Origin of the sequence: Acinetobacter sp. AR2-3 (assembly GCF_001878775.1) — a bacterium.
Lineage (GTDB): Bacteria > Pseudomonadota > Gammaproteobacteria > Pseudomonadales > Moraxellaceae > Acinetobacter > Acinetobacter lwoffii_D.
Genome location: NZ_MJIQ01000057.1, coordinates 1 through 57,671, shown reverse-complemented (window position 1 = coordinate 57,671; position 57,671 = coordinate 1). Strand labels below are relative to the sequence as shown.

General features: G+C 43.8%; 48 protein-coding genes, 1 tRNA gene and 2 rRNA genes (1 of these 51 running past the window's edge). 28 read left to right on the top strand and 23 right to left on the bottom strand.

The window, feature by feature from the left end; translation table 11 throughout:
- A protein-coding gene (locus BFN00_RS10980; RefSeq protein WP_071851657.1) for a helix-turn-helix domain-containing protein crosses the window boundary here: on the bottom strand, positions 1–520 show its 5' portion. 518 nt of this gene lie to the left of the window's left edge; only the first 520 of its 1,038 coding nucleotides appear in the window; the start codon lies at positions 518–520; its stop codon lies off the left edge, out of view.
- 142 nt (positions 521–662) lie between these two features.
- Here BFN00_RS10980 and BFN00_RS10975 point away from each other — a divergent pair, with 142 nt between their 5' ends.
- A complete protein-coding gene (locus BFN00_RS10975) occupies positions 663–1,541 on the top strand; it encodes a metal-dependent hydrolase (protein WP_071851655.1) in 879 nt (292 codons plus the stop codon).
- A gap of 54 nt (positions 1,542–1,595) precedes the next feature.
- On the opposite strand, the gene BFN00_RS10970 is transcribed toward BFN00_RS10975, so the two are convergent.
- Entirely contained in the window at positions 1,596–2,588 is a 993-nt protein-coding gene (locus BFN00_RS10970) for a DUF2804 domain-containing protein (protein WP_071851654.1), read from the bottom strand.
- A 137-nt stretch (positions 2,589–2,725) separates the two neighbouring features.
- Positions 2,726–3,235 carry a DUF1543 domain-containing protein gene (locus tag BFN00_RS10965; protein ID WP_071851651.1) on the bottom strand — a complete coding sequence of 170 codons (510 nt, stop codon included), beginning with the start codon at positions 3,233–3,235 and terminating at the stop codon, positions 2,726–2,728.
- Between the two features lie 484 nt (positions 3,236–3,719).
- Here BFN00_RS10965 and BFN00_RS10960 point away from each other — a divergent pair, with 484 nt between their 5' ends.
- Entirely contained in the window at positions 3,720–5,951 is a 2,232-nt protein-coding gene (locus BFN00_RS10960; protein ID WP_071851649.1) for an NADP-dependent isocitrate dehydrogenase, read from the top strand.
- Positions 5,952–6,207: 256 nt separating this feature from the next.
- Here the strand turns inward: BFN00_RS10960 and BFN00_RS10955 are convergent.
- Positions 6,208–6,294 (bottom strand) — tRNA-Leu (locus BFN00_RS10955).
- A gap of 167 nt (positions 6,295–6,461) precedes the next feature.
- On the opposite strand from BFN00_RS10955, the gene queA reads away from it, so the two are divergent.
- From queA to secF, 8 genes are all read left to right on the top strand, one after another.
- Positions 6,462–7,496 carry a tRNA preQ1(34) S-adenosylmethionine ribosyltransferase-isomerase QueA gene (gene queA, locus BFN00_RS10950; RefSeq protein WP_071851647.1) on the top strand — a complete coding sequence of 345 codons (1,035 nt, stop codon included), beginning with the start codon at positions 6,462–6,464 and terminating at the stop codon, positions 7,494–7,496.
- A 16-nt stretch (positions 7,497–7,512) separates the two neighbouring features.
- Entirely contained in the window at positions 7,513–8,541 is a 1,029-nt protein-coding gene (locus BFN00_RS10945) for a hypothetical protein (protein WP_071851645.1), read from the top strand.
- A gap of 49 nt (positions 8,542–8,590) precedes the next feature.
- On the top strand, positions 8,591–9,160 hold the full coding sequence (locus tag BFN00_RS10940) for a LemA family protein (protein ID WP_071851643.1): 570 nt from the start codon (positions 8,591–8,593) through the stop codon (positions 9,158–9,160).
- A 113-nt stretch (positions 9,161–9,273) separates the two neighbouring features.
- Positions 9,274–10,116: a DUF4303 domain-containing protein gene (locus BFN00_RS10935; protein ID WP_071851641.1), complete on the top strand. Its 843-nt coding sequence runs from the start codon at positions 9,274–9,276 to the stop codon at positions 10,114–10,116.
- A 130-nt stretch (positions 10,117–10,246) separates the two neighbouring features.
- Complete coding sequence (tgt, locus tag BFN00_RS10930) at positions 10,247–11,377, top strand: tRNA guanosine(34) transglycosylase Tgt (RefSeq protein ID WP_071851639.1); 1,131 nt, start codon at positions 10,247–10,249, stop codon at positions 11,375–11,377.
- A gap of 100 nt (positions 11,378–11,477) precedes the next feature.
- Complete coding sequence (gene yajC, locus BFN00_RS10925; protein ID WP_004645158.1) at positions 11,478–11,807, top strand: preprotein translocase subunit YajC; 330 nt, start codon at positions 11,478–11,480, stop codon at positions 11,805–11,807.
- A 51-nt stretch (positions 11,808–11,858) separates the two neighbouring features.
- Complete coding sequence (gene secD, locus BFN00_RS10920; protein ID WP_071851634.1) at positions 11,859–13,757, top strand: protein translocase subunit SecD; 1,899 nt, start codon at positions 11,859–11,861, stop codon at positions 13,755–13,757.
- Between the two features lie 8 nt (positions 13,758–13,765).
- The gene (gene secF, locus BFN00_RS10915) at positions 13,766–14,740 is read left to right on the top strand and encodes a protein translocase subunit SecF (RefSeq protein ID WP_171260795.1); all 975 of its coding nucleotides are present in this window, start codon (positions 13,766–13,768) and stop codon (positions 14,738–14,740) included.
- 24 nt (positions 14,741–14,764) lie between these two features.
- On the opposite strand, the gene BFN00_RS10910 is transcribed toward secF, so the two are convergent.
- The 5 genes from BFN00_RS10910 to cysM all read right to left on the bottom strand — a co-directional run bounded on the left by BFN00_RS10910 (position 14,765) and on the right by cysM (position 21,052).
- Entirely contained in the window at positions 14,765–15,448 is a 684-nt protein-coding gene (locus tag BFN00_RS10910; RefSeq protein ID WP_004281653.1) for a S24 family peptidase, read from the bottom strand.
- Between the two features lie 100 nt (positions 15,449–15,548).
- Positions 15,549–17,858: a RelA/SpoT family protein gene (locus BFN00_RS10905; protein ID WP_044110572.1), complete on the bottom strand. Its 2,310-nt coding sequence runs from the start codon at positions 17,856–17,858 to the stop codon at positions 15,549–15,551.
- Between the two features lie 32 nt (positions 17,859–17,890).
- On the bottom strand, positions 17,891–19,279 hold the full coding sequence (gene rlmD / locus BFN00_RS10900) for a 23S rRNA (uracil(1939)-C(5))-methyltransferase RlmD (protein ID WP_071851630.1): 1,389 nt from the start codon (positions 19,277–19,279) through the stop codon (positions 17,891–17,893).
- A gap of 6 nt (positions 19,280–19,285) precedes the next feature.
- Positions 19,286–20,104: a 3'-5' exonuclease gene (locus BFN00_RS10895; RefSeq protein WP_071851627.1), complete on the bottom strand. Its 819-nt coding sequence runs from the start codon at positions 20,102–20,104 to the stop codon at positions 19,286–19,288.
- 18 nt (positions 20,105–20,122) lie between these two features.
- Entirely contained in the window at positions 20,123–21,052 is a 930-nt protein-coding gene (cysM, locus tag BFN00_RS10890) for a cysteine synthase CysM (protein WP_071851625.1), read from the bottom strand.
- 362 nt (positions 21,053–21,414) lie between these two features.
- Here cysM and BFN00_RS10885 point away from each other — a divergent pair, with 362 nt between their 5' ends.
- The 5 genes from BFN00_RS10885 to rsfS all read left to right on the top strand — a co-directional run bounded on the left by BFN00_RS10885 (position 21,415) and on the right by rsfS (position 27,340).
- Complete coding sequence (locus BFN00_RS10885) at positions 21,415–24,222, top strand: GacS-like sensor histidine kinase (protein ID WP_004645149.1); 2,808 nt, start codon at positions 21,415–21,417, stop codon at positions 24,220–24,222.
- Positions 24,223–24,328: 106 nt separating this feature from the next.
- Positions 24,329–25,117: a crotonase/enoyl-CoA hydratase family protein gene (locus tag BFN00_RS10880; RefSeq protein WP_071851623.1), complete on the top strand. Its 789-nt coding sequence runs from the start codon at positions 24,329–24,331 to the stop codon at positions 25,115–25,117.
- Positions 25,118–25,153: 36 nt separating this feature from the next.
- Positions 25,154–26,023: an NAD(P)-dependent oxidoreductase gene (locus BFN00_RS10875; RefSeq protein WP_071851621.1), complete on the top strand. Its 870-nt coding sequence runs from the start codon at positions 25,154–25,156 to the stop codon at positions 26,021–26,023.
- 39 nt (positions 26,024–26,062) lie between these two features.
- The gene (locus BFN00_RS10870; RefSeq protein ID WP_071851669.1) at positions 26,063–26,851 is read left to right on the top strand and encodes a hydroxypyruvate isomerase family protein; all 789 of its coding nucleotides are present in this window, start codon (positions 26,063–26,065) and stop codon (positions 26,849–26,851) included.
- Between the two features lie 81 nt (positions 26,852–26,932).
- A complete protein-coding gene (rsfS, locus tag BFN00_RS10865; RefSeq protein ID WP_071851619.1) occupies positions 26,933–27,340 on the top strand; it encodes a ribosome silencing factor in 408 nt (135 codons plus the stop codon).
- A 269-nt stretch (positions 27,341–27,609) separates the two neighbouring features.
- Here the strand turns inward: rsfS and BFN00_RS10860 are convergent, their stop codons facing one another.
- From BFN00_RS10860 to BFN00_RS10850, 3 genes are read right to left on the bottom strand one after another with little or no spacing between them, the layout of a single operon-like run.
- Positions 27,610–29,055 (bottom strand): NAD(P)(+) transhydrogenase (Re/Si-specific) subunit beta, encoded by a 1,446-nt coding sequence (locus tag BFN00_RS10860; protein ID WP_004281643.1) that lies wholly within the window; start codon positions 29,053–29,055, stop codon positions 27,610–27,612.
- Between the two features lie 3 nt (positions 29,056–29,058).
- Positions 29,059–29,382 carry a proton-translocating transhydrogenase family protein gene (locus BFN00_RS10855; protein WP_004281642.1) on the bottom strand — a complete coding sequence of 108 codons (324 nt, stop codon included), beginning with the start codon at positions 29,380–29,382 and terminating at the stop codon, positions 29,059–29,061.
- An 11-nt stretch (positions 29,383–29,393) separates the two neighbouring features.
- Positions 29,394–30,521 (bottom strand): Re/Si-specific NAD(P)(+) transhydrogenase subunit alpha, encoded by a 1,128-nt coding sequence (locus tag BFN00_RS10850; RefSeq protein ID WP_004645141.1) that lies wholly within the window; start codon positions 30,519–30,521, stop codon positions 29,394–29,396.
- Positions 30,522–31,503: 982 nt separating this feature from the next.
- Here BFN00_RS10850 and BFN00_RS10840 point away from each other — a divergent pair.
- Positions 31,504–32,691 (top strand): MFS transporter, encoded by a 1,188-nt coding sequence (locus BFN00_RS10840; protein WP_071851618.1) that lies wholly within the window; start codon positions 31,504–31,506, stop codon positions 32,689–32,691.
- A 15-nt stretch (positions 32,692–32,706) separates the two neighbouring features.
- Here the strand turns inward: BFN00_RS10840 and BFN00_RS10835 are convergent, their stop codons facing one another.
- On the bottom strand, positions 32,707–33,351 hold the full coding sequence (locus BFN00_RS10835) for a hypothetical protein (protein ID WP_071851616.1): 645 nt from the start codon (positions 33,349–33,351) through the stop codon (positions 32,707–32,709).
- A 274-nt stretch (positions 33,352–33,625) separates the two neighbouring features.
- Here BFN00_RS10835 and dusA point away from each other — a divergent pair, with 274 nt between their 5' ends.
- Positions 33,626–34,651 carry a tRNA dihydrouridine(20/20a) synthase DusA gene (gene dusA / locus BFN00_RS10830; RefSeq protein WP_071851614.1) on the top strand — a complete coding sequence of 342 codons (1,026 nt, stop codon included), beginning with the start codon at positions 33,626–33,628 and terminating at the stop codon, positions 34,649–34,651.
- Between the two features lie 50 nt (positions 34,652–34,701).
- On the opposite strand, the gene BFN00_RS10825 is transcribed toward dusA, so the two are convergent.
- Together BFN00_RS10825 and coaBC are read right to left on the bottom strand one after the other, a co-directional pair.
- Complete coding sequence (locus tag BFN00_RS10825) at positions 34,702–35,214, bottom strand: hypothetical protein (protein ID WP_071851612.1); 513 nt, start codon at positions 35,212–35,214, stop codon at positions 34,702–34,704.
- A gap of 230 nt (positions 35,215–35,444) precedes the next feature.
- The gene (coaBC, locus tag BFN00_RS10820; RefSeq protein ID WP_004281610.1) at positions 35,445–36,719 is read right to left on the bottom strand and encodes a bifunctional phosphopantothenoylcysteine decarboxylase/phosphopantothenate--cysteine ligase CoaBC; all 1,275 of its coding nucleotides are present in this window, start codon (positions 36,717–36,719) and stop codon (positions 35,445–35,447) included.
- 113 nt (positions 36,720–36,832) lie between these two features.
- On the opposite strand from coaBC, the gene radC reads away from it, so the two are divergent.
- Positions 36,833–37,534: a RadC family protein gene (gene radC, locus BFN00_RS10815; protein ID WP_071851610.1), complete on the top strand. Its 702-nt coding sequence runs from the start codon at positions 36,833–36,835 to the stop codon at positions 37,532–37,534.
- A gap of 65 nt (positions 37,535–37,599) precedes the next feature.
- Positions 37,600–38,511, top strand: coding sequence for a bestrophin family protein (locus BFN00_RS10810; RefSeq protein ID WP_004281608.1), 912 nt, complete (start codon positions 37,600–37,602; stop codon positions 38,509–38,511).
- A gap of 84 nt (positions 38,512–38,595) precedes the next feature.
- On the opposite strand, the gene BFN00_RS10805 is transcribed toward BFN00_RS10810, so the two are convergent.
- Positions 38,596–39,447, bottom strand: coding sequence for a PHP domain-containing protein (locus BFN00_RS10805; RefSeq protein WP_071851608.1), 852 nt, complete (start codon positions 39,445–39,447; stop codon positions 38,596–38,598).
- A 44-nt stretch (positions 39,448–39,491) separates the two neighbouring features.
- Here BFN00_RS10805 and BFN00_RS10800 point away from each other — a divergent pair, with 44 nt between their 5' ends.
- Genes BFN00_RS10800 through mnmC form a run of 4 tightly spaced genes read left to right on the top strand, consistent with a single transcriptional unit; the run spans position 39,492 to position 42,887 of the window.
- Positions 39,492–40,103 (top strand): septation protein IspZ, encoded by a 612-nt coding sequence (locus BFN00_RS10800; RefSeq protein WP_004281606.1) that lies wholly within the window; start codon positions 39,492–39,494, stop codon positions 40,101–40,103.
- A gap of 28 nt (positions 40,104–40,131) precedes the next feature.
- On the top strand, positions 40,132–40,434 hold the full coding sequence (locus tag BFN00_RS10795) for a YciI family protein (RefSeq protein ID WP_004281605.1): 303 nt from the start codon (positions 40,132–40,134) through the stop codon (positions 40,432–40,434).
- A gap of 5 nt (positions 40,435–40,439) precedes the next feature.
- Positions 40,440–40,949 carry an SH3 domain-containing protein gene (locus BFN00_RS10790; protein WP_005101791.1) on the top strand — a complete coding sequence of 170 codons (510 nt, stop codon included), beginning with the start codon at positions 40,440–40,442 and terminating at the stop codon, positions 40,947–40,949.
- 39 nt (positions 40,950–40,988) lie between these two features.
- Positions 40,989–42,887: a bifunctional tRNA (5-methylaminomethyl-2-thiouridine)(34)-methyltransferase MnmC2/FAD-dependent 5-carboxymethylaminomethyl-2-thiouridine(34) oxidoreductase MnmC1 gene (gene mnmC / locus BFN00_RS10785; protein WP_071851606.1), complete on the top strand. Its 1,899-nt coding sequence runs from the start codon at positions 40,989–40,991 to the stop codon at positions 42,885–42,887.
- A 173-nt stretch (positions 42,888–43,060) separates the two neighbouring features.
- Here mnmC and BFN00_RS10780 read toward each other — a convergent pair whose 3' ends face one another.
- On the bottom strand, positions 43,061–43,375 hold the full coding sequence (locus BFN00_RS10780) for a rhodanese-like domain-containing protein (protein ID WP_005101788.1): 315 nt from the start codon (positions 43,373–43,375) through the stop codon (positions 43,061–43,063).
- A 91-nt stretch (positions 43,376–43,466) separates the two neighbouring features.
- Between BFN00_RS10780 and BFN00_RS10775 the strand changes: the two genes are divergently transcribed.
- A complete protein-coding gene (locus tag BFN00_RS10775; protein WP_004281601.1) occupies positions 43,467–43,955 on the top strand; it encodes a YajQ family cyclic di-GMP-binding protein in 489 nt (162 codons plus the stop codon).
- 25 nt (positions 43,956–43,980) lie between these two features.
- Positions 43,981–44,484, top strand: coding sequence for a DUF4442 domain-containing protein (locus tag BFN00_RS10770; RefSeq protein ID WP_004645125.1), 504 nt, complete (start codon positions 43,981–43,983; stop codon positions 44,482–44,484).
- 60 nt (positions 44,485–44,544) lie between these two features.
- Here the strand turns inward: BFN00_RS10770 and BFN00_RS10765 are convergent, their stop codons facing one another.
- Genes BFN00_RS10765 through BFN00_RS10755 form a run of 3 tightly spaced genes read right to left on the bottom strand, consistent with a single transcriptional unit; the run spans position 44,545 to position 46,319 of the window.
- Positions 44,545–44,985, bottom strand: a complete 441-nt coding sequence (locus BFN00_RS10765) for an acyl-CoA thioesterase (protein WP_153566559.1) — start codon at positions 44,983–44,985, stop codon at positions 44,545–44,547.
- A 5-nt stretch (positions 44,986–44,990) separates the two neighbouring features.
- Positions 44,991–45,422: a thioredoxin TrxC gene (trxC, locus tag BFN00_RS10760; protein WP_005101783.1), complete on the bottom strand. Its 432-nt coding sequence runs from the start codon at positions 45,420–45,422 to the stop codon at positions 44,991–44,993.
- Positions 45,423–46,319, bottom strand: coding sequence for an alpha/beta hydrolase (locus BFN00_RS10755; RefSeq protein ID WP_004645122.1), 897 nt, complete (start codon positions 46,317–46,319; stop codon positions 45,423–45,425).
- A gap of 125 nt (positions 46,320–46,444) precedes the next feature.
- On the opposite strand from BFN00_RS10755, the gene BFN00_RS10750 reads away from it, so the two are divergent.
- Positions 46,445–46,780, top strand: a complete 336-nt coding sequence (locus BFN00_RS10750; RefSeq protein ID WP_004281596.1) for a protein tyrosine phosphatase family protein — start codon at positions 46,445–46,447, stop codon at positions 46,778–46,780.
- Entirely contained in the window at positions 46,773–47,195 is a 423-nt protein-coding gene (locus BFN00_RS10745) for a protein tyrosine phosphatase family protein (protein ID WP_005098134.1), read from the top strand. The genes BFN00_RS10750 and BFN00_RS10745 overlap by 8 nt, the downstream gene beginning before the upstream one ends.
- A gap of 162 nt (positions 47,196–47,357) precedes the next feature.
- Here the strand turns inward: BFN00_RS10745 and BFN00_RS10740 are convergent, their stop codons facing one another.
- On the bottom strand, positions 47,358–55,484 hold the full coding sequence (locus BFN00_RS10740; RefSeq protein ID WP_071851604.1) for an alpha-2-macroglobulin family protein: 8,127 nt from the start codon (positions 55,482–55,484) through the stop codon (positions 47,358–47,360).
- A gap of 172 nt (positions 55,485–55,656) precedes the next feature.
- Here BFN00_RS10740 and BFN00_RS10735 point away from each other — a divergent pair, with 172 nt between their 5' ends.
- The gene (locus BFN00_RS10735; RefSeq protein WP_071851603.1) at positions 55,657–57,039 is read left to right on the top strand and encodes a dihydrolipoyl dehydrogenase; all 1,383 of its coding nucleotides are present in this window, start codon (positions 55,657–55,659) and stop codon (positions 57,037–57,039) included.
- Between the two features lie 156 nt (positions 57,040–57,195).
- On the opposite strand, the gene rrf is transcribed toward BFN00_RS10735, so the two are convergent.
- Both rrf and BFN00_RS10725 read right to left on the bottom strand, forming a co-directional pair.
- Positions 57,196–57,310 (bottom strand): 5S ribosomal RNA (gene rrf, locus BFN00_RS10730).
- Positions 57,311–57,516: 206 nt separating this feature from the next.
- A 23S ribosomal RNA gene (locus BFN00_RS10725) occupies positions 57,517–57,671 on the bottom strand; the annotation flags it as partial.

The following is a 57,671-nucleotide window of genomic DNA, read 5'->3' as shown; positions in this document are numbered from 1 at the left end:
CATGGGCAAAGCGTACACAACGGACTAACAGTTGATGATCCTGCAAAATGACACGCCCCAACTGCACCATCGCGGCCATGGTCAGCTCATTGAGCAGATTATATTTTTCATCCAGATAAGCCCAATATAATTCAATACTGTGTTCATGTTGCTTCAACTGCAAAGGTACAAACTCACTGCCATCAATCACCAGTCGTTGAAAACGCATAATATGGTGGATCATTTCCGCAACGCTGCTGCTTCGCGAAGCCATATAACCGAGCACACCAAAATGTTCTGGACGAATGACCTGCACGATCTCGAAAATCAGTTGCGGACAGTTTAAATATTGCCGGGTTTTTAATAGAAGCTGATTTAATAATTCCAGCGGCACTTGCGTGGCAAAAGGCTGATCAATCAGGGTCGCAAGCGCTTCATGTACATCTTGCAGAAAGTCAGCTTCCAAAGGCTCGATTTTCAGACCGCGCAGATAGGTCGCCCAAAGCTGAATATAGCCATTGGATATTTTAATTTCTTGCATGCGCGCTTCTCGATGCCTGCTTTAGTCTCAGCAGTTTTATTTTCATTTGGCATAAAATGTATAAAAATTGGCAAGCTCTGTCAAAACAATTACGAGATTCCCCGACATACTGTCCGTCTCGTCACAAAAAAGAATTCCTAAGATGAATGCAGTATTAAAATCTTCAATAAAGCCCGTGGTCCGGACCCAGCTTGATTTTAAACTGGATGAAATTCCGCGCTACTGGTTTGGCGGCGATCCCTTTCTGACCCGCATGTTCGATGCCTTGAGCCTGACCTTTCCAGATGGTGAGCGCTATTTTATTCAGAGTGTACGCCTGTTCCGCGATCAGATCACAGACCCGGAGCTGCAAAAACGTGTTGCGGATTTTATTCGTCAGGAAGCACAGCACGGCATTGCCCATGAAAAAATGAACCAGCTGATGCGTGAACAAGGCATGCCTGTCGATGATTTTATTGAACGTTTGAACAATATGTTCGCTTATGACCTCAAACATCGTTCAGCACAGTTCAATATTGCCACGACGGCAGCGGCAGAACACTTAACCGCGCTGATGGCTGAAACTTTTTACGGTCAGAAATCCACCTTAAAAGATGGGCATCCTTATGTACGTGCCATGTTTGCCTGGCATGCGATTGAAGAAATGGAGCATCGTGATGTGGCTTTTGACGTGATGAAAGATGTCGCAAAAACACCTGAATGGATGCGCAAAATGACCCTGCTCAGCACGACATTTTTGATGTTTAGTTATACCACCTATCGCGCCAATGTCATGCTGAAACATGATGGCTTCAGTGTCTTAGAGCGTTTGCAAATGAACCTGAAAGGACTGCCTTGGTTGTTTGGCCGCAACGGCACCTTGACCCGCATGGGCCCACAATATCGGGACTGGTTTAAAAAAGATTTTCATCCTAGTCAGCATCCTGTGATTGCGCAATATGATGTCTGGGTGAAGACTTTAGCCGAAACCAATGATCCTATTCAGGCCGGTGAAGCCTTCTGGCAGGCAGCCAAAGATTAAGCTCAAATCAAAAAAGCCTTCAAAATTGAAGGCTTTTAAATGACCCAAGATGATTTACCACTTGGCATAATGCTGTTCAAGCAAGGCATATTCATTCAGTAAAATAATTTCCTGATCATCCTGTTGGATCGTTCCGGAAACTTTGGCTTGCCACTGACTAAACTGACTGCCGACCAGACGCAGATTCAGATTTTCATAACGGCGCCAGCCTGTACTCACCATCAGATTCAATTTTTCATCCAGCGACTGAATCGTCCATTGGTTTTCCGATTCCTGCTGAAACAGTACATCGGCCAATGCATAAATCTTGCCATTGATCCACAGACAGTTTTCATTGCCAAAACTTTCATTCACACCTGAAGCCAGATTAATTCCAATCCGGTTCTGGCTCACATCCCAGAAATTACAGGACAGCCAGAACCAGGCGGTTTCCGGGCGCAAAAAGCCACAGGTGTCATCCAGAGAAGCAAAGCTGCGTTCATTAAACTGGATGTTTTCACCCTGCTTGTTAATGAAAAAACCCTCACAGCCCAAAGTAGTTAACTTCTGAGTATAGGTCCAGCCATTGATACCGGTCGGACTGCACATACTCAGTGGATCGGTTCCGGCACAGAAAATCCGGGCACTGAGTTTAATTTCGCCGTATTTGCTGACGTTGATATAACGCACCCCATTGGCATGCTGGATATCGATCTGAAAAGGTGATTTGTGGAAATAACTATGATTAAACAGTGGCTGTTCATCCAGCACAGTGTTGCGTGACAGGAAATTAATCGCATTCCATTCCAGCACTTCATTGGTCATATGGTTATAGACATAGACAAAACCATGCCCTGCCCATGCGATATCGGCAATTGCCAGTCCAATGGTATAATGCTCGTGCTGAATACTACAGAATTTGAATTTTTTATATTTTAAATGCTTACGCCAGCCTGACAGCACATGACCATAAGGATTCTTGTATTGATATGCCTGATAGTCAATACTTTTTGGAAGCTCCTTGAAACGTCCATAACGCGGTTGTCCATTTGCCTGAATTAAATCCATTTAAGACATTCCATCTCAGTCAAAACTGTTTTTCCTTGGCAGTATTATGCCGATTATTAAATTTTGATAAAGAGATTTTTTAAACCGCTTATCGAATCATCAAGCCAGCCGCAGGTTTAATTCAATCACAGACCGCTTTAAATCGTGAGATAGGTATTTTCCCAGCGATTGCCACTGAAACTACCTTCTAACAGTTGTACGTAGCGGCCATAAACCTGATCAATGGCAATACAGTCATCTACATCCAGCACACGGTCAGTATGCTGTTTTTGCCAGTGCCGGGCGAAGTAAGCTTTACCGCGCTGTTTGGCCACCATGGCATTCTGCGCAACCACCAGCACATAACGATGCAACTCGCCAAATTCACGTGGATCATAACCACCCAGATTAATCAGCCAAAGTTTTTCATCGGATTGCTGTGGCTGTGCATCAGTAAATTGCAGCGCATAGGACTTGCCCTCGAACTCTAGCCCGTTGATTTGCGCCCAGGCATCAATATGCAGGCCTTGCTGCTCAGCAAACCAGGCATTTTTCAATTGCGGATAGGTGTCTTCCAGACTCTCTCCTACTGCCAAAACCACATCATGAACTTCTGTATTGGCACGGGCATGACGACCACCGAGCATTACAATAAACAGGCTAGGCATTACATTTCCTTGTCAGCGTCAATCTATAAGATCATTTCATTGATGCTTTCCAGTATAGCGCAAAGCTATTCCATGATGATGTAGCCATCTGCCAAGGACAAATTTGCATCGTCAGCCTGACTAAATTTGCGCAAAACCGCATCCAGTCACTCTGTATCGATATCCATATCGAGGATCAGTTTAAGCTTGTGTCAGGATCAAAAAACCATTTTCAGTGAATACAATTGACTAGCAAATCATTTCCGATCATTTTCATCAGAATTTACAGCGGAAGATGATTATTTTTTTGTACAAAATACAAACACGGCTAAACCGCACAAATCTGTACAAATTTTCGCCCAAATTTCAATCTAAAGGCATATTTCGTTGACTGAAATGCGCTGAAAGACGATACTCTCAATGTTTTTATTTAAGCAAATCGGTTCAAAGAGGCTGGGCCAAAAGTTCGGTCCTCAGAAACTCAATCCAACGCAAGGGGCTATATATGGCTGGTGGAAAGTCAACTATCATTTACACACTGACCGACGAGGCGCCATTACTGGCGACTTATTCTCTGCTGCCGATCATTGAGACCTTTACTAAGCCAGCTGGCGTTGAGATCGTCAAAAGTGACATCTCTGTAGCTGTGCGCGTGCTCTCCGAATTTACAGATTACCTAAGCGAAGAGCAAAAGGTGCCTGACACTCTAGCTGAGCTAGGTCGTCTTACACAAGATCCAGACACGAACATTATCAAACTCCCAAATATCAGTGCTTCTGTTGGCCAGCTAACAGCGTGTATCAAGGAACTTCAGTCTAAAGGTTATGCAATCCCTGACTATCCTGAAAACCCGACCACTGAAGAAGAAAAAGCAATCAAGGCACGTTATAGCAAATGTCTTGGTTCAGCAGTAAACCCGGTTCTACGTGAAGGTAACTCAGACCGTCGTGCACCTGCTGCCGTTAAAAACTACGTGAAAAAACACCCGCACTCTATGAGCGAGTGGAAACAGTGGTCACAAACTCACGTTTCACACATGGACGAAGGTGACTTCTACCACGGCGAAAAGTCGATGACTTTAGACCGCGCACGTGATGTGAAAATGGAACTGATCACCAAGTCTGGTGAAACCATCGTTCTTAAGCCAAAAGTTGCGCTTCAAGACGGCGAAATCATCGATTCAATGTTCATGAGCAAGAAAGCACTTTGCGACTTCTACGAGAAAGAACTTGAAGACTGTCGTGAAGCGGGCATCCTGTTCTCTTTACACGTTAAAGCAACCATGATGAAGGTGTCTCACCCGATTGTATTTGGTCACTGTGTAAGAATCTACTACAAAGAAGCATTCGAAAAACATGGCAAGCTTTTTGATGAGCTTGGCATTAATGTCAATAACGGTATGGCAGGTCTTTACGAGAAGATCGAGGCGCTTCCAACTTCTCAACGTGAAGAAATCATCCGTGATCTACATGCTTGCCAAGAACACCGTCCAGCATTGGCAATGGTTGATTCAGCAAAAGGCATCACTAACTTCCACTCTCCTAACGACGTAATTGTAGATGCTTCTATGCCTGCAATGATCCGTGGTGGCGGTAAAATGTGGGGTGCTGACGGCAAACCTTACGACTGTAAAGCGGTAATGCCTGAATCTACATTCGCACGTATTTACCAGGAAATGATCAATTTCTGTAAGTGGAATGGCAATTTCGATCCAAAAACCATGGGTACTGTACCGAACGTTGGTTTGATGGCGCAAAAAGCTGAAGAATACGGCTCACACGACAAGACTTTCGAGATTTCTGAAGCCGGTGTTGCAAACATCGTTGATCTTGAAACTGGCGAAGTGTTGATGTCACAAAACGTGGAAGAAGGCGATATCTGGCGTATGTGTCAGGTGAAAGACGCACCGATCCGCGACTGGGTGAAACTTGCAGTTACTCGTGCACGTAACTCTGGCATGCCGGCAATCTTCTGGCTTGACCCGTACCGTCCACACGAAAATGAACTGATCAAGAAAGTTGAAAAATACCTGAAAGATCATGACACCACTGGTCTTGATATCCAGATCATGTCACAAGTACGTGCAATGCGTTATACGCTTGAACGTGTTGCGCGCGGTCTAGATACTATTTCTGTAACAGGTAACATCCTGCGTGACTACCTGACTGACTTGTTCCCAATCATGGAATTGGGTACATCTGCGAAAATGTTGTCTATCGTGCCGTTAATGGCGGGTGGCGGCATGTACGAAACAGGTGCAGGCGGTTCTGCTCCTAAGCACGTACAGCAGTTAGTTGAAGAAAACCACTTACGTTGGGATTCACTCGGTGAATTCATGGCGTTGGCGGTATCTTTAGAAGAAATGGGTATTAAAGAAGGCAATGACGACATCAAGTTACTTGCTAAAACTTTAGACCAAGCGACTGGTAAATTGCTAGATAACGACAAGTCTCCTTCTCGTCGTACTGGCGAATTGGACAACCGTGGTAGCCATTTCTACCTGGCGAAATTCTGGGCTGAAGAACTTGCTGCTCAAGACGAAAATGCTGAATTGAAAGCGAAATTTGCACCACTTGCAAAAACTTTAGCTGAAAATGAAGATAAAATCGTTGCTGAGCTTGCAGAAGTTCAAGGCAAATCAGTAGACATCGGCGGTTACTACGCAGTTGATCAAGAAAAAGTAAATGCAGTGATGCGTCCAAGTGCTACTTTAAATGCAGCGCTTGAAACGATCTAAGCTTTTGCAAAACTGACTCAGTCAGTAAGTTAAAAAAACCGGCGTCTAGGCGCCGGTTTTTTTATGCCTGATTCATGTAGCACAATCACCTAATCAATCCATTTCTCGAACGGTGCGATACAACGTTATTTTCGCGAGTTATTTATTCAAATCAAACAGATAATATGTTGAAAGCGGATAGAAAAAGAAACGGGTGATTATTATACAGGCAATAAAAAACCCCAAGACTGAATGTGCTTGGGGTTTTCTAGAATTTTGGTCCCGAGGGTCGGACTCGAACCGACACGTCATCTCTGACAGCGGATTTTGAGTCCGCCGCGTCTACCAATTTCACCACCTCGGGAGTGGATGAAAGGTATAATACGCGATTTCTCAGCACTGTCAACGCAGAATATTTACATTTGCTTATTTTTAAAACAAATCGCATTTTTTCGTTTTAAAATCGAGCAATTCCCGCCATAAAAAAGAAAAAAGTTTATACTAGCCGCAGTTTTTTTAGCGTAAATCATCATGCAACTTTCTGATTTTAATTTCGATCTCCCCGATGAGCTGATTGCTCGCTATCCTCTGGAAACACGCAGTGCCTCTCGCCTGCTACACCTCGATGCCCAGGGTCAATATCACGACCATCAATTTACTGACATTCTGGATTTACTTGAAGACGGCGACCTGTTGGTATTAAACGACACCAAAGTCATGAAGGCCCGTTTAAAAGGTAAACGTGCTTCAGGCGGTGCGGTAGAAGTGCTGGTTGAGCGTATGCAAGATCGCTTTATTGCCTATTGCCATATCAAGGCCAGTAATACTCCGAAAGCCGGTGCAGAGCTTTTTATTGGCCCGGATGCAGTTAAAGTCACGGTACAAGGCCGTCATGAAAATCTGTTTATTGTAGAATTTTCACAACCGATTCTCGATGTGCTGGATCAATACGGCGCCTTGCCTATTCCGCCTTATTTCAACCGTGAAGCGGAAGAGATTGATACCGAACGTTATCAAACCGTATTTAATGACCCGACTAAACTGGCCAGCGTCGCAGCACCTACTGCCAGCCTGCATTTTGATGCCGATCTGCTGGCAAAATTGGAAGCCAAAGGGATTCAAAAAACTTTTGTGACCCTACATGTTGGTGCAGGTACTTTCCTGCCAGTGCGTACCGATGATATTCAAAATCACATCATGCACAGCGAATGGTGCGATGTCCCTGAAACTGCGGTCGATATGATTCGCCAGACCAAAGCCCGTGGCAATAAAGTCATTTCCGTGGGGACGACTGCCACCCGTGCAGTCGAAAGTGCAGCGCAAGCACATAACGGTGAACTGGCAGCCTGGACAGGTGATACCCAGATTTTCATTTATCCAGGTTATCAGTTTAAAGTGGTCGATCGTTTGATCACCAACTTCCATTTACCAGAATCGACCCTGTTAATGCTGGTGTCTGCCTTGTCCAATCGTGACAATATTCTGAATGCTTATAAGCATGCAGTAGACAGCAAATATCGCTTCTTCAGTTATGGCGATGCCATGCTGATTGATCAGGTGAAATAATTGAGAACCATTGCCCATGCCGATCGAGTCTGTACAACAGTCCATTCATATTCGTCGCAAGAAAAATGCAGTGGTGTTTCAGAATATCGCTCGGCTTTGGGAAGTGGGTCAACAGGCCAAAACACATCAGCAACTGCTCGACGGACTGCATCCCTGGAATGGCCCGATTACGCTCAAGTTTGAAAATAACCTGCCGCTTGCGCTTGCCGGAATTGGGCTTTTTCTGATTGGCAGCATTTTTATTGCGCCGGGAAATATCTGGATTCAGGGCAGTGTTTTTCTCGGCTGTCTCTGCATCTTCTGGGCCTATATTTGCTATGAACAGCAGCAACCCTTAGAGGAAGTCATTGCTTTTCTGGAAGAACAGGCACTGGCCAAGAAATATCAGCTTGCCTTTCAACAACAGCCACAGCATATTTCCATGCCACTCAATCCCCTGCACTTTATCCGGCATTTAAAACAATTATTTCCAGTATTCCAGCAAGGTTCGTTGAGTAATGAGATTCAGCGTTATGCCAGCACGGTCTGGGAAGACGAAAACGGCCAGCAACATCAGGTGCTGCTATTTCAATACCACTATATTGATGAAGTACAGACCCGAAACAAGGAGGGCCAACCGGTCAAACTGATGCAGGTCCATAAAGACCTGTGGGGCGTGTTTGTGTTTGATATCCAGATTCAGGGACTGGCGGTCACCACCTCCAGAAAGAAATTTTATTATCCTTATAGCCATCCCTGGCACAGCAGCGATATTCGCACCAACCAGAGATTAAGCTTTTATGGCAGCGATCCGATGCAGACTGCCAAATTACTCAGTCCGGGTTTTGTGCTACGACTGGCCGATTTTTTTGAACAGCGTCAGGGTGATTTACTGTTTCACCCAGAAAATAAAATACTGTGTTATCTGGGGCCACATGATTTATTTCAGGTGTCGAGCAAGCAGAATAACATTAATGACATTCCCGCATTGCGTGGCCATCTGAGAACGTTTAAATTAAAACAGCTCGAAAACTTACAACATGATCTGCTGCAGTTTTTAAAATAAATTTTTCGCATCATTTTTAAAATATAGATATAGCTTGGGGAGATCTCGGATGGGATTTTTGATTTTATGTTTGGTCATTGTGGCACTGATTGTCGCGATTATCATGATCCGCAACAGTATTGTCCGTCATCATAACGCCACGATTCGCGCCTGGTCGGATGTCGCCAGTTATGAACGGCAAAAACTGAAAATTCTGGATGGGCTGCAACCGCTGGTCGAGCAATACTCGAGTTTTGAAAAAGGCACGCTAGAAAAAGTCACCGAACTGCGTCAGAACATCATGAACCTGAATATCAAGGATGCCGATATTGGACAGTTGCAACGCATTGAAAGTCTGAATAAACAGTTGATGCATAGCTTGAATGTGGTGATTGAAAATTATCCGGAACTGAAAGCTAATGACATCTATCTGAAAATGATGGCTGAAATTGAAGAACAGAATGAAAATGTCGGTGCTGCGATTACCATTTATAATCGCAATGTCGAGCTGTTTAATAACCAGATCCAGATTTTTCCGCACAACATCATTAACAATATGTTGCTCAGAAAAAAAGTGGTACGTCCCTTCCGTGATCAAAGCGTGACCCAGAATTTTGATTACCGTCCGAACTTTCACTGAGTGAACAGCAATATCTGATAAAATTTTGCATCCTTGGCGCATTAACTTATTATAAAAACAGCCAAGGATGCGGCTGTACCTGTCTAAAACTTATAAAATAAAGAATAAAAATTATGCTGGATTATTTAGAGCAGTTGCAACAGACGCTGGTCGAGGAATTTTATCGGTTATACGACCATTATCAGGATGATCAAATCTATGCCTGTAGTCTGGTCTTTGACGAATTTTTACTGCTGGATGATCTGGCCATTTCGACTGAACGCAGTATTTTTAAAGATCCAGAAGATCCTCAGCAATATCTGGCTGAACAGGATCGCTGGAATGTCCGGAAATGGCGTTATCGGGCCCACGCTTTGCCCGATTCTGGACTCATCCCCTTTAAAACCTTGCTGGCCGATTATTTTAAAACCCAGCACAGCTTTGGCCATCCGGTCTTGGCACAGCAGAAACAGCTGCACGCGACGCATCTGGATTTATTGCTGGATAGTTTTAAACAGGCCAAACATCGTCTTTCTGAGGCCTATGGTCTGGATCTGGATGGCATCCTGTTTTTCATGAGCCTGCCAACCCAAGTCGAATTTGAATGCCAATCTGCACAGACACTTAATCCTGAGCATATTCATTTACAGGAATTTCTGGCATCCAGACAAACTACTCATTTACCTGCCATGCAGAAACGCTTGAAACTCTCGCAAAACGACAAAGATATTCTGATTGATCTGGAGCAGATGCTGGTGATGGAGCCTTATGACTATCTACAAGTGGCGCAAGATGCCTATTTGCTGACTTTGGAATCCTATTTTGTCGATAGCAATATTTATATCCAGAAACTGATCCAGCATATCGCCGCAATGGCCTCTGAGCCGGATGGCAGCTGCGCCCTGAGCCGGGAAGATATTCAGCAGCGCTTGCAGCAGTTTTCTACACATCCGCCAATTTCCCCGGATGTTCCCTAGCTTCAGCGATAAATAAAATTACAGAGCGAATGCTCTACAATGCTGGCGTTTAGCGTAAGAATCAAGGAAAATAGCGCCCTTTAGCTATAACAATCAGCGAACTGTTTTTTCGCCTTGATGTGGAACTCCTATGAAGTTTGAAAAATTAGGTCAGTCGGGCCGTGCCCGTCGTGGTCGTTTAACGCTTGAACATGGTGTGGTGGAAACCCCGATGTTCATGCCTGTGGGTACTTATGGTACGGTCAAGGGTCTGTTGCCACGCGACATTGAAGAGATCAAATCTCAAGTCATTCTGGGCAATACTTTCCATTTGTATTTACGTCCAGGATTGGATGTGATTCGTGAACATGGCGGCCTGCACGGCTTTATGAAATGGAATAGTCCCATTTTGACCGATTCAGGCGGCTTCCAGGTCTTCAGTCTGGGCGCAATGCGTAAAATTAAAGAAGAAGGTGTCACCTTCCGCTCGCCGATTGATGGTTCAAAAGTATTTTTATCTCCTGAAATTTCAATGGATATTCAGCACACGCTGAACTCTGACATTGTGATGATTTTTGATGAATGTACGCCCTACCCTGCGACGCATGAAGAAGCACAAAAATCGTTGCAGCTGTCTTTACGCTGGGCCAAACGCTGTAAAACCCAGCATCATGACGTGCTGAAAAACCGTAATGCGCTGTTCGGTATTATTCAAGGCGGCATGTATGAAGATTTACGTGATGAATCTTTAAAAGGCCTGCTAGAAATCGACTTTGATGGTTATGCGATTGGCGGCCTGTCCGTTGGTGAGCCAAAAGAGGAAATGATCAAGGTACTGGATTATCTTCCAGAAAAAATGCCTGCAGATAAACCGCGTTATTTGATGGGTGTCGGCAAGCCTGAAGATATTGTGGAAGCGGTGCGTCGTGGTGTCGATATGTTTGACTGCGTGATGCCAACCCGAAATGCACGTAACGGTCACTATTTTGTGACAGACGGCTTGGTGCGGATCCGTAATAGTAAATATCGTCATGACCAAAGCCCACTCGATCCGCATTGCGACTGCTATACCTGCCAGAATTTCACCCGTGCCTATTTATTCCATCTTGAGAAATGTGGGGAAATGCTCGGCTCAATGCTCGGTACGATTCATAATCTGCGCTATTACCTGCGTTTGACTGAAGCGATGCGTGATGCATTAGACAACGGTACATTTGACGAATTTGTTCATGACTTTTATGCCCGCCGTGGCCTGGAAGTGCCACCTTGTCCGCAAGATTAATCCATCAGCATTTGCGCTGAGGAAAAAGACAATGTAAATTGCAAGAATATGTCAATTTATTATCGAGTTGATCACCAGTTTTTTATTTTAGGAAAATGTAATGAGCCTTTTTATTTCGACTGCTCACGCTGCAGGTGAAGCTGCACAACAACCAAGCATGATGGCTAACCTTTTGATGATTGCTGTTTTTATTGCAATCTTCTATTTCTTGATCTGGCGTCCTCAATCTAAACGTGCCAAAGAACACCGTGCTTTGGTCGACAGCCTTGGCGTTGGCAGTGAAGTGGTATTTGCAGGCGGATTAATGGGCAAAATCACCAAGATTGAAGGTGATTTCGCAGTGGTTGAATTGAGCCGTGGTGTAGAAGTCAAAGTTCAACGTGCAAGTGTGATCTCAGTCCTCCCTGAAGGCACTTTAAATAACCTTTAATCAAAAATAGTCGTGCCCTCGCACGACTTTTTCATTTTAAGAAGAAAACGAATGCGTTACCCAGCATGGAAATATGTACTGATCCTGGTTGTCCTGGTGATCAGTACCTTATATGCCCTGCCAAGTTTGTATCCAGATGAACCTGCTGTACAGATTTCGGGTGCCAAAGCCGGTACTCAAATTGATGCAAGCATCGTACAAAAAGCAGAGCAAATTTTAAAAACTGAAAATATTGCCACCCATGACAATAGCTTTGGCAACAATGCAGCCTTATTACGTGTAGATTCAAGTGAATCACAGCTTAAAGCCAAAGAGGCTTTACGTCGTGGTTTAGGTGATGATTACGTGGTTGCACTGAACCTTGCCCCGACCACCCCAGAATGGCTGCAAAAAATTGGTGCCAAACCAATGAAGCTCGGCCTGGATTTACGTGGTGGTGTTCACTTCTTGCTTGAAGTGGATATGGACAAGGCCATTTCCCAGCGTATGGAAACCTCTGCGACGGATCTACGTCGTCAGTTGCGTGATAACAACCTGAAATTTAATAGCCTGAATTTAAGCAACAACACCATTGTGATGCAGTTTGCCAACAATGATGACCGTTCTGCAACGATGGACTTCTTGCGCCGTAATGGCAATGAGTTTACCCAGCAGGCTGTTGCGACCGAGACCGGTTCGACTTTACGTTTGAACTATACTGATGTGCGTAAGCAAGAAATTGAATCTTATGCAGTCAACCAGAACTTGACCACTTTACGTAATCGTATTAACGAGTTAGGTGTGGCAGAAGCACTGGTTCAAACCCAAGGCAGCAACCGGATTGTGGTTGAATTGCCAGGGGTACAGGATACCGCTGAAGCGAAACGTGTCCTGGGTCGTACTGCGAACCTCGAGTTCCGTTTAGTGTCTGACCTGAATGATCAATACATCGATCCATATACCGGTCAGGCAACGGGTGCATTGCCACCAGGCACAGAAGTATTCGCTTATGAATCACTGGACAGCGGTCGTCAGCTTCTGCTTAACCGTAACCGTATCTTAACTGGTGAACGGGTACAAAATGCATCTTCTGGCTTTAGTCAGGACACCGGCGGCGCCGAAGTAAACATTACTTTGGACAGCGCAGGCGGCAAACTGATGGCTGATGCAACCCGTAATGCGGTCGGTAAACGTATGGCCGTTTTGTTCATCGAGAACAAACAGCGCATTAATTATGTGGAAGACCCTGCGACCGGCACTCAAACTGAAGTTCGTACCCCGTATACTGAATCTGTAGTGATTAACGCTGCAACCATTCAGGCAGTATTGGGTTCTCAGTTCCGTATTACCGGTCTGGACTCGCCACAAGAAGCTGCTGAACTTGCCTTGATGCTGCGTGCAGGTGCGTTGGCTGCGCCAATGTATTTTGTTGAAGAACGTGTGATTGGTCCAAGTCTGGGTCAAGAAAACATCGATAAAGGTGTACTTTCAACTCAGATCGGTTTCCTTCTGGTTGCCATCTGGATGGTGGTATTCTTCCGTGTGTTTGGTGTGATTGCTAACTTTGCGCTGGTCTTTAACCTGGCGATGATTCTGACAGTCATGTCCTGGATTGGTGCTTCCCTGACCCTTCCTGGTATTGCCGGTATCGTCATTACCATCGGTATGGCGGTCGATGCCAACGTACTGATTTGTGAACGAATACGGGAAGAAATAAAATGGGGGGCGTCGCCAAAACAGGCGATCGTGGCCGGTTATGACCGTGCCTATAACACCATTTTCGACTCGAACTTGACCACCTTCCTGGTGGCGTTCATTCTGTTCGCGATTGGTACAGGTCCGATCAAAGGCTTTGCCGTTACCCTGATGATTGGTATTGTCTGCTCGATGTTTACTGCAATTACAGTAACGCGTGCCGTGGTACAGCTCATTTATGGCAAAAAACGTAACTTGAAAAAGTTGAGCATTTAAGGAGATCACTGATGACTGAAAATACTCAACTGAATCAAAAACAGTACGGTCGCCCGGAAGACGAACGCATTATTCCGTTTATGAAGATTGCGATGCCTGCGGCATTGTTTTCAATCCTCTTAACCGTTGCGAGTATCTTCTTTATTGCTACTAAAGGCCTGAACCTCGGTTTGGACTTTACCGGTGGTGTGGCAGCCGAGCTGAACTATACCAATCCGGTCAAACCTGAAGATGTCTCCAAGGCATTGAACCAGGCAGGCTTTAATGATGCTGTGGTTCAGACTTTAGGTTCTGAACGTGATCTGATGGTGCGTATGCCGGTTCAGGAAGATATCGAAGCTGAAGACTTGACCAAGGCTGTTACAGCAGCGGTTCAACTGCCAAATAATGCGGCAGAAGTACCCAAGGTCGATGTCGTCGGTGGACAGGTCGGTAACGAGCTCTATGTCCGTTCTGGTGGTGCTGTGGCATTGGCACTCCTGCTGATGCTGGTCTATGTCACTATCCGCTTTGAGTTCAAGCTGGCCATGGGTGCCGTGTTGTCACTATTCCATGACATTATCGTCACCCTCGGGATTTTTGCGATGATGCAGTGGCCATTTGACCTCACTGTACTTGCGGCACTCCTTGCAATCATCGGTTTCTCACTGAACGATAATATCGTGGTCTCTGACCGTATCCGTGAGAACTTCCGTAAGATTCGTGGTGCAGAACCGGTCGAGATTATCAACATTGCCCTGACTGAAACCTTGCGTCGTACCATTCATACTTCCATGACTTTATTACTGGTTGTGGTTGCGATGATGGTTATGGGCGGTGATGGCCTGAAATGGTTCTCGATCGCGATGTTTGTCGGTGTTTTTGTTGGTACCTATTCTTCAATTTATATCGGTACAGCCTTTGCCTTGTGGCGTGGTCTGAACCGTCAGGACTTTATTGTTCAGGTGAAGCCAGAATTTGAAGATGAGAACCAGATTCCATAATCTGTTCTGTTTCATGTTCATCGTTCAGCCCGTCTTATGATGGGCTGAATTATTTCTGCCGTTTGAATATATGGCAGTGGGAATAATCGCAATGACTGGATGGATTTTCTCAATATCGGTTTTTTGGAAAATCACCTGTCGATGTTCATCTAGGCTTTGGAATTCATAATGATCTTGAGCTTCGCTCACCAACTGCAAAATGAGCTGCAGGCCATTAACCAGATACACACAGAGTATGCCTGCAGTGGATAACTCGGCCTGTTTGTCACAGATCAGCCACCAGCCCGGTTTTAAGCTGGGAAAATAATACGGCCCTGCTACCTGAATTGCATAATGCTGTGCTTGCAGATGAAAAATATCCTGATTGAATGAAAATGCAGAATCTATAGGAATAAGTGCAAATGCCTGCTGTTGCACCACCTGCATCTGAAATAATACGCCTTGCTCTGGAATTGGAGCTAATTCAACTTTTGGCTCAGCCGACTGATCTAAAATAAGAGTATCCAGACCCAGTTGTTGTTCCAGTTCCCTTGCTGCCTTCTCCCCGATCTGGCGTTTGCTATTCAGCAATTGCGCAATATATGAAGCAGATAAGCCAAAATGTTCACAGATCTCTTTGCCGGTTTTAAATTGCTGCGTCTCGATCAGCAGATCAATCACCTTGGCCAGATTATTCCGTCTACGTTCAAATATTTCGGTCGCACTCATCTTGGGTTTCTGGTCTATTTTTTATGCATGTGATTCAAATACCTTACAATAAAAAAGCCCGCAATTAAATTACAGGCTTTTTAAACTTACATAAGGGGAATTAAGTACCCTGCACCAGACGGCGTGCACTGATAATTCCCGGTTGCTGCTCAAGACGGGCCAGCAGTTTGGAAAGTTGTGCCAGACCTTTGACTTCAATCAGCAGCTTCATATTGGCAATACCGTCTGCTTCCGAAATGGTATTCACCTGACGGATATTGATCTGATCCGAGAAAATTACCTGGGTCAGATCTTTGAGCAACCCACGTCGATCATAAGCTTCCACTACAATCTGTACGCTCTGACCGCGAGTCGGCTGCATTTCCCAATCAGCTTCTACAGCACGTTCAGGCTCTTGAGTGATCATGCGAACATAGTCCGGACAAGCGACCTTATGAATGCTCACTCCACGATTCAGAGTGATATAGCCAGCGATCGACTCACCATGCACCGGTTGGCAACACTGCGCGACATGCAGCTCTACGTTATCCAGACCGTCGATCAGAATCCCGTGCGCTGACAGTGTATGACTGGCACGCGGATTCAAGGCAGGTTTTAGCACCAGTTCAGGTTCATCCTGATCCAGATGCATGTGACGGTTCACCTGATTAATCAGGGCATGCAGGCTGATATCGCCATTGACCAGATTGACCAGAATGTCATCACCGGTTTTGACATTGAAGTGGTTGCAATAATCACTCAGATCAATCGATTTCGGGTGAATTGCCAGACGTGACAATTCTTTGTTCAGTACTTCACGGCCGACTTCCAGGTTCTTGCTACGATCCTGCTGACGGAACCAGTGACGCAACTTATCTCTTGCCCGGGCTGTCTTGATATAACCCAGTGAATTAACCAGCCAGTCCCGATTCGGTTCCCGGTCTTTTTTGGTCAGAATTTCAACCTGTTCACCGGTTTTCAGGGTGTAGGTCAGCGGCACATAGCGCTGATTTACCCGGGCGGCATAGCACTTGTTACCGACTTCGGTATGCACATGATAAGCAAAGTCGAGCACGGTCGAATCACGTGGTAGCTCTTTGATATCGCCATCACGACTAAACACATAGATCTTTTCGAAGCCTTCAAAATCTTGAATATGCTCAAAATTCTCTATTTCATCTTCAGATTCTTTATGTGCACTGCTTTCATTACGTTCTTGATAATGCTCAAGTACCGCACGTAAGGAATGCAGACGATGGTTAAAGGAGCGATCTGTGGTTTTCGCGCCTTCTTTATAATTAAAGTGTGAACACACCCCAAGTTCAGCTTCGTCATGCATTGCATGAGTACGAATCTGCACTTCAAGTGACTTATTCTCGGCAATCACCGCAGTATGTAAAGAACGATAACCATTGGCTTTCGGATTGGTAATATAGTCATCAAACTGATGCGGAATGTGGCGCCAGATCTGATGCACAATACCTAAAGTGTGGTAACACTCCGGTACACTTTTCACCAGTACCCGTAGCGCACGAATATCATAGAGCTGGTCAAAGCTCAGGTTCTTGCTTTTCATTTTTCGATAAATCGAATAAATGTGTTTCACCCGGCCATTAATTTCAGCTTCGATGCCATGCTCAGCCAATTCATTGCGTAATTTATCAATCACAAACTGAATATACTGTTCACGCTCCAGACGCTTTTCATTCAGTAAGGAAGCAATTTCTTTATAACGTTCCGGCGCAAGATAACGGAAAGCCAGATCTTCCAGCTCCCACTTCAACTGAGCAATGCCCAAGCGGTGTGCCAGTGGCGAGTAAATGGTCAGAATTTCTCGGGCCACCCGTTCCTGACGCTCACGCGAGGAATTGGCCAGTTCACGCAAGGCATAGGTACGTTCGGCCAGCTTGACCAGAACGACACGTACATCTTCGGTGACCGAGATCAGCATTTTGTAAATGCCAGACAGATGTTCACGCTGGTTATTATTGAAATGATCTTCCAGGCGTTTATTTTTTTCGATCAGCTCAGACAGCTTACCCATGGCAAGCGTACCTTTGACCAGGCTATGCACCTGTTCGCCGAACTGTTCCAATACTTCACTGAGTGGCATGACGCCTTCACGAACAGCACGATACAGCATGGCTGCGGACAAAGTATCTTCATCGACATGCAGATGCGCCAGAATATCCGCCATCTCAATACCAGTATAAAAGGTATTGGAGCGGTGCTGAACCGTACTTTGCAGCTCTCTTTCTAATGTTAAGTGGGCGACTTCTTCGAGCTGCGTTAAAGGTGCGCCATCTAATATGCCACGAACCCGATCCAACCACTCAGTCAGATCCTGGTGTGCTTGTTCGGCATGTTCTACAGTCGTCTCCTGTGACAACTCATTGAGTCGTCCAGGGAGTTGCTCACGTACTGTGACCATACCCGTCTCCTACTTTTAAAAACATCATTTCTTTAATCGTTTATTTGATTTTCTTTTTCGAACAATGCGATTGATTCAACATGTCCAGTATGTGTAAACATATCCATCACGCCCGCTTGGGTGAGACGATAGCCCTGTTGTACCAAGAGTCCTGCATCTCTGGCGAGTGTCGCAGGATTACATGACACATAAACGATTCTTTTTGCTCCAAACTGAGGGATATAATGCATCACTTCTTCTGCCCCGGCACGTGGCGGGTCGATTAATAATGCATCAAAACCTTGATTTGCCCAAGTGTGGTGCGAGAAATCTTTGGTTAAATCTTGTGAATAGAACGCTATTTGTGCAATACCATTGTTTTTGGCATTTTCCGCACCACGTCGAACCATTTCATCACTTCCCTCGACCGCAATCACCTGACCCGACGCACCAACACAGCGCGCCAGCGGCAAAGAAAAGTTTCCTAATCCACAAAACAGATCCAGAACCCGTTCACCCTGTTGTAGCTGAAGCAAATCACATGCCAATCGTACCATTTGCGGATTGATGCTTGAATTTACCTGGGTAAAGTCCAGAGGATTAAAGCCGAATTTCACATCAAAGTCATCAAGACCATAGTGTAAGCGTGCAGATGCTTCTGGAGCATCTATTCGCGAGAGCGTTTCTTTGCCGGCAAGCTGCAGATACAGTTGCCAGCCTTTCTGTAACGTAAATTCGCGCAATTGGTTGACATCATCGGCAGATAATTTTGCAGTTTCACGCACCAGCAGTGCAATGTCCTGATCGCCCATGGCCAATTCTATATGACCGATGTCGGCCTTACCATTGAGACCTTGCAGCAATTGTTTAAGACGTGTAACCGAGCCAAACTCATGATCCAAGATCATACAGCGATCAATCGGCGTGAGTTTGTTGGACTGATTTTCACGAAAGCCCACCACCAGCTGATCCTTGGAAGGCAGATAACGCACACCAATCCGGGCTTTACGGCGATAATCTTCACGTTGTGAACGTAAAGGTGGTAGCCATTGATCCGGCTGGATTCCAGCAAAATGCTGAAGATGTGACTTTAAGACATTCTGTTTCAAATCAATCTGGGCATCTGGCACGATATGCTGCATATTGCAGCCGCCACAAGACCCAAAATGCGGGCAGATGGGTTCCACGCGAATTTCAGAAGCATCGCTCAACAATTCAAGACTGTCGGCTTCTTCGAGTTTCTTAACTTCGCGGGTAATGCGGGCACGCACGGTTTCACCCGGCAAGGCATAACGGATAAAGACTTTCTTGCCATGTTTATGCTGCGGATGATCCGGATGTGAACCATAATGAGCGATGCCACGTCCCTCATGCGATAGTGACTCAACCTGAAAAATATACTCGGGTTGCTGGGTAGGACGTGCTTGTGCTCGATGTTTCATGAAAACCTAGGGTGTGGAGATGGGAAAATCAAATTGGGTAAATTCAGTTCGTTGCGAAGTCTCACGCCAAACTGATAAAAAGTCCGCATGCTGCGGTTGAGTATGCAAATATTGAATCGTGCTTTGCAGCAGATGCTGATAATCTGGCAGTAACAGTTGGCCTTTTAACAGCAACCAGCGGATATACACCAGCCAGGTATTCAGGACATCACCTTCACAATAAGACGTCAATTCGGTCCATTGCTGATTGCGGACATATTCCGGAACCCGATAAGCTCCGTCACCGCGCTTGCCTGGATAGCCCAACAAATGTGCAACATCGTCCAGCTTCTGGAAATGACGAGCATGAAACATGGCCATCACATCCATCAGGTCGACATGACGATGATGGTAACGATTCTGGTAGTTATTATAACGCTTTTGCGTATCAATTTCGCCCTGATCGAACAGACTCGGTGCAGAGAGCCCATGATACATGGCGCGGTATAAAATTACTGGTAAATCAAACTGTGAGCCATTCCAACTCACTAGAGTCGGATGTCGCTTGTCAAAAATGGACAAGAATTTTTTCAAAATTTCTGCTTCAGAATGCTGTTCCTGGCTAAACGAAAACAGCTTCATGCCCTGCTCATCCATCCATAAACCGGAAATACAGACGATTTCATGCAGTGGTAAACGCTGAAAATCCGAGCCTGAATCCTGACGGCGTAATTTGGTCAGGGCCTGATCCAGATCTGCCTCGGGCAGGTCCAGACCAAACAGATGCGCGCCTGATTTGAGATCGGTTTGGGTTTCAATATCGAAAGTTAAAACAGGCAGGCGCATAAAACAGTGCTCAAATAATTATTCAGAATCTTGTACAGAGAATAACCCTGTAGACAAGTAACGGTCACCACGGTCACAGATAATACACACAATCACTGCATCCGGATGTTCTTCCGCCAGTTTAATCGACGCCCACACTGCCCCACCAGAAGAGGTTCCGGCACTGATGCCTTCTTTCTGTGCCAGCTTGCGCATGATTTTTTCAGCTTCGATTTGTGGAATATCAATAATGCGATCCACGCGACTGCGGTCGAAAATGGTTGGCAGATATTCTTCTGGCCAGCGACGGATTCCGGCAATGCTTGAACCATCAGATGGCTGTAAACCAACGATCTGAATATCAGGATTCATTTCTTTCAGATATTTTGACACCCCCATGATGGTGCCGGTGGTCCCCATTGAGCTGACAAAATGGGTAATCTTGCCACCGGTTTGCTGCCAGATTTCTGGACCCGTGGTCAGGTAATGCGCTTCAACATTGTCCGGATTTCCAAACTGATTCAGCACCAGCCCCACGCCATCATTCTGCATTTGAGCAGCAAGATCACGTGCACCTTCCATGCCCTGCTCTTTGGTCACTTCAATCAGCTCGGCACCATAAGCACGCATCGCATCCTTACGTTCCTGACTCATATTGTTCGGCATGATCAGCTTCATTTTATAGCCACGCATTGCTGCGACCATCGCCAATGCAATCCCCGTATTTCCGCTCGTTGCCTCAATCAGGGTGTCACCCGGTTTGATCTGCCCACGCTTCTCGGCCTGCATGATCATATTATAGGCCGGACGGTCTTTGACCGAACCTGCTGGGTTATTGCCTTCGAGTTTCGCGAGTACTGTAGCTTGAGTGTGACTTGCCAGACGCTGTAAACGCACCAGCGGCGTTTTGCCTACATAATGGTCTAACAAAAATTCATCTGCTTGAAAATCAGGGATGGTATTACTCATTATTTGCACCTATATCGAGGTGCGGCTATTGTATGAAAAAATGCTTTTCCCTGCACCCATTTAGCAAGGCTTTTTCAGAAAACTCACTAAAACTCACACACTATCAAGCCATAAACTACATTTCCCGATAATTTAGCCAGGTGAAGCAGCTCGCTAATGAAGATGAAAATACTATTTCAGTCTGGCACTTTTACAGATTGAAATTTCGTGCGTCTTAGTCTTGCTGTACCTGAGCAAAATTAACTGAAATCTCTTGTATTTTTAACTGCTAATCCGAAGCTTTATAAAAATTATGCTTAAATTTTAACTGTCGATTTAAAGCATGCTAATATGCCAGGCATAAAGAAAATACTGCTTAAATCATGTCAACGATCAACAAAAAGCTGTTTAAACGCCTACACTTAAATCATGCCTATGGACAGCTGATTGCGCTGATTTTTGTGCCGATTACCATTTTGGCCTGTGTCGGTGCCATGCTGGTGTTGACTGAGACCTCGAATGCCGCACGTGCCCAGCAGAAGCAGATGGCCATTGCGATTCTCACCCGTTTTCAAGGCACCTCAGAATATGCACTGGATATCTTGAATCTGTATCCATGGCAATATGACCAGGCTCACAACGCCATGCAGAACATGCTGAATGAAAAGCATCTGGTTCGGGCAGCAGTTCTGGATGAAAATGGCAAGAACCGTTTGGGCATTGGTTTTCAGGAACAGGCGCCTTGGCCAGAATTTGAGAAAAGCGGCAATTTTGTTGGTCCGATTCTGCATCAAGATAATCATATCTATGCCATTAAAGTGAATGAAAACACTTTTTCTACCGGCTGGCTGGCGATCGAACTGGATAACCAGCCGCTAGCAATTGCCCGTTACCGAGTACTGATCGTACTGATTGCGACCGGATTACTGACCTTATTATTGTTATTACTTTGCTTGAATTTCTACTCACGGCGCTGGATCGCCCCAATGTATGAGATTCGCATGCAATTGCAACGCCTGAATGCCGATACCCTCGGCCAGCATATGGTGATTAACAGCACCGGCGAGCTGCGTTTATTGCAACGTGATATCGCCAATGTGGTGAAACGTTTGCATTTCAGCTTTCTGGAACTGCGTGAACATACCGAACAGACCGAAGACGATTTACGCCGCACCCTCGACACTTTAGAAGTCCAGAATATTACCTATCGTCAGGCACGCGACCAGGCGATCTCGGCCAACCAGGCCAAGTCGGTGTTTCTGGCCAATATTTCCCATGAATTGCGCACCCCGCTGAACAGTATTGATGGTTTTATTCATCTGTTGTTACGTCAGGGCAATCTCAGCAACGAGCAGAGCCTGTATTTGCAGACCATTCGTAAGTCTTCGGCGCATTTGCTGGCACTGATCAATGATGTTCTGGATTTTTCCAAAATTGATGCCGGCAAACTGGAACTGGAAACGGCACCTTTTGATCTGGAAGAAGCGATTTTTGATGTGATGGACATGTTGTCACCTCTGGCAGCACAAAAACATATTGATATGGCCTTCTATTATGCAGATGGTGTGCCAAAACACATTATTGGTGATGCGCTACGATTTAAACAGATTCTGACCAACCTGATTTCCAATGCGATCAAATTCACTCCGGATGGAGAAATCATTGTCCGGGCACGCATGGAACATGATGGAATGGATCAGTGTGTGCTGCATTTTAGTGTACAGGATAGCGGCATTGGCCTGAGTGGTACCGACCGTAAAAAGCTGTTTGAGTCCTTCTCGCAGGGTGATACCTCGGTGACCCGTCAGTTTGGCGGTACCGGTCTTGGTCTGGCAATTTCCAAACAGCTGGTCAGCCTGATGCATGGCCAGATTGGTTTTGAAGACAATCAGGAACGTGCTCCAACCGAAAAAGGCTCTACTTTCTGGTTTACTGCCCAGTTCCTGGTCGATGAAGATACCGTGATTGAGCATCCAGATTTTAGCGAATTGACCGTGGTGTCTTATCTTGCACATCCGGCAACTGCGAATGTGCTGCGGCATTATCTGGAAAATTATCAGGTTAAACATATTGAATGTGCATCAATTCTGGATCTGTTTAGCCGTCTGAATCATTTACAGAATAGCGAAAATACCTGGCTGATCGTCGATCATAGTGGTGACAGTGAAGTCTTGTTACGCGAAATCCGTTCACGTTATCAGGGTCATCTGGCTGTCTATGGTTATCAGATGCAACTGGATCCAAGCATGCTCAATGACCATCGTGCCCGTGCCCTGCATCAGCCACTCAGCCGCAGCGCGCTGATTCAGTTACTCGGCAATCAGCCGGTCTTCGACCAGGAACAGCATGAAGAATTTAATGGTCAAGGCCTGCATATTCTGGCCGTGGATGATCACTTACCCAACCTGATTGTTCTGGAAGCATTGCTGGGTGAACTCAATGTCACTACGACCAAAGCCCTCAGCGGGCAGGAAGCGATCGATATTATTCAGCGCCGTTATGAACAGGAACAGCCAGCATTTGATCTGGTCTTTATGGACATTCAGATGCCAGTCATGTCGGGGATCGATACCACCCGTGCTATTCGCTCGCTGGAATCGACCTTTGAAAATCATAGCCGCCTGCCGATTATTGCACTGACGGCGCATGCACTTTCTGATGAAAAACATAAACTGCTGCAAAACGGCATGGATGATTATGTCACCAAGCCGATCCAGATCGAGCAGATTATCCAAATTTTGACGCACTGGACCACCGAGCATTTTAAACGGATTCCGGTACTGGAACGTGCCAATGTGATTGATGCTCTGGATCCAAATATTCTGGACTGGCAGCAAAGCCTGCAACTGGCAGCCAATAAGGAAGATCTGGCGGTAGATCTGTTACGCATGCTGGTGGACAGCTTTGCGGATGAACTCGATGAAATGCAGCAACTGATTGAACTGGAAGATTTCCCACAACTGGAACATGTGCTGCATCGTTTATACGGCGCGACCCGCTATGTCGGTGCACCGACTTTACAGAAAGTCACCGGTGGCTTTGAACAGTTCGTTTCAACCCTGCGCAAAGAACGCCGTAAGGCCGATGAAAACTTTGTTCAGGACGTGCTGAAATATTTTGATGAACTCAAAGCCGTGGTTGAACAGGTTGAACAGGCTGCCCAGCAAATTTTGAAGCAACATTTGAATTAAACCTCTGAAGTGGCTCAGTCCATGACTTAAGAAGTGTGACTGAGCTGTCATGCAAGCCTAAAGGCTGCATGCTATGCTCAAGCCAGGAAAAGTAAGGAAGAATGCCATGTCACTCGTGCGCTTGGAAAAAAATAACGGCATTGCCACTGTTACACTGAATCGTCCGGATAAACGCAATGCCATGAGCTTTGCCCTGCTGCGCGAACTGGTCGCGACTGCACAGAAAATCAAAAAAGATAAAAGCATCCGTTGTGTGATTTTAACTGGCGAGGCCCAGGTCTTTAGTGCCGGTATTGATCTGGCAGATTTAAATAATCCTAAAAATCGTGCTTATGCCGCATGGGAACTGATTCGTCCTGGTCAAAGCTTATTTCAAAAAGCATTTCTGGTCTGGCAAGAATTACCAGTTCCGGTGATTGCCGCAATGGAGGGCTTCTGTTTTGGTGCCGGGATGCAGCTTGCTCTGGCCGCAGATATCCGCATTGCCCATCCTGACACCAAAATGTCGATTATGGAAACTCGTTGGGGACTGGTGCCAGACATGGGACTCAGCCGTTCACTGAAAGGCCTGATTGGGATTGATCTGGCCAAAGAACTGACCTTAACTGCCCGGATTTTTGATGGTGAATATGCCAAAGAAATCGGTCTGATCACCCATGTCGATCAACAACCTTTAGCTAGAGCACAAGCCTTGGCTGAAGAAATGCTGCAACGCTCTCCAGATGCGCTGATGGCCTCTAAATTTGTACTAGATGCCATGCAGCATCATCCAAATAAATCCCTGCGTATGGAAAAAATCTGGCAGCTGAAATTATTACTGGGTAAAAATAGTCAATTGGCTCGTAAAAAAGACAAAAACCCAGATATTCAGTTTGTGCCACGCCAGTACAAATAAACCAAGTCTGAATCCAGGAAAGGAATAAACCAAAGCATGCAGTTGAATCTTGATACTAAAATTGCCTTCTTAGGGATGGGGCTGATGGGCACTCGTATGGCCACACGTCTGCTTCAGGCAGGTTTTCAGGTAGCGGTCTGGAATCGCACACCAGCAGCCTGTGAGCCCTTGCTGGATCAGGGCGCGACTGCGCTGTCTTTAGACCAGATTGCCAATTATCCGGTCATTCTCAGCTGCTTGGCAGATGATCATGCAGTGCAATCTGTTTTTGCTCAGATCGAACCGTATTTGGTTGCAGAGCAAGTGATTGTAGATTTCTCCAGCCTTTCAGTACAGCAAACCCAAATACTTGCTGCACAAGCACAGGCTAAGAAAGTAACCTGGATTGACTCTCCGGTTTCAGGCGGTACAGTTGGAGCCGAACAAGGCAGTCTGGTGATTTTTGCGGGTGGTGATGCCACGACGATTGAAAATCTTAATCCGATCTATGCAGTACTTTCCCAGCGTGTCACCCGTATGGGGGATACGGGTACCGGTCAGGCGACCAAAATCTGTAATCAGCTGATTGTCGCGGCAAATAGTACCCTGATTGCAGAAGCCGTAGCCCTAGCTGGCCTTGCCGGGGTAGATACACGCTTACTGGCGCCAGCGTTGGCAGGTGGTTTTGCCGACTCCAAGCCTTTTCAGATTCTGGCTCCGCGTATGGCCACCCAGACTTTTGTACCGGTGCAATGGAAAGTGCAGACTTTATCCAAGGATCTGAATAATGCCGTGCAACTGGCACAAAACTTTGATCTGGATGTTCCAGTCGCGACTCAGGCATTATCACAGTTACAGGCCCATCAGGCTCAAGGCTTTGCCGAAGCAGATCTGGCTACTGTAATCCAGCAACTAAAACATTCATAACGCTTGATTGATGCAGCCCTGAATATTGAAGAGACATACATGATTAAACTTGCCGTCAACCTGTCGATGATTTTTACCGAAGTGCCGCTGATCGAACGCTTCGCGCTGGCTCATGCACAGGGCTTTAATCATGTGGAAATCCAGTTTCCTTATGAGCTCACAATTGGCCAGATTCAAAACCAGCTCAGCACGCATCAGCTGAACTTGTGCCTGATTAATGTGCCAGCAGGCGATTTAATGCAGGGCGGTCATGGTCTGGCCGGCATTCCAGGACAGGAAATCGAGTTTCGTCATGCTGTTGAGCAGGCCATCCAGTATGCTACCGCACTGAATGTACCCCGAGTCAATATCCTGGCAGGAAAACAGCCCTTGGACTGTGATCTGTTGCCCTGCCTGAATACGCTGGCGAGTAACCTGAAAATGGCCTGTTCAATGCTGCTTGAGCATCAAATTGAACCGGTCTTTGAAATGATCAATGGCATCGATATGCCACGTTTTTTGATTCAAAATGTTGCTCAAGCACAGGAAATGCTGGAGGCCGTGCATCATCCGGCCTTAAAAATGCAGTATGACTGTTACCACATGGCAATGATGGGCGAAGATGTCCTGGAAACTTTGCAAGAAAATATTGCCTCGATTGGTCATATCCAGTTTGCGGATTGTCCCGGACGGCATCAACCCAATACGGGTTCTATTCAATATCATGATATATTTCAGTGGTTAAAACATAGTCAATATCAAGGTTATGTCGCTGCCGAGTATAAACCCAGCGGACATTCCAACGATTCCTTTGGCTGGAAAGCTGAGTTCTTTCCGGAGCATGACTGAGTGGACTGCGGCTTCATTTGAAATTCAGGACTAAAACCGCTATATTAGACCATGCATAATTGTTAGGAAATTACACTCCCCATGAATTTAGAACCATCGCCCAGCGCTTCTAATTCTCACGATCTTACTATGAATTCAAATTCTCAAGCTGTACAGGACTGCTTAAAAGTCGTACATGCTGCACTTGAAGATGTAAAAGCAAAAGAAATTGTTGAGCTTGATGTCAGCGGTATCAGTAATGTGGCTGATGCTATGGTCATTGCAAGCGGTACATCGACACGTCACATCAAATCATTGGCCAATAACGTTGCTGAAGAAGCACGTAAAGCTGGCTTCCGCCCTCTTGGTATTGAAGGCGAACGTGATGCCGAATGGATCCTCATCGACCTTGGTTATGTTGTGGTTCATTGTATGCTTCCAACAGCGCGTAAATTCTATGACCTGGAAAGCTTATGGCGCAACCCTGCAGATACTGACTCTGTAGCGTAAAAACTAAATATTCAAAAAAGCGACCTGTGTAGGTCGCTTTTTTATTGCCTGTTCATCCAACTTTATAAGCATTAATACCACTCAATCTGTTAGCTATTTTTCTTTACTTTTCATCTTGTCTTATGTACCGATTTGATTGTTATTTTAGGATCAATTCATCATAAACCTAGACGTTCGATGACCACTCAATAATTCTTTTTTCAAGATATAAAATAAAAAATCCCCCTTTATTAAAGGGGGACTTAGGGGGATTCTAATGATTTAAATGATTAGTGACCCGTACCATTAATGGCTTTGGTCATATCTTCCACCACTTTCTTGGCATCACCGAAGATCATCATGGTCTTGTCATTATAGAACAAGTCATTGTCGAGACCCGCATAACCGGTTGCCATAGAACGCTTGATCACCATAATCGTACGTGCCTTATGCGCTTCCAGAATCGGCATGCCATAAATTGGTGAGGTTGGATCATCTTTCGCTGCAGGGTTCACAACGTCGTTGGCACCAATGACCAGCACCACATCTGTTGCCGGAAAGTCTGAGTTGATTTCATCCATTTCCAAGATGTCTTCATACGGTACGTCCGCTTCAGCAAGGAGTACGTTCATATGACCCGGCATACGACCTGCCACCGGGTGAATCGCGAAACGAACCGTTACGCCCTGCTCTTTCAGCAAGTTAGCCAATTCTTTTACCGCATTTTGGGCACGGCCTTGCGCCATACCATAACCTGGCACAATCACTACACTGTCTGCATTTGACATCAGGAAGCCTGCGTCATCTGCCGAACCTGAACGGTGATTACGTTGAACCTGTTCACCTGCTCCTGCTGTCGGTGCAGCTGCACCACCCATCGCACCACCAAACAAAACGTTGATGATTGAGCGGTTCATCGCTTTACACATGATGTAAGACAGAATCGCACCCGATGAACCCACCAGTGAACCAGCAACAATCAGCATGTTGTTTTCCAGGGTAAAACCAATACCCGCTGCTGCCCAACCCGAGAATGAGTTGAGAAGCGATACCACCACTGGCATGTCACCGCCACCAACTGGCGCAATCCATACCCAGCCGAATGCCAGCGCAAGACCTGTCATCGCCCAGAACGATGTCATATTACCCGTCAGGAAGAAGTGAATACCAAAACCTAACATTGCAATAAAGATGATCGCCTGAACCGGTTTCACCCATGCGCCAGAAATAGTTTTTGCCCATTTCTTTGCAGCCAGTTTGCCGTAAGCAAAGACTGATGCTGTAAAGGTAATCGCACCTACGAAACAGCCCACAAACAGTTCAAATAAATGAACACGACTCATTTCATGGAAATTGACACCATTGGCAGCCAATAGGTCTGGACCAAGTTCGATCAGTTTGTTGTTGTGAATAATGGCAGCGACAGCAATCAAGACTGCAGCCAGACCCACCAATGAGTGCATCAATGCCACAGTTTCAGGCATCTGCGTCATTGGAACTGTACGTGCACGGGCAATACCCACGATTGCACCTAGCACCATTGCACCAATGATCATCCAGACCACTGGATTCTCAGCCACAAAGAAGGTAGTCACGACCGCAATCGCCATCGCGATCATTCCGTAACGGTTACCGGCAATCGCAGTTTTGGGACCTGATAAACCACGTAGCGTCAGGATAAAAAGAACGGCACCAATCAGGTAGAACCAATCCGCATATTCTCGAATCATTTCCATGGATTAACCCTCTTTTTTCTTTTGCTTAGGTTTAAACATTTCCAGCATACGAGCAGTCACGGCAAAGCCACCGAAAATATTAATGCTCGCCAGGAATACTGCAATCGCGCCAAGTACGCTCACCACGTTAATGGTCTGAAAATCCACGCTACCTTCAACGCCAATCACCGGCAGGCCAACGGTCTGAATCATCGCACCGACAATAATGATCGATGACAAGGCATTGGTCACCGCCATCAACGGCGTATGCAATGCTGGCGTTACACCCCACACCACGTAGTAACCTACGAAAATGGCAAGGACAAAAATCGTAATTGTTTCAACCATGAGTCTTCTCCTTAACCACGTTTCAGCAGCACTTGGCCGCCATGAGTGACAAGTAGGGCTTTTTGAATTTCTTCTTCTTGATTCAGGACAAAATTCTTATCTGCATCAAATAGTGTTTCAACGAAGTTAAATACGTTACGAGCGTATAAAGCAGAGGCTTCAGTTGATACAGTCGACGGAATATTTGGAATGCCGAGAATTTTAACGCCGTTGTCGGTATGGACTGTTTCACCGCATTTCGAACCTTCAACGTTACCACCAGACTCTACTGCCATGTCCAGAATCACTGAACCCGGTTTCATTTTCGCAACTGTTTCAGCACGGATTAAACGCGGTGCATCACGACCCGGTAAAAGCGCTGTGGTAATCACGATGTCAGCATTCGATACCGCTTTATCAACAATTGCAGCCTGATCGCGAATGTATTCTTCACCCGGCATCCAGCCATAACCATTTTTAGCCGCATCAGCCGCTTTTTGCTGCTCTTCAGCAGACATCGGTACGTCTAACCATTTACCACCTAAAGATTCAACCTGATCTTTGGCAGTTGGACGCAGGTCCGTGGCTTCAACGATGGCACCTAAACGTTTTGCAGTGGCAATCGCTTGCAGACCCGCTACGCCGACACCCATGATCACGACACGAGCCGGTTTAACCGTACCCGCAGCAGTCATCAGCATCGGGAACATGCGCTGGTATTCAGCCGCAGCCAAAAGCACCGACTTGTAACCTGCAAGGTTGGCTTGAGAAGACAAGACATCCATGTTCTGCGCACGAGACAAGGTTCGTGGCAAAAGTTCTAATGCAAATGCAGACACGTTTTGTGCCGCGAATTGGTCAAGCTCAGTATTACGGTAAGGATCAAACATTGCCACGATAGTGGTGTTCGGGTTGAGTTTTTGAATTTCCTCACCTTTCGGTGCACGAACTTTTAAAATCAACTGACTGCCGGTATAGGCATCATCCGTAATTTTGGCACCAACTTGTTCATAGGCACTATCGATATAGGCAGCTTTAACACCTGCACCACGTTCGATAATCACGCTATGTCCTGCGCTGATCAATTTCTTTACTGTCTCTGGCGTCGCAGCGACGCGATTTTCACCGACAACAGTTTCGGCTGGAATTCCGATCTGCATGAGCGTTCCTCAAGCTAATTTTTCTTAAGTAAACATCGCCTAAACGATGCTTCCCCTCAGGATGTGTTCTTGTTGAATTTTTGGATTCTAATCAAACTGTTTGAAATTACCACCTACTATTTATTTAATAAATACCTATATTTTGAACTGATGATTCATAAAAATGATGCTGTGATAGCACATTTATTTAATTTAACGGCTATTCATATTCGATGCTTTTATAAACGATATTCATTCCGCTGAATAAAATATCCAGATTTTGCTGGTGTAAATAAGCGCAAATTTGTGATTTATTTTGTTACATTGATGATTCTGACAATGATTGCTGTATTTCTTGATTCAGAAGTAGATTTTTAATTTCTCTAGTCCCTATAGATAGCGGCACTTTAGCTGCGCCGTTTTTTTAGTTTTGACTTTTTTGACAGATTTAGCACTTAAGCAAGAGCACTGTTTTTAGATGTTAAAATCGTATTTTATGAAATGATAGAATTTGTTTTGAGCAGATCTTCATCAGACACAATTAATAGATCTGACAAAAAGTAATCGCTAAAATTTTATAAGACTCAGGTCTCAAACAGTCAGATAAAGGGTAGAAAAAAAGCTGGATGACTATTTATTATATTAATGTACTGAACTTGATTCAAAATGGAAAATCTCATTTTCGCACCAAATTTGCGCAATAAAATAGAGTAAATATTCCACTTTTTTGACCTCAGTGCTCTTTTTTATTGTTTTTACTTTAAGCTGCGCTTTAATGAAGCAACCCCATCATTAAAATATAAAAAATTCTGTAAATATTCACTCATACTTTCTATTTGAAATTGCACTTCTTTCATTAAGCTGCCTGAGTTCTAACAATTTTCAATGCTGGCAATATTTCTCTACTTTTAAAGCAAGAACTTCTGGCCTATAGTGCCCTCAATTTGAACATTATTCTCATTCCTCATTTAAGTTCTTCCGGTCTGAATACAAGGTTAGCCCTATGCACACGCCCCTCGATATTAGTCAAAATAAGCCCTTATTATGGCTGATGGCGATTGCATGCGGCTTATGTGCCGGCGCTAACTATTATTGCCAGCCGCTGATTTCATCGATTCAGCAGTATTATCAGGTGCCTGAATCACAAGTAGCGCTCACCGTCACCTTTGCTCAAATCTCTTATGCCTTGGGCCTGCTGTTTATTGTGCCTTTAGGGGACATGCTAAATAAAACCAAACTGATCCCCTTTCTCATGCTGGGTGCGACAGCAGGTTTATTTATTTGTGCCAGTGCAGTGAATCTGCCGATGCTCTGGGTCGGCACTATCATTGCCGGACTGTTTTCCGTGGCTGCACAGATTCTGATTCCCTTGGCCACCATGGCGGTCAAACCGGAAAAAACCGGAGAAGTGGTGGGCTTCCTGATGAGTGGCTTGCTGGTCGGTATTCTGCTCTCGACCAGTATTGCCGGATTACTTTCCGACCTGTTTCATTGGAAAATGATTTATATCGTCAGTGGCATAAGTATGCTGGCTTTAAGTTTTTATTTGAAAGGAAAACTACCGAGCCTGCCACGTCTGAGAATCAGCTATACAGCGATTTTTAAATCTATGGGGATATTACTCAAGCAGGAACCACGTCTGGTATTGCGTTCACTGACAGGTGCGTGTGCTTTTGCTGCCATGAGTATGTTGTTCTCCACCATCGCTCTACTGCTAACGCAGGAACCTTTTCAGCTTTCTGATGTCATGGTCGGACTGGTCACGCTGGTCGGTGTATTTGGCGCACTTTCCACGCAGTTCATTGGCAAATGGGCCGATCGTGGCCATATCAAAACACTGAGCTGGATCGGCTGTTCTATCCTGGTGGGGAGCTGGCTGTTTTTATATTTTGGTGCAGTGTCTTTGCTGAGTTATATTTTGGGTTATGGGCTGATAAATCTTGGACTCGCGATTACGCACAGCTGTAACCAGAACGTAATTTTCCGCCTGCGCCCGGATGCCAAATCACGGGTCAATTCACTGTATATGACCTTGTATTTTATTGGTGGTGCATGTGGTTCAGCCTTAGGGGTTTATGCCTGGCATCACGGTGGCTGGAGCATGACCTGTCTGGCAGGACTCGGGCTAGCTCTGTGTGCCACCCTATTCGCCCTGCTGGATCAATGGCATCAGGCTAAGACAACCGCATAAGTATTTTACCTCTATTTAGCTGACTTGCGCCGCCGGATAATAAGGCTTATTCAGATCAAGAGTTTGTGAATTTTCCAATAAAATACAGATAAAAACCGGCAATAAGGCTGCCAGAATCCGGCAGCTTTCCTCTAATGATTTATAATTCAGCGAGCTGTGATACGTGGCGCCACCCTGCATTATCTGATGGTGCAAGGTAGATAAACGCTGAAATATTCCAGCTAAAATTTCAACAGAATTTCGTTCTTTTAAAGCATTCTGTATATTCTGTTTCTGTGTTTCCAAGTCAACCTGACAGCTTTCCAGGCTAATTTTCTGATGACGATAATCCCAAAAGCTTTGTTCCACATAGGGATTGGCCAAGAGTGAGCAGATCGGCTGGCTGTATTTTTCCCAAAGAATATGATTAATTTTCTGATCCAGATCCTTTTGGCAGAGTGTTTCCAGAAACTGCTGCAGCTTGCTTTGATCTTGAACTAGATCACTCTCATCTGCATAAATCGCCTGAAAGCTGATCCACAGGCTGATAAACTTAAAATCCAGATCCTGATCCAGATCTAGCGATTTTTTAAACCAGCCTAAGCCCCGATGAATTCTTAAATTAAAATGTGCCGAATTTTGTGCTTTATGGCTTTTATAAATCTCCTCCAATAACAACATGATTATTCTCCTTATTTCTAGCGTTTTTATATTCATCTTTCTGCTATCAAAATATACCATTCCAACCTGACTGGGAATTCCAATTTTATTTCTTGTTTCATTCCTTGGATTTACTGGGATAGCTTAAGTTCGCCGAGTGGTTTTTCTGATTTTATGCTAGTATTACGCCCTCTTTTTGCGACGTCAGCCGATCCGGTTTTAGCCAAAAACCAATAGCTGAGTGATTGCATGGATTGCTTCTTCTTTCTTCCATTTCGTTAAGGCGTGATTTTGAATGACTGATCTGACCACCATTGAAAATAAACTTCAACCACGAATCAGTGTTGCGCCGATGATGGATTGGACCACCAAAGACTATCGTTTCTTTGCACGTCTGTTTAACCCGAATGTGATTATGTACACCGAAATGGTCACCACGGGTGCGATCATTTACGGTGATGCCAAACGTCATTTGGACTTTAATACGGAAGAACAGCCAATTGTGCTGCAACTCGGCGGCTCGAATCCAAAAGATCTGGCAATCTGTACCAAGATGGCGCAGGACTGGGGCTATAACGAAGTCAATTTAAATGTAGGTTGCCCAAGTGACCGGGTACAGAATAATAAAATTGGTGCCTGTCTGATGGCGGAACCTGATCTAGTCGCAGAATGTATTGCTGAAATGCGTCATGCGGTGGATATTCCAGTGACCGTAAAACACCGGATCGGAATTGATGATATGCACTCTTATGAAGAGATGATGCATTTTGTCGATACCGTGGCCAAAACCGGCTGCAATAACTTTATCGTGCATGCGCGGATTGCCTTGTTAAAAGGCCTATCACCTAAAGAAAACCGCGACGTGCCACCCCTACGTTATGAAGATGTCTACCGTTTAAAACAGGATCGCCCTGATCTGCTGATCGAGATCAACGGCGGAATTAAAACCTATGCTGAAACCTTGGAACATCTCAAACATGTGGATGGCGTGATGATTGGCCGCGAAGCCTATCATAATCCTTACTTACTGGCTGAGCTGGGCCAGTTATGGAATCTGGATGCACCAGACCGTTTTGAGATTATGCAAAAAATGATGCCGTACATAGCCCAGCGTATGGCAGAAGGTGCACCGTTGTCGATTATTACCCGTCATATTTTGGGACTATTCCAGAACTTGCCGGGTGCACGCAAATGGCGTCAGGCGCTAAGCGGTGGGAATGCCAAAACCTTGAAAGATGTAGAAACTGCACTCTTTAATATTCAGGAAGCCATGCAGCGTACCGAAGATTATGTTCGCGAACATCAACAGGTTGAATCTTAAATACAAAAAGCACCGATGATCGGTGCTTTTTTATAGCGATTGCGCATGAGTTATTGCGTATACGCCGTGATATTGCCGACCGGAATCGGCTCTTCCTGATAAGAAACATCTTGTAATGCGGGTTCAGCCACTGGTGTGATCAGAGAGCCGGAGATAGTCTGGTTTGGTTCATCTACAGGCTCCAGATCATCCAAGGCTGAGGCCAGTTGCTGTAATTCCCGATCCAGTTGCTGACGATAATTTTCAATTTCAATTTCATCAATAAAAGCAAAGGCATCATCTTCAATCGACCAACTATACCCGCCATCCACCTTAAAGACTTTCACATGAATGGGATATTCCTCACCTTGATAATTCAGATAAGAAATGGCCTGAAACTCATTCCCCTGACGCTGGACAATTTTGACCTTTTTCACGGTAAAACGATAGTGTTGATAATCTAGATTGGAATTAAACTCACGTTGCATCTGCGTTTGAATATTTCTGGCCAGTTCATCCATTGAAACAAAATAACTGCATCCAGCCAGACAGGCGACCATCCATAACATCATGATTTTTTTCATAGCGCCCCCTCTTTTTTCTTTCCACTTCCTGCTTATAGCTGATATATGCAGTATTTTTATCTTTGCTTATTCTGTGACCTATTTTATGCTTTTTTGCAAAAACAATAAACAGTCAGTGCTTCGATTAAGACTAAATATTTATGGTTTCTATAGTTTTTTTTGAATTAATGATAAAAAATCAGCCATAAAAAAACCCTGATGGATTCAGGGCTTTTTCGATACAGATCGTTTTAAAAATCATCATCACTGGATGGATCACGATGTAAGGCATCATGAATAGCTTCGATCAATTGCTGGGCAATCTCCTGCTTGGAGGCTTTTTCCAGATCACGTTTATCCAGCTGATAATGCTCGGCAAAGAATACTGTCATGGCATTTTCATCCGAAGCAAATCCGATATCCGCACGTGAAACATCATTGCAGGCAATCATATCCAGCTTTTTCGCGACCAGCTTTCCGGCAGCATATTCTTCAATATTACGGGTTTCAGCAGCAAAACCGACCATAAACGGCCGTTTTTCCTGTTGGGCTATAGTGGCGACAATATCCGGATTTTTCACCAGCGCCACATTCAGTTCATCTCCGGCTTTCTTGATTTTATGCTCGGCCACTTCTGCCACACGATAATCAGCTACTGCAGCTGTCGCAATAAAGATATCGCACCCATTTTCCAGCATTTGCATGCTTTCATTCAGCATTTGCACGGCAGAAGAAACATTCTTACGTTTCACGCCATTTGGGGTGTCCAGACTGACCGGCCCTGCAATCAGGGTCACATTGGCTCCGGCCGCATAACAGGCTGCAGCCAGTGCAAAGCCCATTTTTCCGGTACTATGATTGGAAATATAACGCACCGGATCAATCGCTTCGCGGGTCGGACCTGCAGTAATCGTGACCTGTTTACCTGCAAGCAGGCCAAATTTTTCCGCAATCGCACGTTGAGCTTTATGAAAATATTCAGTCACCTGTCGGGCTAAATCTTCCGGCTCAGGCATCCGGCCCAAACCTACATCACCACAAGCCTGTGAACCAGCATCCGGCATGATCACATGCACACCATCTTCGATCAGTGTCGCAAGATTACGCTGCGTTGCTTTGGCTGCCCACATTTGCTGGTTCATGGCAGGCGCCACCCAGACGGGTGCTTTCGTCGCCAGATATAAAGTGCTGAGTAGATCATCGGCCAGACCTGCGGCAAACTTTGCCAGGGTGTCACAACTGGCCGGTGCTACCAATAACAGATCTGCCCAACGTGCCAGCTCGATATGGCCCATGCCGGCTTCTGCTTCAGTATCCAGCAATTCGGTATGTACGGGATTGCCCGATAAGGCTTGAAAAGTTAAAGGTGTAATAAAAGCCTGTGCGCCGTGAGTCATCACGACCCGCACATCAAATCCGGCATCTTTTAGACGGCGGACCAGAATTGCACTTTTATAGGCAGCAATGCCGCCAGTGACGGCCAAAATGATATTTTTATGAGGAATTACACTTAGATCAAAGCTCACGAACAGATTACCTTGCTGTTGCAGTGGGGCTCACAATAGCATTAAATAATCGCATTCCCAAGAGATCGGCTTGCGGGAAAACTGATAATTCATAATAAATAAGTCTAATAACTATGCAATTTTCTATTAAAAACTGGCCAGAACAAGAACGGCCGCGAGAACGCTTAATTCAATATGGCGCAGAAAGTCTGTCCGATGCCGAGCTACTGGCCATCTTTCTGCGCTCCGGTTCTCAGCAACATTCGGCAGTTGATCTGGCGCGGTTGCTGATTCAGCATTTTGGTCATTTGACTGCGTTGCTCGATGCACCTTTACAGGAAGTCAGCCAGTTTCATGGTATGGGCATCAGTAAATATACCCAACTGATGGCCGTCAAGGAACTCGGACGGCGTTACATTGCCGAGCACCTGAAACAGGATGCGCTGGAACTCACCAATTCCAAACGGCTGAGAGATTACTTACGTTTTGAGCTGCTCGGTGAAACTCAGGAAGTGTTTGCCGTGCTGTGTCTAGATGCCAGTTTAAGAAAAATTGCCTTTAAAAAACTGTTTTATGGCTCAGTGAATGCATGTGATATTTCTATTAATCAATTGCTGCGTTATGCCATTAGCCAGCAGGCGACCTCAATTGTCATTGCACATAATCATCCGCTGGGTCGGCCCTCTCCCTCCAAGGCTGACCTGGTGTTGACCCGCCAGATTCAACAGGCTTGCCAACTGGTAGATATCCATTTAATTGACCATTGCATCATTGCTTTAGAGGGTAGTTTTTCCTTTGCTGAGCAGCAACTCATCAAACCGGAAATGCAGTATTGAATAGCACTTGACAAAGCAGGCACAACTCCACAAGATCATGAAAAAAATTGTGATGATTCCAATAAATGATCGTACGTGACCAGCCGACTGTTTTTAAACTGCTGTTTTCCTGGCGGGGGACGATTTTACCTAAAGTTTTGCCACCTTTAGGCGTGGTGATGCTGATGTCAGCCATCATTGGTGGCTTGTCACATATTGGTTATTTTCATTTTCCAGAATTACCTCTGGTCGGCTTTACCCTGATTGGAGTGGTGCTGTCGATCTTTCTCGGATTTAAGAACTCAGCCTGTTATGACCGCTGGTGGGAAGCGCGCAAACTTTGGGGTATTTTGATTGCCAATTCACGTCATTTTGACCGTGATTGCAGGATGCTGTCTCAAGGTCGCCGTGAACGTGTGATTCAGCACGTGATTGTCTTTGCCAATGTACTCCGCGATCGTTTACGCCACCAGACAGCCAATCCAACTGAACTGGTTGAAACCAGTGGTATGAGCCAGCAGGCTGTGACCCAGCTTTATCAGCAGGCTAATGCGCCGCAATATACCTTAAGCCTGATTCAATGGGAGCTGATGCAGGCGCTCAAAGAAGGTGAAATCTCCGACATCATCTATATGCAGATGAATAATCATGTAGCAGAACTAAGTATTGTCCAGACCGGTTGTGACCGGATTGCGACAACGCCTTTGCCTTTTGCCTATTCGGTTCTGCTCAACCGTACCGTCTATTTTTTCTGTTTTATTTTGCCTTTCAGTCTGGGTTCAACGCTTGGTCTGTTTACGCCTTTGCTGGTTGGAATTTTGGCCTATACCTTTTTGGGACTGGATGCACTAAGCTCAGAAATTGAGGAACCTTTCGGTACCCAGAGTAATGACTTGCCACTAGACTCGATGGTACGTACGATTGAAATTGAACTGTTAGGAACATTGGGCAAACCGACGCCACCGCCGATTCAGGCCAAAGATCATAATTTGCTATAATTTATAATTCTCTCTTCGCCCTTTACTATTAGTAGCGAAGGGAAAATCCTCTCTCAAATGAAAAAAATCGAGGTAAAGGAATGACTAAACAAAACTCTCCCAAATCCCGACCTGCCCCAATTTAAGACTCGGGACATTACCCAGTTTAATCCAGGGCATATGATCGCCATGAAAATCACTGCCAATCGAAACTTTCAGATCATGTTCCGCAATCATCCGATCGACCATCTGCCGGGTTGATGCCGGCTCAATCGTCGGTGGTAGTTCCACCGCATCTCCACCAAACTTGGCAAAAATCTCGATCAGGTAGCGGATATTGGTCGCAGATAAATCATATTTGGTCGGATGTGCCAGCACGGCGAAGCCGCCACTTTCATGAATCACCTGAATCGTGTCTTCAAGACTCAAGCCATCAAATTTGACATAGGCTTTCTTGCCTTCCTTAATGTATTTATCAAAAGCCTGTTGCGGGCGGGTCACAATCCCCTTTTCTACCAGCGTTTTGGCAATATGCGTCCGTGTCACCCGATCAGGGATATTGTCGACTTTGGCCAGTACATCAGCATAAATATCCTCACCAATTAAAGGAAGCAGCAGATCACAAATCTGTTTAGAGCGTTCAGCCCGGATTTTCTTTTGCTGATTGAGGGCTTTTTGTAAAGGCTCAGGATTTTGCATATTTAGGGCAACGATGTGCACGCCATAGTTTTTTTTGGTGGCAGGACGTGACCACTGGCTGGATATTTCCACCCCGGAAATGATCTTAATCTCATGATTTTTAGCGGCTTCCTCAGCCAATGCCAAACCGTCCATGGTGTCATGATCCGTCAGGGCCAAAGTATGGACGAGTTTTTCCACAGCCGCTTCGACCAATTGCTGAGGACTGAAAGTTCCATCAGAAATATTACTATGTGTATGTAAATCTACGCCGTGCATCTCTATACTATGACATTTATTTGATCAGATTTAGATACTCTAACATGAAAGCACTTTTAGACTTTGTGCCACTCATTATTTTCTTTTATTTATATAAAACTGTAGATCCAAAAGACACTGACCATCAATTGCTGCAATTGATCGGTTCTGCGGGGGGTGTCGACAATAATAATATTCTTGTTGCAACCACAGGTCTGATTATTTCCATGTTGGTCGTCTATGGTGCGTTATTTGTCATACAAAAATTCCGTCTGGACAAGCAGCAATGGATTGTCTTGTTTATGACGGTAATTTTTGGTGGCATCACTCTGATCCTCAGCGATGATTTCTATATTCGTCTGAAAGCCGTGTTATTGAATCTGGTCTTTGCAGGTGTATTCTTCCTGTCCCCTTGGTTTAGCAAGGATAAAAAGCCTCTGATCCAGCGGTTATTTGGTCCAGTATTCAATCTAAGTGAAAAAGGCTGGTTCAAGCTGAACTATGCTTGGGTTGCCATGTTCGTACTGATGTCATTTCTGCATACCTTTTTCGCCTATTTGTGGATGGATGGAAAATATTGGGGCGAATTTACCGCATTCGGTGACATGATCGTGATGTTTTCCTTTATCATTATTCAGTTTATTGTATTGCGCAAATACTTTAAGACCGCTGAATAAGTCCAACTACAAACGATTGAGAGTCATCATGCCATTATTCGTCGTTAGCTGTACCGATCGGGAAGGTACAGTTGAAAAACGCCTCGCGATTCGTCCACAACATCTTGCACGTCTGGAACAGTTAAATGCTGAAGGCCGCCTGATTGTTGCAGGTGCCATGCCTAAAGATCCGGCCAATCCACAGGCCGGTTTTTATGGCAGTACCATTATTGTCGATTTTGACAGTCGTGAAGCGCTGGACACATGGCTACAGGATGAACCTTTCTTAAAAGAAGGTGTGTACGAACACATCGATGTCAAACCATTCAATAAAGCATTCCCTCAAGGATAAGGTTCATGCGTGTTGTTACTGCCAGTATCATTGGCCTATGTTTTATGATTTCTCCAGTATGGGCAGTCGAAGTTGCGCCTGCTCCTGTGATTCAGGAAAATCAGACAGCACAACCTCAAGGGACAGCGGCGACTGCCCAAACCCAGTCTACGCCGAAACCTGCCATTATTCCTGCCGTAGCGACTTCTGCCCAGCCAGTGCCACCTGCCGAGAATAAACCTTTAACTGCAGAAGAAATCGCCAAGCTGAAAGCCCAGCAAGAGGCCAAGGTCAAAGCCTTGGTCAAAGATCAGGCCACCCGTTTGCAGCAACTGGAAAAAGCCAATCTGGAAGCACTATCGCAAAATCAGGAATTGCAGCTCAAGAATGACAACCTGGGCGTTCAGGTACAGGTGCTGCAAAGTGAACGCAGTGCGCAGATGTTCCTCTACGGTGCAGCAACATTGGCTGTCGGTGTATTGCTCGGCTTCCTAATTGCGAGCTATGTTTATACCAAACGTCGTCGTCAATGGTAAGCTATAGCCCTTCCCGATATCTTTAAGGTTGTACCCGTTTTGTCGCACGCAATTCAAACTGCCGATCTGGATTGGCAATTGGTGGATGGCATTGATGTGCCTGTGTCCAAGCAATTTGGTGATGTGTATTTTTCCAAAGACAATGGCTTGCTGGAAACCCGGCATGTCTTTTTAAATGGCAATGATCTCACGACGCGTCTGGCAGATTTAAAACCTTTTGAATATTTCTGTGTCGGTGAAACGGGTTTTGGTACTGGTTTAAATATTCTGGCGCTGTGGCAGCTCTGGCAACAGGTGCGTCCGGATAATCACAGTCATCTGCATGCGATTTCAGTTGAAAAATTTCCTCTTTCCAAAGTTGATCTGATTCGGGCCTTAAATGCCTGGCCAGAACTCAAGCCTTTAGCTGATCAACTCATCTCTCAATATCCGATGCCAATTGCCGGCTGTCATCGTCTCAGTTTTCCTAAAGAACGATTCAGTCTGGATCTATGGCTGGGTGATGCACATGATGTTTTCCCGGTGATTGAAAAAACTGCGCCGGTGAACGCTTGGTTTCTGGATGGTTTTGCGCCTTCCTGCAATCCGGACATGTGGGAAGAAAATGTTTTAAATAATATTGTACGTTTATCCGAGATTGGGACAACTTTCGCCTCTTTCAGTGTTGCTGGCGTTTTAAAACGTGGCTTAAAAAATCATGGGATTTCAATTTCCCGTCCACGTGGTTTTAAGCATAAGCGTGAAATGCTGAAAGCGATCTGGAATCCGGCTGAAGAGACTGAAAGTTCATTAATACAAGAAATCACTCAAAAAAAAACTGAGCGAGATACAGAGACCAATATCAGACCTAGCCAAATCGCTGTGATTGGCGCTGGAATCGCCGGTTTAAGTACAGCCTGGGCATTCGCTCAACGTGGTCATCAAGTCACGATTTACGACCAGTCAGCGCCACTCTCAGGAGGTTCTGGCAATCCACTGGCTTTGCTCAATCCCAAACTCTGTCCGGTTGAGCAAAGTGCTGAACATCTGATGACATTGGCCTGGCAACATGCCTTAAATCATTACCAAAAATTTAAAGCTTTCCGCCCGATTCAGGTCAATCAGCTTGCCTTAAAAAATCCTGAACAGCTTTTAGGATTGGCAGATGAATATCCTGAAGAAATTCTTGCTGTACAAGATACAGAGTCGCAAGAGCTTCAAACTGCATTTCCAAGTTTAAAATTACTAGAAGCTGGCGCGGTTTCTCCTCATCAATTGCGTGATGAAATTCTACAGAATGTAAATATCCGATATAAACAGGCCAAAATTAGCCATATTGAAGCGGCTACAAAACCTCAGCTATTTTCAGATGAACAGGATCTAGGTGAATTTGATCATGTCATTGTCTGTACTGCGCGAGAAACAGCACAATTCTTTGCAGATTATCCAGCTCTGAAACCGATTCGCGGACAGGTCAGCTGGATGAATAATCAAGCCCAGCCTTTAAGTCAAAATATTGCCTATAGTTACGGCGGTTATTGTATGCAACTGGATGCTGAACATCTGATCTTGGGCGCTTCTTTCTATCCAGGTCGAGATGATATCGAAGTGTTAGCAGAAGACCATGTACACAACTACGAATTGATCCACAGTGTATTCCCAGAATATGCACAGTCATTAGCTTCTACCGATACCTGGCAAGGCCGTGCATCGGTACGCGCGCAAAGTCAGGATTATTTCCCTTTGCTCGGTAAAATGAAAGCGGATGAGGAAATTTACAGCTTTGCCGGTCTCGGTTCTAAAGGCTTTCTGTTTGCGCCGCTCTGCAGTGAAATTCTGGCAGCCCAGATTCTCGGTGAAGCCTGTCCGGTGCCATCCAGTTTAGTAAAAAAACTCAGTGTGACTCGTTTTCAAAAGAAAGTGAAAATGAAGAAACCGTATTTTAAACTACAAATTTAATTACTATTTTGAATGAATCCCCCTAAATCCCCCTTTAAAAAAGGGGGGACTTTTCTCTACTTTTATGAATAAATAGAATAGATGTAGCTCCTCCCTTTAGAAAAGGGAGGTTGGGAGGCATTAAATCTCACCCATTAAAAAAGCGCCTTGCGGCGCTTTTTTTGACAGAATGCTTATACACCCTGTTCAAGCGGTAAGCCTGCATCACGGGCAGCACGAGTACCACCCATCAGAATGACATATTCACGTGAGCTGTCAAAACCCTCTAGTTTTTCCGCAGCACGTGGAGCTTTACTGCCCCCACCACACAAGATGTAAATGGGTTGATCCGCTGACACCTGAGTTAGGCTTTCTGCTGAAAGATCGTTAATGGGCTGATTCACCGCCCCTTTCACGTGTGCTTCAGCAAAAGCACTTGAATCGCGTACATCCCAGATAATTGCATTTTCTGGGAACTCAAATGTTGTAATTTCTTGTTTACGGATCATTGCGCACTCCTTTGATGTAAACAACACTTGGCAAATGAAGAAAACATCCCTAGCATCTCAGATATTCTTTCCCTTTGTAAAGGTCTAAACTATGCCTTCTTTCGATATTGTTTCTGAATTAGAAATTTTTGAAGTAAATCATGCAGTTCAAAACACCCAAAAAGAAATCGCGACCCGCTTTGATTTCCGTGGTCAGGACGTTTCTATTGAACTGAATGAAAAAAACAAGGAAATCAAAATCTCGACTGAAAGTGATTTCCAGTGTGAACAAGTCTATAGCATGCTGGAAAGTCATTTCTTTAAACGCAAAGTCGATATTCAGGCGCTTGACCCACAAAAAATGACAGCTTCTGGCAAAAATGTGATTCAGGTGATCAAGCTTAAAGATGGTCTTGACTCAGATACCGCAAAAAAAATTAATAAAGCCATTAAAGAAAGTGGGATTAAGGCGCAATCTTCTATTCAGGGCGACAAGATTCGTGTGACTGATAAAAAACGCGATACATTGCAGCAAGTAATGGCATTCTTGAAAGAACAGCAATTTGGTTTGCCTTTACAGTTCAATAACTTTAAAGATTAAGACAGCAACGTCTGTAGAAGGAATTATGGCAAAGAACAACCGATTAGCCAGATTAGTCAAAGCCACTGCACGATTACCGCAAGGCATTCGTACTGCTTTGTTAAGTAAAACTTTTGGCCGGGTGGTCCCGATGGTCGGCTCTGCCAAGATTCGTTATGAGGAAATGAGTGCGTCCAAAGTGGTAGTAAGTATGGCCAATCATAAAGCCATGCAGAACCATATCGGACAAATCCATGCATGTGCAATGGCCCTGCTGGCAGAAACAGCGACCGGCTTTGTGACGGCAATGAATGTTCCGGATACAGCAATTGTACTGATCAAAAGCTTAAAGGTTGATTTTAAGCGCCCGACACGCGGTGCCATGACTGCTGTTGCTACGCTCACGTCGGAGCAGCAAGCCCTGATGCAAAACTCGGATAAAGGTGAAACCCTGGTTCAGGTCACCGTTACGGATGAATCAGGTGAAGCCCCCATTCAATGTGAAATGCTCTGGGCTTGGATTGCCAAGAGCCAGCTCAAGAAATCATAATTTCTTCTTTTAGACAAAAAAATCCCAGACATTAAATCTGGGATTTTTTATTTCAAGTCATCATTGTGCTGTTTGCGATTCTAAAAGCTTCTGTTTCGCTTCTTCTGGAATCAGACGTTTGTTGCCTTTGACATCTACAGCAACAAAGGTAAACACACCTTCAGTTACCCGAATTGGGGGGCGTGAATCATCATGGCTATCCCAAACCTCGATTTCCATCTGGATAGATGTCTTGCCAACTTTGAGAATTTTGGTATAACAACTAATCACGTCTCCGACTTTTACCGGTACCAGAAAAGTCATCTGGTTAATCGAAATCGTGGCACAACGTCCCTTTGAAAATCGTTCTGCGTGAATCGCGCCTGCCAAGTCCATTTGTGAAACGATCCAGCCACCAAAGACATCACCACTCCAGTTGGTATCTGCAGGCATTGCGATCGTCTGTAGGGAAAGAATCCCCTCTGGTCTTACTTGAGAATCTGACACTTTCACTCCAGGCATTTGAATTAGGGTTGGGTATTTAACTGCTGATCAAGCCATTTTTGCAGCTCGCTTGACCGTAATGCACCGCTTATTCTAGCAATTTCGTTGCTTTTATTCATCAACACCAGCGTCGGAATACTGCGAACATTAAATGCCGAACTTAAGCGAGGATTCGCTTCTGTATCAATTTTTGCAAAAACCACATTTGGATATTGCTGGGCGACAGTCGCAAAATGCGGTGCCATCATTTTACAGGGACCACACCATTCTGCCCAGAGATCAATCAGGATTGGCAAGTCACTATGCGTGACAAACTGGCTGAAATTCTGCTCATTCAGCTCAATTGGTACCAGTGGAATCAGGGCTTGATGACATTGACCACAAGCAGGGTTGGCAGTGAGTTTATCTTCAGGGACACGGTTTTTGGCCAGACATTCCGGACATACAATAATCATCTAGCGCACTCCAATATGTTGATGTAAGAATTCTAATTGGGTCGAAACTGCTTTTTCAAACCATTCCCCATGATAAATATCAAAATGCCGGATATTCCACTCATGATATTGCACAAATGGTGCAATATTGGTCGCAGCTTCACGACTGGATTCAATGGGAATCAGACTATCCAGTTTTGCCGCAATAAACAGGACTGGAATGTTAATCTTTCTGACTTCCTGAATCGGTCGATAGCGCATCAGTTTAAAGAATGCCCGTGCAGGAATATGACCACTCCAGTAATAATCCGGATTGACAATCGACAGATAACCTTCATAACTGTCCTGTGTCGGCATAAAACATAGCTCATGCGGATCAACTACAGGTAAGGTTTTTGGTGCCATACCAACCTTGGCCCCCATATAATCCTGACTGGAAACTTTAAGCGCCTTGGGGAGTTGCTGTAAAGGATATAGTTGGGCACTTTCAGCCCCATCGACAAAAGGCACCTGTACCATCGCCGCCTGAATATTTTTCAGCTCTGCTGCAAGTGTCAATACATGCCCACCACTTAAGGCCGTACCCCAGAGCACGATCCGTTTACTGTCAATCGATTTGCGTTCCTGAATATGTCTGATCATGGTTCGCCAGTCATCGAGCTGGGCATTGATCGACACCAGTTCACGTGGACGCCCAGTGCTGCCGCCCCAATAGCGATAGTCAAATAAAACCACCGCATAGCCGGCACTGGCAAAACGCTGGGCATATTGCACCAGTTTAAATTGACGTAAGGCAGCCAGACCATGAGCCATCAGGATTACGGCCGGTTTTTCTATATTTTTAGGCCGATAAAAATCTGCAGCAATCACTTCCTGACCGCTTTTGACATACAGTGGTTCAACTGTATAAGCCTGCATACGCGCTCCATTGCGTTATCTTATGGTTATCATCATTTATAAAAATTTCAGAACAGGTTCAGCATGTTTTCAGCTTAATGCTATCATAAAGCATATCGATATAAATGAAATGATGGAGTGGCGTCATGAGCGAAAATGTAGGTTTTGCTGGTCAAATTGGTCCAGAACACGTAACTCAAGTGGTTGAGAAAGGTTTTAAATCGATTATCAACAACCGTCCGGACATGGAAGGTGGTTCCGAGCAGCCAACCAGTGCACAAATCGAGGAAGCTGCACGCAATGCCGGTCTGGATTATGTATTCCAACCAGTAGTAGCCGGTCAGATTACGGAGCTTGATGTACGCACTTTTGCCAATCATTATAATGAGTTACCAAAACCGATCTTGATGTTCTGTCGTACTGGAAACCGCTCGAATAATTTATATCAGCTGGCAAAACAGATGGACCTGCTGGATGACTAAGTCGTTTTGGAAAGGTGTGGTACTGGTAACCTGTTTTAGCTGTATTACACCTGTTTTTGCTGCAAATGATCTTAGCCGTGCGCTGACCTCTATGGTGAGTGTCACGGGTCAAATGACACCAAGCAAGTTTCAGCAATTGATTCAGCAAGGTTTCAAATCTGTGATTGTCAATCGGCCGGATCAGGAAACTGGCAATAATGTCACGGTGAGTCAATTACGCTCTATTGCGGAAAAATCTCAAGTGAGTGTGATTTATCAACCTGTAGTGAGTGGCCAAATTTCTCAAGCCAATATTGAAGAGTTTGCTCGATATTATAATGAGTTGCCAAAGCCGATTTTGATGGTCTGCCGTAGTGGCACTCGTTCAGCCGCTTTGTTCAATCAGGCGAAATCTCAAGGATTGATTCATGAATAAAATTTTGGTCGTGTTATGTCTGAGCTTGAACTTTTTCGGTTGTAGTTCAATGAATTTGAAGCCGACTGTGGGTGTGAGTGTAGGGACGTCGATTTAAGTTTTTAAATTTCAACCCCCATAAAAAACAGCGCCGAAGCGCTGTTTTTTCGTCAGATAAGATTATTAGTTGACACATGTTGTATATGGACTTACGCGGTTAGGTGCATAACTTCCATCAGCAGCATAATCACTACTTAAACTTGGCAATGTTAATGTTGTATAGCCTCTAGTTGGTGTTTGTGCAAGTGTAGTTTTCGCTCCTACTTCTACTGCGATCCAATGAGCATTTGCTTTTGGATATTCAATGATGAAGTCAAACCGACCAGTACTATCTGTACGATAGGTCGTGGTATATGGGTGAGTCGTACTATTATTTGCTGTACCACCTAAGAAACGAACCACACGTAATGCCTGACCATTAGCCATCCAAGTTGTTGTTGTTGGATCCACCGTACATGTCGTTGCTGAGTTTGTATCTTGAACTTGTGCAGGTATTGTACCTACTAATGGATAATAATAATCACCTGGTTTAATCCAACCTTTTAGATTCGTAAATGGATAAACCGCATCTAGTTCTTTAACTTTTAAGGTAATAGGATTGCCATCCACATCGACACCAGGTTGCTCAACTATTTTCCATGCATCTTTCTGAATTTCATATTTCCATTCACCTAAAACATAAGAAGTTGGACGAATATCTAAAACCACATCCTGATTTGCCACTGGCTTCCCATCAACATCAACCAGCTGAACAGAACCTTCTTTTTGATAATAAATACCGTTACCTGTTGATGTAAGCTCTGTTGGATTAAAATTAACCGCAATAGAACCAATCGTTACTGGCACTTCGGAATTTACCACATCAATCACATGCGGTACACGTCGCTCTGTATTCTGCGTATCTTTAACTACAGCTTCTACACGTAAATCAGCAGCAACGAAGTCATAGGTTGGATTACGTAAACTTTCATCAATTACAATTGAAAATTTTGCCCAACCATTCTCATCACTTTCAATAGTAGATGCGCCATGAATATATGCACCATTTTGATTATATTGAGGAATTGTTAATGTAACTGCTTTACCAGCTTGACTTGAACCATCTAAGTCTACTACCAATACTGATACTTCGAAAGAATCACCACGGACATTTAACTTATCTTTAGATACTTTAATTTTTAAGTCCAATTCTGGCGCTAAAACTGTTGGTGAGTGCACTTGAATACTGCCAGGTAGACTTACTGAAGCACCTGTTGCAGTGGTATGGGTTGCCGTTAATTCGATTGGTAGAACTGGTAATACTAATGTACCTTGTAGTGATTTCATCGATACTTCAAATACAGCTTCACCAAATTGATTAGTAATGAGCTGTGAAGCCCCTTTAATACTAGTCGCATTTCGCGGATCAGCAATAGCTAAGCTAACTTTTTCATTCGCAACACCGCCTTGATTCTTATCAAGAAGTTTAACCGTCACAAATGCACTATCACCTGCTGAACTTAATGACACACGACTACTATCAATAGTTAAGTGATAAGGATTACTAATATCTTGAACAGCAAAATTTAGCTTCGTCTGAATTTCATTACCGCGTGGATCACGGATAGTTCCTGTTACTACAATAGATTCTAAAGCAGCAGATGTAATACCTTGTGGAATAATTAAGTCAATTGGCACTGAACCATTTCCTTGTATTACCACTCCGTCAGCACTCAGCTTAATACCTGCAGCTATCGCTTCTGGATTCAGAGTCAATCGCATTGGTGTACCAGCTGCAGTATTAATCCCCATTTCATCTTTAACAGCTGCATACACTTTAACTGTTTGCCCAGCTGTCACTGTTTTTACATCTGATGTTAAACGCGGATTTAAAGCATTTGCTGGAGCGGTGATACTAATTACACTTGTTTGCTGTAAACGATCGCCATTATTTAAGTTCGTACCAACTACGGCAAAGACAATACCATTTTTGATCAAACTAGCATCATAAACGCCCTCGGCTACGGTCACGGTAAATTCAGCTTCACCATCACTATTCGTTTGAGTTGGTATATTGCTTAATGACACACGACTAGAAGTGAGACTAGATAAAGCAATTGCAATTGGTGTATTTGGAATAGGATTACCCTTTTCATCAACTGCTGTAATTTTGACGCGAGTCTCACCACCGAGAACAGAAATTGTATCTAATGGGTCACCATCAACTGTCGTAAAGACAAGATCTGCTAAGTCTGGTAAAACCACAGTGGCTTTCTCTAATTCAACTTTACGAACTAACGTGTATGCAGAACCATCAGCACGTCGTGCAGTCGCAGTAAATTCCAAATCATTTGCAGCTAGATTCTCAATTTCAGCTTGATTTTGAGGATTAATCGTTACTTCAAATATTGCAAGACCATTACTGTCTGTCATGACTTGAGATGGTGAAGCAAAACTTACACCACTTCTTAAAGCAGCTTCATTTAACCCAAGTGAAACGACTTGGTTTGCAAAAGCCTTACCTTGTGTATCTTTCGCATTAATTGTCACCTGAATCGTCTTAGGTGTATTCACACCCAATGTAACAACATAATCAGATGCATCTAAGGTAAAGTAATCTAGAATCTGCCCGGCATTTGGTGATTTAAAGTTCAAGGTTTGAACAGCAGCTTTACCATTGCTGGTTGTCGCCGTGATACGAACACCTGGACTTACCAACTTAATCTGCTCTTGAGTACCTGCAACTTTATATTCAAACTCAAAATAAGCGTAACCATTGGCATCAGTAAGCTTAGTTGCTTCACCTGTTAAAGTGAATTGTGCTGTTTTTAACTGCTCTAGGGTTAAATCCGGTGTATTAATCGTAACTTTTGCACCCTGTAAAGCACCCTTATCAGCAGATAACGCTTTTACTGGTACAATAATTTTTTGATCTTTTGAATAATCAAATGCTTGCAGAATTGGATCAATTAAAACCTCTGCAGGTGTAGATTCAACATCAGGAGCTCTTAAATCAATACGGCGAGAAGCTTCATAATTCGAACCATCAGCACGTTTAGCTGTTAATGTAACCTGTAAATCACCTGACTCAAGGTCGCTAATCAAGTTTTGAACTTCGCCCTTATTACGTGGCAATGCCTTAAAGGTGAAGGTCACATAACCATCAGCATCAGTTTTTTGTGCAAAGGTTTGCGCACCAATGTTCGCACCTGTTGGATCAAGTAAATAAATACCATTCTTATGCGCTTGTTCATTATAGCTGATCGTTACATCTTGATTAGCAAGTGCTGTACCACCCACATTTATTGCACGTACCTTAACTGTAATATCAGTTTGTACGTTTTCTTCGATCGCAGCATAACCATCTGTATCAATAGAGATATAATCTAAAGCTTCTGAAGTCAAAGACTCTCTAAAGTTCAATTTTGCTGTCTGCGTTTTTCCGTTTGCAGTTGCTGTTACAGTCACACCATTTAAGATATCACGCTGTACTGTGGTATTTGCATATTGATATTCAAATACAAACGTTGCATAACCATCATCACCTGTAAACTGTTCAGCGGCACCATTTAAGCTAAAGTTCAACTGTGCTAACTTATTTTGAACATCCGTGGTGATCGCAACTTTTTCATTTTTAAGCGTACCACCATCGACATCTAATGCTTTTACGCGTACTTGAATCTTATGACTTTGAGTATAGTCAAATGAGTTTAATACTGGATCAATGACTAAAGTCTCAACTTTAGATTCAACTTGCTCTTCAGCTTGTACTAATTCAACTTTACGTTGAGCTTGACGAACAGATCCATCAGCAACTGCAGATAAGGCTTTCACTGTTACGCCATTTGCCAATAATGCTTCTAATTCCTGTTGGTTCTTTGGGTGCACACTGAATTCAAATTTTGCATAACCTTCTGCATCAGTTGCTACTGACGAAGCTGTAAGAAGATTAATACCATTTTCATTGGTTAATTCAATCTGAACATTTTGATTCGCCAAAACTGAACCATCAGTACTTTTTGCAAGCACAGACAACGCAACTTTAGTTTCTACATCCGTATCAATGACAGCTTTACCAATCATATCAATGACAAGAAAATCAAGCGTATTAGTTTGAGTTTCCGCAAAGTTAATAACCGTGCGTTGCTCTTTACCATTTGCAGTCGCCAATAACGCTACACCTTTCAATGCAAGGTTTTTTTGCTCTGTAGATTGTGCATCGTAGTTATAGCTAAATTCGAAGACAGCATAGCCTTGATCATCGGTATATTGCTCAGCAGCACCATTTAAACTCAAATTAAGTTTCGCTAATTCTGTACTTGAGATGTTTTCAGGACGCAATGTAATTTTTTCATTACGTAATGCGCTACCATCTTCACCAATCGCCTTCACTCGTACCGCAATGGTGTGATTTTTACTGTAATCATAAACACTAATTGGATCAATGATCAGATAATCGACTTCACTTGGTGCTTCTGCTTCTGACTTATAAAGTTCAACTTTTCTTGATACTTTGTATGCAGAACCATCTACACGCTGTGCAGATAAACGAACATTCAAACCAGATGCAAGCAATGCATCTAATTCAGATGCATTTTCTGGTGCAATGTTGACTTTAAATGTGGCTTGTCCTTGTGCATTGGTCACAACTTCTGTCGCAGAATTAAATGAAATACCACTATTGGTTTCTGTTTCATTCAATTCAATTTTCACAGTCTGGTCTTTTAATGTCTGACCATTTGTTGCCAATGCAGTTGCTGTAATCATCACTTCTGTTGGTTGATCGGTTGAGATAACTGCACGCCCACCTGTAGATACCACTAAATAATCAAGATTGATTTCTTGTTCATTTGCAGGTGCTTTAAAGTTAATAATCGTATTATTCGTCTTTCCATTGGCAGTTGCTGTAATTTCAAAACCATTTAGCAGTTTCTTTTGTGCAGGAGACTGTGCATTGTATTTATAGTCAAATGTGAATGTCACGTAACCATAATCATCAGTCAGTTTCGTCGCATCACCGACTAGACTTATATTTAAGTCCGCTAATTCTTGCGCACTAAAGACCGTTGTTAAGCTGACTTTTTCATTACGCAAAGATTGACCTGCTTGACCAATCGCCTTGACTCGCACTTGAATTGTTTGATCTTGCGTATAGTCATATGCAGCTTGCAACGGATCAATTAATAGTGAAGAGACTTGTGAAGCTTGCTCTTGCTCAATAAGCTTAATTGTTCTTAGCGTTGTATATTCAGAACCATCTTTTGCAGTTGCTTTAACAGCGACTGTTACACCACTCGCAAGCAATGCATTCAGTTCATCTTTATTTTTTGGTTTCGCATTTAAAACGAACTCAGCATTACCTAATGCATCTGTAACTAGGTTGTTAGAGGTTGCATACGTTACGCCATTTGAAACTGCAGTATTATCAATACCAATACTAATACGTTGGTTAGCTAAAACCTTACCATCTGTACCCATTGCCTTGACACGGATCTTGATCGGTGTATCTGTAGTGGTCGAAATTAAGGCTTGTCCATCTGTATCAACAGTAAAGAAACTTAAGTCAATACTATCGCTCGGAGCCTTAAAGTTAAGGCGAATATTGCTGACCTTACCATTCGACAAAGCATTGAAATTAAGACCTTTTTTCGCCAGCTCTTCTTGTTTAGGCGTTTCGTTATACTGGTAACTAAGTTTAAACGTTGCATAACCTAATGCATCAGTGATTTGTTCTGCTTGGGTCGTAAAACTTAAGCCTAACTGCTGCATCTGCTGATTAGTTAGGGCAGATTTTAATTGAATTTTTTCTTTTGCTAATGGGCTTCCATTGACATCTAATGCTTTTACACGAACGGTAATTTCTTGATTTTGCGTATAGTCAAAACGGGTTAAGATTGGATCTACCATAAGGTAATCCACTTGACTCGTTCCAGTGTCAATAATCGAGTTTGAAACTAAATCAATTTTACGAGTAACTGAATGCTTAGAACCATCATTACGATAAGACACTACTGCAACAGTTAGGCCTTTTTCAATTAAGGTATTTAATTCAGTTAAATTACGTGCTGCAACTTTTAATTTAAATTCAACTTTACCTTGTGCATCTGATACAAGCTTAGTTGCTGTGGCATATGAAACACCATTTGAAATCGCAGTTTCATCAATACCAATAGCTAATTCTTGATTTGCAAGAACTGCACCATCAACACCAAAGGCTTGCGTACGCACTACAATTTCAGTTTGTTGATTAAGTGCAATTTGAGCTAAACCATCAGTATCTAAAGTAAAGTAATCAAGGCTGACTTTGTCACTGACACTCTTTGTATTGAAGTTAACTTTAATTGTTTGAGTCTTTTGATTAGATAATGCCGTGGATGTAAAAGTAATCCCTTGCTTAGCCAACGCTTGCTGTTCTGCAGATTTATTATATTGATACTTATAAACAAACGTTGCATAACCATCTACATCTGTTAAAACTTCAGCAGCTGTACTTAAACTTAGACTCAACTTATTCAGCTGATCATCTGAAAGTAAAGATTTAATTGATACTTTTTCATTTTTAAGAGGGCCACCTTTTTCACCAATTGCTTTTACTTTAATCGTAATGTCTTGATTCTTAGTAGGATCAAAGTTTTCATTGATTGGGTCAATTAAGAGATACTTAACTGCTTCAGTTGCAACAGCCTTATCTTCAACAACAATTTTAATATTATTGCTAATACCGTTATCTGTTGTAAACGTCGCTGTGATCCCTGAAGCCTTTAATGCTTCTACAGCTGCTGCTGTTTGCGATGCTGGTGTTTTAATTCTGAAAGTGACATAACCCTCTGCGCCGACAGACTGACTTTCATTTAAATCAAAGTTAACACCATCACTACTGCCTTCTAACTTAACAGCATTCGCTACAGCTTCGCTATTCAAGGTAAGTTTGATTTTACCTTTTTTCGCAGCATGACCATTGTTCGCAATCGCTTTTACCTTAATTTCAACACTATCAGACATTGCATTGATTTTATAAGATGAAGCGATTTCTAAACGTTGAATAGCTTCTTGATCGGTTGCACTATCATCTGCAGTAATAACATCAACAGTAATGGTCGCGAATTTCTCAGGGTTCTCTAAGAAAGTTGCTTTAAGTTCAATTCCTTCATCTTTCAAAGCAAGTGGTGTATCAGAATTACTTTTTAGGATAAATTCCGCATAACCTTGTGCATTTGTAATGGCTTCAGTTTTATCCAAGGTCACACCACGACCTGATTGATTGGTCTCCAGGCGAACTTTTTTACCTGCTAAATCTTGTTTATTGGAATTTTTGGCATATACACGAATACGTGCTTCGCCATTTTTTGCAGCAATCGGTGCATCAGGCTTAATAATTTCAAGTTTATCGACAATTGTTGCAATATCTTTAAATGTTAGAGACGTAGTTGCTTGCTTTTCTGCACGATGCTCATCAATGAGTTTAAAGTTTAGTGTTTTAGAGGTATCTACAAGCTGTTGAATTTGTGCCGCAGTTAAATTTTTATTTGCTACAAGTTTAAAATTTGCTTTACCTTCACTATCTGTCTGTACAGATGATCCGTTGCTAATTACAAGCAACCCTTGTAACTCAGCAGGTAAAGACAATTCAACGGTTTGTCCTGGCTTAGAACCACCTTTTGGATCAGTCACTTGGACAAAAAATTCAGCTGCCCCATTTGGTAAGTCAATCGTAAGGCCTTGTGGCACATCTAGAGTATAATCACTAACAATTACACTAGATTTTTTAATATTAAGGGTATATACCTGTTTAACTTGTGTGCCATCTACAGTTGCAGTTAATTGCACCTTACCTGATTCAATATTAATCGAAGGAATTTTAAGCTCAAAAATAGCGATGCCATCTTCAGCTGTAGCAACTAAGGAACTTTTGCTTGTTACGCCTAACTTATCTGAATCATTAATCGCTAATCGTACATTTTTGCTAGAAATTCCACCTTTATCCGCATTTAATACTTGAACTGCAATTTGGATTGTAGAATTATCTACAACTTGGACGGTACTTTGGCCATTTTGATCTTGTAAAGCAATATTTAAACTTTCAGGAATTTGCGCTGTATTATTTGTGGATTCATTTCCTGTTTCACTAGATCCGCCTGAACCTGACTGATTGTTATTTCCCTGATCATAATATCCATCACTACCGCCCCCCCCACAAGCAACCAAAGAAATTGACGTTGCTAAAACTGTTGTATTTACCCCTAGTTTTTTTAAATTTATAAACAAACTCATGATTATTCCCGCTAGATATAATAGTTAAGCAGCCATAAAAAAATAGCTTTTGGCTTTTAAACAAAATTTACTCAAATTAGCAAAAATAAGCAATCTAGTTACATAATTTACATCAGAAACATTGTAAATCTTACATATAAATATTTAGTTTTTGAGACTTGGGAGGCAGTTTATGCACGACCTCATCATCATTGGCGCAGGCACTGCAGGAATCAGTGCTTATAATAAAGCCATTAAACACACCCAGAATATTTTAATTATTAATGATGGCCCATGGGATACCACCTGTGCACGTGTGGGCTGTATGCCAAGTAAACTGCTGATCTCATCTGCAAATCGTATGCATGACATTCAATCCGCAAACAACCTCGCTTTACAATATGATGCTGTAGTAGATACTTCTGGTGTCATGCAACGTGTGCATATCCTTAGAGAACGTTTCATTCGCGCAACCTTAAAAGGCGTAGATCAATGGGAAACTTCACATAAAGTTTCTGGGCATGCAAAGTTTATTGATGCGCATACAGTTGAAGTCAATGGACAATCTTATCAGGCCAAAAGCTTTATTGTTGCTGTAGGCTCACGCCCCAATATTGATGAAACTCTAAAGCAAAAATTAAAAGACAAATTCATCACTTCCAATGAAATATTTGAATTTTCCCAATTACCTAAGTCTTTAGCAGTGATCGGGAGTGGCATCATTGCAATTGAATTAGCTCAAGCCATGCAACGCCTGGGTGTACAAACCACAATGTTTGCGCGTAGTCAAAAAGTAGGTGCTTTAACTAGCCCAATCTTACAAAAACTGGCGCAAGAGCAATTCAGCAAAGAGCTCAATATCAAATTTAAAACCTTACCAGATGAGATTGAGATCCAAGCTGATAAAATAAAGATTAACTTTACAGAAAATGATCAGACTAAGAGTATTGAAGTTGAATATGTCTTAGGTGCTACAGGTCGGCAAAGCAATATAGATCGTTTAGGTCTAGATCAACTCAATTCAATATTCAAGGACATCAAAAACCTTCCTATCGATAAAGAAACCAAACAACTTGCAAACCTACCTATATTTATAGTCGGTGATGCCGCACCTGATGCGCCGATTCAACATGAAGCCGCGCATGCGGGTAAACAGGCAGTTTATAACTGTTTAAATTATCCGGATGTAAAGCCTATTCCTGCCTTAATCCCATTGGCGATTGTATTTTGTCATCCTGAAATGGCGATTGTCGGAAAAAGTTTTAAACAGCTGGAAGATCAACACATCGAATTTATTCGGGGATTCGTCTCTTATGAAAATCAAGGACGTGCACTGGTTCTGGCAGAAAACTCAGGTGGAATAGAAGTTTATATTGCTAAAAAATCAGGTAAATTACTTGGTGCAGAACTCTTTTGCTCCCAAGCAGAACATCTGGCCCATTTACTGGCCTGGATGATTGATGCTGACCAGGATATTTATCAGATCTTAAAGAAACCTTTTTATCATCCAACTTTGGAAGAAGGACTCAGAACTGCATTTAAACATGCTCGACGTCAATTGGATGCATTGCTATAAAGGAACTATAAACCTATTACGCTTTAAAATTGGTTCTTGCTCTAGTCTAATATTGAGCAATGTTGATGTTAAATTTATATATGACATATATAAGACAATTATTCCGCGCATAAAAAAATCCCCCTCTGCCTTGGCGGAGGGGGATTTCGAATAATGAGCTGGCGATGACTTACTCTCACATGGGTAACCCCACACTACCATCAGCGCTAAGAGGTTTCACTTCTGAGTTCGGGAAGGGATCAGGTGGTTCACTCTTGCTATGGTCGCCAGCACAACTGTTTATGGACTTGTTCGGGTCTTATTTACGCTGTTTATTTCGTATGCCTTACTTCGTACCAAATAGAATTCATTAACAGGTTTTATTTGAGTTGAATATTGTCATACTAACGAGCTTATGAATCAAGCTGTTTTGCTTAATATCGAATCAATCGATCCTCACTTCTTTCGAAGTTCGTACAACAACTGTTTGGGTGTTGTATAGTCAAGCCTCACGAGCAATTAGTATTGGTCAGCTTCACATATCACTATGCTTCCACATCCAACCTATCAACGTCGTAGTCTTCAACGGCTCTTTAGGAGACATAAAGTCTCGGGGAAATCTTATCTTGAGGTAGGCTTCCCGCTTAGATGCT

What these genes read in the sequence shown, in the direction of transcription:
- BFN00_RS10975 (WP_071851655.1), top strand. Translation starts at nt 663, where the DNA reads ATGAATGCAGTATTAAAATCTTCAATAAAGCCCGTGGTCCGGACCCAG.
- BFN00_RS10970 (WP_071851654.1), bottom strand. Translation starts at nt 2,588, where the DNA reads ATGGATTTAATTCAGGCAAATGGACAACCGCGTTATGGACGTTTCAAG.
- BFN00_RS10965 (WP_071851651.1), bottom strand. Translation starts at nt 3,235, where the DNA reads ATGCCTAGCCTGTTTATTGTAATGCTCGGTGGTCGTCATGCCCGTGCC.
- BFN00_RS10960 (WP_071851649.1), top strand. Translation starts at nt 3,720, where the DNA reads ATGGCTGGTGGAAAGTCAACTATCATTTACACACTGACCGACGAGGCG.
- queA (WP_071851647.1), top strand. Translation starts at nt 6,462, where the DNA reads ATGCAACTTTCTGATTTTAATTTCGATCTCCCCGATGAGCTGATTGCT.
- BFN00_RS10945 (WP_071851645.1), top strand. Translation starts at nt 7,513, where the DNA reads ATGCCGATCGAGTCTGTACAACAGTCCATTCATATTCGTCGCAAGAAA.
- BFN00_RS10940 (WP_071851643.1), top strand. Translation starts at nt 8,591, where the DNA reads ATGGGATTTTTGATTTTATGTTTGGTCATTGTGGCACTGATTGTCGCG.
- BFN00_RS10935 (WP_071851641.1), top strand. Translation starts at nt 9,274, where the DNA reads ATGCTGGATTATTTAGAGCAGTTGCAACAGACGCTGGTCGAGGAATTT.
- tgt (WP_071851639.1), top strand. Translation starts at nt 10,247, where the DNA reads ATGAAGTTTGAAAAATTAGGTCAGTCGGGCCGTGCCCGTCGTGGTCGT.
- yajC (WP_004645158.1), top strand. Translation starts at nt 11,478, where the DNA reads ATGAGCCTTTTTATTTCGACTGCTCACGCTGCAGGTGAAGCTGCACAA.
- secD (WP_071851634.1), top strand. Translation starts at nt 11,859, where the DNA reads ATGCGTTACCCAGCATGGAAATATGTACTGATCCTGGTTGTCCTGGTG.
- BFN00_RS10910 (WP_004281653.1), bottom strand. Translation starts at nt 15,448, where the DNA reads ATGAGTGCGACCGAAATATTTGAACGTAGACGGAATAATCTGGCCAAG.
- BFN00_RS10905 (WP_044110572.1), bottom strand. Translation starts at nt 17,858, where the DNA reads ATGGTCACAGTACGTGAGCAACTCCCTGGACGACTCAATGAGTTGTCA.
- rlmD (WP_071851630.1), bottom strand. Translation starts at nt 19,279, where the DNA reads ATGAAACATCGAGCACAAGCACGTCCTACCCAGCAACCCGAGTATATT.
- BFN00_RS10895 (WP_071851627.1), bottom strand. Translation starts at nt 20,104, where the DNA reads ATGCGCCTGCCTGTTTTAACTTTCGATATTGAAACCCAAACCGATCTC.
- cysM (WP_071851625.1), bottom strand. Translation starts at nt 21,052, where the DNA reads ATGAGTAATACCATCCCTGATTTTCAAGCAGATGAATTTTTGTTAGAC.
- BFN00_RS10885 (WP_004645149.1), top strand. Translation starts at nt 21,415, where the DNA reads ATGTCAACGATCAACAAAAAGCTGTTTAAACGCCTACACTTAAATCAT.
- BFN00_RS10880 (WP_071851623.1), top strand. Translation starts at nt 24,329, where the DNA reads ATGTCACTCGTGCGCTTGGAAAAAAATAACGGCATTGCCACTGTTACA.
- BFN00_RS10875 (WP_071851621.1), top strand. Translation starts at nt 25,154, where the DNA reads ATGCAGTTGAATCTTGATACTAAAATTGCCTTCTTAGGGATGGGGCTG.
- BFN00_RS10870 (WP_071851669.1), top strand. Translation starts at nt 26,063, where the DNA reads ATGATTAAACTTGCCGTCAACCTGTCGATGATTTTTACCGAAGTGCCG.
- rsfS (WP_071851619.1), top strand. Translation starts at nt 26,933, where the DNA reads ATGAATTTAGAACCATCGCCCAGCGCTTCTAATTCTCACGATCTTACT.
- BFN00_RS10860 (WP_004281643.1), bottom strand. Translation starts at nt 29,055, where the DNA reads ATGGAAATGATTCGAGAATATGCGGATTGGTTCTACCTGATTGGTGCC.
- BFN00_RS10855 (WP_004281642.1), bottom strand. Translation starts at nt 29,382, where the DNA reads ATGGTTGAAACAATTACGATTTTTGTCCTTGCCATTTTCGTAGGTTAC.
- BFN00_RS10850 (WP_004645141.1), bottom strand. Translation starts at nt 30,521, where the DNA reads ATGCAGATCGGAATTCCAGCCGAAACTGTTGTCGGTGAAAATCGCGTC.
- BFN00_RS10840 (WP_071851618.1), top strand. Translation starts at nt 31,504, where the DNA reads ATGCACACGCCCCTCGATATTAGTCAAAATAAGCCCTTATTATGGCTG.
- BFN00_RS10835 (WP_071851616.1), bottom strand. Translation starts at nt 33,351, where the DNA reads ATGTTGTTATTGGAGGAGATTTATAAAAGCCATAAAGCACAAAATTCG.
- dusA (WP_071851614.1), top strand. Translation starts at nt 33,626, where the DNA reads ATGACTGATCTGACCACCATTGAAAATAAACTTCAACCACGAATCAGT.
- BFN00_RS10825 (WP_071851612.1), bottom strand. Translation starts at nt 35,214, where the DNA reads ATGAAAAAAATCATGATGTTATGGATGGTCGCCTGTCTGGCTGGATGC.
- radC (WP_071851610.1), top strand. Translation starts at nt 36,833, where the DNA reads ATGCAATTTTCTATTAAAAACTGGCCAGAACAAGAACGGCCGCGAGAA.
- BFN00_RS10810 (WP_004281608.1), top strand. Translation starts at nt 37,600, where the DNA reads ATGATCGTACGTGACCAGCCGACTGTTTTTAAACTGCTGTTTTCCTGG.
- BFN00_RS10805 (WP_071851608.1), bottom strand. Translation starts at nt 39,447, where the DNA reads ATGCACGGCGTAGATTTACATACACATAGTAATATTTCTGATGGAACT.
- BFN00_RS10800 (WP_004281606.1), top strand. Translation starts at nt 39,492, where the DNA reads ATGAAAGCACTTTTAGACTTTGTGCCACTCATTATTTTCTTTTATTTA.
- BFN00_RS10795 (WP_004281605.1), top strand. Translation starts at nt 40,132, where the DNA reads ATGCCATTATTCGTCGTTAGCTGTACCGATCGGGAAGGTACAGTTGAA.
- BFN00_RS10790 (WP_005101791.1), top strand. Translation starts at nt 40,440, where the DNA reads ATGCGTGTTGTTACTGCCAGTATCATTGGCCTATGTTTTATGATTTCT.
- BFN00_RS10780 (WP_005101788.1), bottom strand. Translation starts at nt 43,375, where the DNA reads ATGATCCGTAAACAAGAAATTACAACATTTGAGTTCCCAGAAAATGCA.
- BFN00_RS10775 (WP_004281601.1), top strand. Translation starts at nt 43,467, where the DNA reads ATGCCTTCTTTCGATATTGTTTCTGAATTAGAAATTTTTGAAGTAAAT.
- BFN00_RS10770 (WP_004645125.1), top strand. Translation starts at nt 43,981, where the DNA reads ATGGCAAAGAACAACCGATTAGCCAGATTAGTCAAAGCCACTGCACGA.
- BFN00_RS10765 (WP_153566559.1), bottom strand. Translation starts at nt 44,985, where the DNA reads ATGCCTGGAGTGAAAGTGTCAGATTCTCAAGTAAGACCAGAGGGGATT.
- trxC (WP_005101783.1), bottom strand. Translation starts at nt 45,422, where the DNA reads ATGATTATTGTATGTCCGGAATGTCTGGCCAAAAACCGTGTCCCTGAA.
- BFN00_RS10755 (WP_004645122.1), bottom strand. Translation starts at nt 46,319, where the DNA reads ATGCAGGCTTATACAGTTGAACCACTGTATGTCAAAAGCGGTCAGGAA.
- BFN00_RS10750 (WP_004281596.1), top strand. Translation starts at nt 46,445, where the DNA reads ATGAGCGAAAATGTAGGTTTTGCTGGTCAAATTGGTCCAGAACACGTA.
- BFN00_RS10745 (WP_005098134.1), top strand. Translation starts at nt 46,773, where the DNA reads ATGACTAAGTCGTTTTGGAAAGGTGTGGTACTGGTAACCTGTTTTAGC.
- BFN00_RS10740 (WP_071851604.1), bottom strand. Translation starts at nt 55,484, where the DNA reads ATGAGTTTGTTTATAAATTTAAAAAAACTAGGGGTAAATACAACAGTT.
- BFN00_RS10735 (WP_071851603.1), top strand. Translation starts at nt 55,657, where the DNA reads ATGCACGACCTCATCATCATTGGCGCAGGCACTGCAGGAATCAGTGCT.